The sequence below is a fragment of the Rummeliibacillus pycnus genome (assembly GCF_050459865.1).
Classification (GTDB): Bacteria; Bacillota; Bacilli; order Bacillales_A; family Planococcaceae; genus Rummeliibacillus; species Rummeliibacillus pycnus_B.
Map to the genome: position 1 here is coordinate 1 of NZ_JBCMNM010000029.1, position 57,671 is coordinate 57,671.

Genomic DNA, 57,671 nt, shown 5'->3' on the forward strand with positions numbered 1-57,671 from the left:
ATGCTCTTTTTACTGTTTTTTTTGAAATAATTGAATTGACATAAAAGAAGAATGTTCATTTTTAGACTTATTAATCAATTTTTATTTGTGCAAAAAAACTTTAATATATCTGCATTATTCTGACCTTTAGTGAAATACTTAATGAACAGTGTTTATCTCTAATGAAAGAAGTGTAAATTACAAATGTTAAAAAGAGTATATTATATGATAACTATTATTAGTATTATTATTTTATTTTCTGCTAAAGAAGAGATATATGCAAATCAACAAAATACACCACTACCACCTTCTCCTTCTTTTGAAGAAAAATTCGCTGAGGCGGGATATAAATCAGTAGAAGAATCTGTTAAGGAGTTCGAAAATTATTTTAATTGTGATGTAAAGTTACCCAGAGTTACGCCTGCTATTTCTTTCACACATAGATTCGGAAGCTTTTATGAAGATAAACGATATAATACGAATCATTCCTTAGATATTAGGTATGTAAATAAAGATGTAAGGGAAAATATTTATAAAATTGATATTCGCCCAATAAAAAATAAATTGAACTTTAAAGGTAAAGAAGGTAAAGAGTATACACTTCAAGATGGTGGAAAAGCTTTTTATTTTGAAAGTCACCAATTTAACTTTTTGGTCTTTGAAAAAAACGATTTACAATATCTGCTCGGTATTTATAGAGAGGTTACAAACGTAGAAATGCCAAACACATTAGTTAGAATAGCTAACTCGGTAGAATAATTTTCTAAACATTCTTAAGATAAAATAGGCAAAATATCTCGTCTTTATACCGTTGTAACTTATTTTAACATCACTTGAAGTAAATTAACTTACATTCTGTACTGATCTCCTTATGGTATGTAACGCGTAAAAGTAGCTGGTCAATATGAAAAATTTACAGATTGTCCTTCTTTTAAAAGTACATTCTGCATATCGAAAAGCTCTAAACATTTTAATTGCAGAATGTTATCTTCCTGAATGCGTTGAATCTCACAAGATACCCCCACTCAGAAAATCAATAAGTGAAGTTTTACACACTGAAAATTTTTGGAAAGAAAAAAAGACCGTAATTAACGATCTTTCCAATGCCTGATTACAAATGTATTTACTTTCTCTTTAAGACTTTTCGCTGGTTCTTTCACTTCTTGCACGATATATGATAACAATGTTGCCCAACTGACATTGTAATTTACATCACGTTCTATATACTCCATGATTTTCTTCAATTCTAACAGTTGGCGATCAGTGATGTTGGCTTGTAGATGCCTCTTGATGAAATTGTCCATAAAATACTGACTATGAAATGATTCATGGATTAATACGGCACAAGCCCTCGCTGGTCTTATATCTAAAGCTATAGCAATATCGTTTAAATCCTCGAATGTATCTGCTGTTAAACGTGTTTTCATCCTCACATAATTAACTCCTGTACTCGAATGTCCAACATGTTCCGCATTCCCATGACCGGGATACAATATATTCTTAAACCTAACACTACGAACAAAGTGTGGGGAAAGATCCTCTAATATTCGTTTACTCCTTAGAGCATGTATTGTCATTTCTTCTATAAGATCCATAACTGATATATCACTTATATCTGCTAGTCTATATACTGCGTTTTTAAAATCTGTGTGTACTGTCGGCTTTACATCACGTTTTTTATCGATGCGTGTTGCTCTATTCTCACCCATTTTTCACTCCCCTATCACCTAAAAGGAAAATTACGTTTGGGACTACGGACCAAGTCCCAAGGATAATTTATCATATGTTTAACTTTTGGGAGATATGTCCATAATACTTTCAAAGGCTAAAATAAGGACGGTGTTTTAAAATGGCAGCAAAAACAAAAGAACAGATTGCAAAAGAAATTCGAGAGCATGGTGAAAAAATGGGATTTCCTACTTTCCCAAAAAAGCCGAAAAAACCGAACATTAAAAAATAAGTGTACAGTAACAAATATTAAAGAGCCTTGCTACGATTTATACATAGCGAGGCTCTTTAATGTTGTTTTTGAAGCAAGCATTAGAATTAAGCTGTATTTAGTCTATTTTTAAAATCGAAAAAATTATGCTGTTATCATTACTAGATAAAAAAATTATATTTATATGAGATATTAATATTTTAAGTTATTATTTAAATATCTACTAAGGGAGGAATTTTATGGTGATGCTTAAATATTTAAAAAATATTATTGAAAAGATTGATTCACATCCCAATGATGCTGAAAAAAATAAGCTATTAAATGAGCTTAATCAATTATTAGATGAAGAACAAGTTTTGCAGTTAGCTAAAACAATGATGAATATGGCTGACGATCCTAATATCGTTGACCAAACAAAGCAAAATTCTTTAGAGCGAATTCAACGATTTGTTAGAGCGACTGCAAAACCAAACCAATTTCAGATTAAAAATGGACAACAATCGAAAAACTTCTTCCCATTCATAAAAAATGGACAATTTTTAAGAATGAACATTTCAGGTGTGGGCGGGGAATTAGACGACTATCATTACGTAATAGTGTGGGAAGTGCAAGACCGACGTGATCAGATGCTAGTTATCCCTACTACGAGCTTTAAACCAAATACTACAATTGAGTCCGGAATGAGGTTCAACATTGGACATATTGATTTTTTGAGCGAAGAAACTGTAATTTTATTAGATCAAATTACTAGTTTAAGTCGAAAAAAAATAAATAAACATAAATTTAAAGATCCTTCTAACTCAAGTATGAAGCCCGTTAAAATTTCTAAAGATCAAATAAATCGTATTAAAGAAGGATTTAGAATATTAGGTCAGGGAGAGATTACTTTAGCAAACTTTATTTTAGAAAAGACTCGTTCTTCACTACCAGAATTAATTGATTATCAAGTGCAATTTGCACATTTCCATTTGCCATTTAAAATAAGTAGTCTGACTGCAAATAAACTTGTCTATTATTTGTATAATGACGAAAACAATAAATTCGAAATCAATTTACACCCAACAAGCTTATCGAATACTGATCGTAAACATTTTATCCGTAGTTGGATTAATGCTACGGCTACATATGATTCCTCGATGCAACTAATTACTTCAAGGACCGATGCTCAATGGGCAGCATATCAAATCATGCAAACGCACTACATGCATCCAACCCCAGAAGAAAAAACAACAGAGGAAGACGAAAGAAAAACTGTAGGGAAGGCTTAACCTCTAATGGTTGTTTATAATAATTTTTGATAATTTAAGATAATCCTTGATAATTTAAGGTAATCCTTGATAACCTGTGGTAAGTAGTGTATATTAAAAATATAAATTACGCCTGTTGTGGGCTATATAAGAAATACTTAAAGGTCTGTTGTGGACTATATCGAAAAAACCCTAAACCATTAAATGTTTAGGGTTTTTTCCGTTAATAAAAACACAAAATTTGTTATGTTATTGTAGTTTCAAAATAAGGATTGATTTACCCCCTGTTGCTTTAAAATAAAATTTTATCAAATTGATACTAATAACCTTGATAATGTCATCCATAATTAAGTACTAGATGTATAAAAGGAAGTGGATTTAATTTGTATAAACAATTTTTTGATTATTGGAAAGCTCTCGAGTTCTCTACTATGAATGAATCAGATATAAGAGAAGAATTTATTGCACCATTACTAAAAGTTTTAGGGTATGGGGCAGGAACTATTAATAACATTATTAGAGAAAAAAGCCTTTCGTTAAACTCTCCGTACCATAGAGTAGGACGTAAACGAGTTCAAATTGACTACATCCCAACAATTCGATTAAAAAGCTTTTGGATTATCGAAGCTAAACCCGGTAATAAAAAAGAAATGGATATGGGTGATTTACTTCAAGCACACCTTTATGCAATACACCCTGAAATACAAGCTAGATTTATCGTTCTAATAAATGGATGGGAAATTAGAATTTTTGATTCACTAAAAGTTTCTAAATGGGATGATTACATAATTTCATGCAGCCAACAAAGTTCATTTGATGATTTTATGAAGCTTGTAGAGATTTTAAATAATAAAGATATGTTACGTTTTTTAAGACAACAAATTATGCAACAAATTGAAAATAGTTTTGAAGTTGAGCTTGATGAAAATGAACTTCAACTATTTTACTCTTCCCTTCATCGTAAAGAATACGATTTAAAAAAACAAATCCAAACTAATGCTAAAGAGTATAGAAATGCAGCTTGGAAGAGAAATACTGAAAAATACCAACAGGAGCTTGAAAGATTACCTTTAAATCTTTTGTTGGTTAGAATGGATATACCAGTTGACAAAACTGTAAAGACCTCTATAGAATACGCTAGGCGAATAATAGAAGCTGAAAAAACTGAGAGAATAAACCTAATAGATAAATTAGCTATGAATTGGAGGAGTAGAAATCACGCGATTTTTAAAGTTCATTCTTTAGATGTTTTGATTAGGCTATTAAGAAAAGGAATTGACCTTAAAGCTTCATCATACCAACATGGAATTATTGAATCTATAAATGAACTAGCTTTATTTAATATAAATTACGGCCTTCCCCATCCTCTTATGAATGCTCTATGTCACTTAGACAATTTAACCACTCGGATTGGCTATAAAATGGCTCATAAACTAGGAATGGAGGCTCTAACCAAAAAAGTAAAGAACGAAAAAGTATCTTTATCAATTGAAGATAAGCTAACTAATGAACCAACTGTTGCTAAAGAAATGCTCTCACTAGTAAATATAAGTTATGAAAATCTGTGGAGACTTTTTTCACATAAAGATACCCAAACTATCTGGAATGGAATCTGGTCACTTCAGTGCGTTGAGGAAAAAATAGATCAGCTACCTTTTAAAAATTATCCTGATGGTAAGCAAGATTTACTATTCTTTGAGTCTTATGGTAAGGGATTCGATATGCTTATTATGGGGACTTGGGACATCTTAAATTCAAACCTTAAACTAATCGAAACTACAGAAGGAATTTCACCTGAAGTATTAGAGTTTTCAAGATTATCACGAGAAAATGCAATGGTGAAAATTCCTAATCCAATGTCTCCGCCCCCTGGTTGGCAGTTTAATTTGGAGTCTATAATCGTAAATTAGTGATATAGTGTCTATGTCGTATAACGTTTGGTTACTATTTTATGTTATATCGGTTATATCTCTAATTTAAAAAGCAACCATCTATTTGTTTTCATATAGATGGTTGCTTAATTATACAATTTATTTTGTTTAGTACTTCCAATTTAATTCTTATTTCACTTTATTAATACAGTTCATCACAACTTGTATGTGACTTGAGCATTTTCTCAAAATGGATTTCTCCGACCCACTATTGGATAACTTGGTTCTACCTTTTTTAATGGAGTACTTAACCAACTAGAAAACCCTCTATTTGCATTTTCCTTTTCAATATCAAATCCACATGCCTCAAGAATGTATTTCAGTTCTGGTTGTTTTTCCACTGACTTGTTTTTATCAACATGTGAATCTAACCATAATTGCCTTCCAGAATAATCCCTAATGATTAATCTATAGGCCCCATCATTAAAACCACTTTGATTCGATGGATCAAAATAACCCTCGTCAATTGCCTGTTTTTTCTCCGAAAATAAGATAAATTCTGTTGGATGCTGAATGAAGGCCCAATATTTTTCTAGTACATGTAGGGAATTACTTCTTCTATTATATAGCTTGTCTTGCAACAAGGTCAGTCTACCTTGATGCCAATACATATTTGCACGAGCATTTTCTAAATCACCCGATTTTAATGTTGAACGAAAATCAAAGTCACTTTCTCTAACACTATGTTCCCATTCACCGTTCTCATTCTTTACATATTTAACTACTGGATAGTTAAATAATTCTTTTATTAAATCATTTGGTATACCTATAAGATTAAGCAATTCTGCAGATCCACGAGGTCCAGTTCCATCGTAACCACAATTACACCCCGGCAACCACATCTCATTACCATTAGAATCTCGAATAATCATATGTGGAGTCGATAAACTAATTAGATCACCATATCTATACTCGTACAATGGAAGAAAGTAGTTTTCAATGGCAGCATCTATATCATTTAAAAATATTTTCACTTGTATTATTGAACCTAATTGATCTATATATTTTTTAGCGTAATCAACATTATGAGAAGTACTCGATTCCTCACAAACAAACATTGGAGATTTTGGGTTTTCATAATGAGGAAGCATCCCCTTTCTCTCCATAAATTCCAAAACATCTTGCAAAAGATATACTGAACCATTCGCAGTGCTTTTAATTGGTACCAACTCACCTTCTTTCCGTAAGTTAGAAATATATTGTCTAGAAACATTTAGTTTTTCAGCAACTTCATGAGTAAGTAAAATATTTCTAGATAAAAAACCTTTATAAGGATTTTCTTTCATTTAACATCATTCCTTCCATAATTTTCATTTGTTTACAGCGTACAACTTAAGTTTACGGCTGTCAACAAAAAAACAAATATGTAATTATTCTATTTGCAATTATTAAACCGCACCAGTATTTTCAAAATTCTAATAATTAGTTCACTTTAAAGCGTTCGTTTTTGTGTACTTTTTCGGACACTCCACAAATAACTAAATTTCAAAATATATTTTGTTCAAAAACATATAAAATTACTTTTCGGACGTTCGTTATATTTCATATACTTTTATAAACACTTTTGATATAATAGATTTATAGAATTTGTAATTTAAGGGTTATGTATCCAATTTCGATGTAATAGTGGTTTAATATGTTCCACATATAAAAATTAGTTAAGAGGTGACTAATATGGACAATAGAAAATTTGGATACGTCAGAATTAGCTCAAAAGATCAGAATGAATCTCGGCAGTTAGAAAATTTAAAACAGTATGTAGACAACCGAGATATTTTTATCGATAAGCAATCCGGTAAAGATTTTAACCGTGAACAGTACCAATTGTTAAAAAGGATGCTCAGAAGAAACGATGTACTGTACATTCATTCGTTGGATCGCTTTGGCCGTAATAAAGAAGAAATACTAAATGAATGGAACGACATTACTAAAAACATTGGGGCTGACATAGTGGTACTGGATATGCCCTTGTTGGATACAACAAAGCATAAAGATAGTCTTGGTACATTCATTAGCGATCTTGTTCTTCAGATTTTATCTTGGATTGCTGAAGATGAACGTGAACGTATTAAAAAAAGACAACGTGAGGGAATTGATGCAGCACATAAAAATGGCATTAAATTTGGACGACCATCCATTCAAATTACAGATGAATTTATTGAAGTTTATAATGAATGGAAAAATGGGGATATCAAAGCTGTTGAAGCAATGAAGAAATGTAATCTAAAAAAGTCTACTTTCTATAAGTTAGTTAAAGAATATGAAGAAAGTATTGTCGTATCAAAGTAACCTACACGAAGTTTTAGTGATTAGATTTAGTGATATAGAATCTATGACGTATCACGTAGATTACTACTTTTATGTTATATCGGTTATATCGTTGAAAAAAATTGGTGAAAAATAACAAGAGGTGAGATATATGTCTACTTATATTGAATTGAACACATTGAATTTGAATACTCATGAACATTATCAGTTAGGCCGTTCGTTAATGCAATCCTTTGGTGAACGTACCAAAAATTCATTAAACTCTGTGGACCAATCATTATTCTCATTGTTTAAAACTGAATCTCAGAATGGCACATTAAATGAACCAGCATTTCGAAAAGGATTTTTGGATGAAGCTGTGAGAGGTAATCACAGTGTTTATGCAGCAACACAGTTGTTTCAATCAATTAATCACCTTGCTACTCTTTGCTAATTTTAAGATTATCAAGAAGATTTACTTTATTACAGAAGGATTAAGCGACACATTCAATTCCGAGTGTGGCCAATCGGAATTAAAACCAAAAGGAGAGTGTATTTATGAAAGGAAAAGATATAATTGAGCATTTAAACAATTATTCTTATGGTGAGTTGCAAGAATTAAAAAAGGAAATCATTTCTCTTTTGATCTTGGATAAAGAGAGAATAGATACAAATAAAAGTTGTTTTATTACCTCTAGGCAGAGCATATTTCCTATTGAAATTGACATTGTTGAAGAAATAGATGATGTATTAGAACGATTAAATCAGCAAGGGGATTTAGACAGCATAATCACAGGGGTAATACAGTTAGTTAAAGTAGATTCAATTATGGTGGGTTATTTGCAATCGGCTACATTCTATAAAGATTGGGTATCAAACAACTATATTGCCCAAATTAAAGAAAGTATTAAATTACCGTATTAGAGTCCACAATTAGTTCATCATAAAAGATACCTGAACATATTGAACAAAAAATTGAACAATATGTTCAGGTATTTTTTTAAAATCCTAAAAGTGAAATTGAATATTTCTTTTCTATCTTCTTATACCAACTAAGTGGTATCCACTTGAATCTTTTTGCATATCCTCTTATCATTTCACGTGCGTTAGATGCTGTATCCTGTTTCCACTCATTGTTAGCAACAATGAAGTCATAGTTTAATTTTCCATCTATATAGCCACCTGATAGAGCAGAATCAGTTTTGAATATTTCCGGATAATAATTGTATTTACCCTTCTCTCCTTCAGGGTTAAAATATTTTTTTAAGTCAACTGCAGTTGATTTGGTTAGTTGACAAGCACCTACATTGGCTCTTAATTCCCTAAAAGCAAAATGCAATGCTAACGTTGGGACTACCAAGCTCAATAAACTAATAATTTTCCCACATTCATTATATTTAGCATGTGTGAGTTCATGGGCTATTAGAAATTTACTCATTTGTCTATTATCTTCTTCAGCCCAAGTCTTGAATACAAGTTCATTAAAAGTAATCACTTTATTATTATAAAATCCGTTAAATGTAGAATCTCTCTTTTCCCTTACTACTTTTAGTTCATTGTGATCTACTCCAAGTTTTCCGCAGTAATCAATTATTAAGCTCTGCATTTCAGTAGGTATTTCACCTTTAAACTTCATTCTTACCTTCTCCTATTCCAACCTCGAAAATTAATTTTTCAAAAGCAATGAACGTAGTGAAATAACTTTAGCTTTTGGAATTAATTTTTCAAATTGCTCCGTCATTTTACAGCTATCTAAGTCAACCTCTCCCACAAAATCGCCTGTTTCCTTGCAATAGAAATAAAATGATCTTTCATTCGTTTTTGAATTACGTCGAATAATGTCGAAATTCATTCCCATGAATTCATTTAATATATCGGTATCTATAAGCTGTTTTTCTGTCATAATCATATTAACCTCTCCTTTTGTATATTTTAATAGCTCATTGTAGAGTTTTATAACTTTTTTACAATTCCTTATGGACCAATTCATTTTTATAAAATCTTGCGTGTTCAAAACGCATTTTGATTGAGAAATCATAATATTTAAACATTCTATTTATTCTAACGGTTAACATAATAATAAATTAAGCAAAAATATTTTGCAATTTTGAAATTAAGTTTAAAAAATAAGCTATTTAATTAAAAAAACCACCATTAACAGGTGGTTTTTTAAGATATTCTGAATTTTAATATTCCCTAACTGATATAAGTATAAAAATAATCGGATTTATCTTGCAGAACCAATCCAAGTATCATGCATGTAATAATTTCCTGTTGCTGTAAATCGTACTTCAATATGACCAGCATAATTTGATGCCATATTCAAATATTTATAATCTGCATCTGCTATTGCATCTTTTGCTGTAGCGTCAGAACTATAAATATCTCTATTTGTAATAGAACCAGACCATCCTAACCACGCTTCAGCACTTGCACTTGGAGGATCTTGAAAGCTAGTAATCTTTGAACCATTATATGAAAAGGCAGCACTTACAGTAATTCTAAATTGATCTACACCAAGTGTTCTTATTGTATATGAACCTTTAGCAGTTTTAGTATAAATAGGCTCAGCTAATGGTTGGATACCGGAACTAACAGAATTAGTAGCAGAATTAGGAACTTCTTCTACACTAGCCTCAACTGTAAATCCATTCCCCAAATCAATTGTTTGAGTTGGGTTTGTTTTAGAAACATTTAACTCTTTTTCTACTTTGTCATTTAATTCCTTAAATGTTGGTATATCAGATTTTTTTAATTTAATATGTTCTTTTGCATATCTATCTTTGACAGACTCAAGAGGGACAATTGGCTCATTTGAATATTTATCTACCTCAATTTTACTTTGGGTTTCTACTAAAGGAGTGGGGCTTGTTTCTGCTGCAATAACATTTGTGTTCGCTACAACTAATGACAATAGACCAACCGCGAAAATCGATTTAATTACTTTTTTCATTTACAAATCCTCCCTTTTCTATTTGATATTTCCATAATAAAACAATATCCATAAAAAGTAAAGATAGTAAATATTGTTTAAATATAATATTATATAACTAATGAATGGAGGGAATATATGAAAACAATAATCTATGGTATATGTATCATTTTTTATCTAACTGGATTATTAGTGTTAGTGAACTTTTTATTTAAATTTCAAAGTATAACATTCAAAAATGCGTATTATTCCTCACTTTACCCATTTTTAGGGCTGTTCCTGTTCGGGTTCTATATATCTTTATTTAAGCTATTCAAAAAAGTAGACGAACCAAATATTAAATTTAAAATAGGTAAGGTAAATAAAATGTTATATCTAATAGTCGGAATAATCATTCTTCTCCTTTTATTAATCAAAATAAACTTTAATTCATATGATTTAACGGTATTCTTAGCTTTTATTGGATATGGCATTTCATTAGCATCGGGTTATCAAATGATTATAGTGAAAAAAATTGAAACTAATAACAATTAACAGGTTAGATTTTTTAGATTAATATAAGAAAAAAACAAGAAAGATGATGCGAAATTTCAATTCACATCATCTTTCTGATTCAAAAATTATTAAGATAAAACAAATTTTTACTTTCTATACTTCTAATCTTCTTTATCCCACTTCTTCATTACTTCTTCCATCTTAGCATTATAACTACTTTCAGCACTTGTAGCTGCAGTTTCAGCCTGAGCCTTAGCAAGTTCTTTTTTCTTCTGAGCCTCGATAAACCAATCAGGTAAGTTTTGCTGAGTATTTTCTGTTTTTTTACGAGTATTTTTCTGATAGTTCTTTGGTTTTAAGAGACTTTTAAAAGAACCTTTGCCTCCACTTTGATGTAATTTTAATAATTCTTTCACCTTAAATTTTATAAAACCTATTGGATTTTCTATGTTACTTTCGGGTTCATTAATGTATTTAATTAAATACATAAGTTCTGTCTCAATATCCTTGTCAAATATTGATATTAGCTCATTATAAAATCCGAAGAATGTTATACCGTCAAAATCGTAGCCTTCAGCTTTTTCATTTATTCGTAATCTCATTTCTTCCATTTTCATAAAATCTTTTTCAAGTTCAGAAAGATTATCAACTGAAGATTCTGTATCTCTTGTCTCAATAGATTGAACTTCTTTAGTATTTAAGTTTTCTCTAATTTTAAAGCGTAAACTTTTTACGGATCTACCTTTCTTTATTTCCTCAAAAGAGATAAAAACATCGGTTTTTTCGTTCAATTCAAAAATTACGTCATTCAACAATTGTTTTAATTGGGAATATCTTTTATAAGACTTCGCAATAGCCCCCATCTTACCTCTGAGTTCTTCCAGTTCAATTATTTTCTGTGTTTCTTCAATACTAGTTACTTGCCATTTCTTCACTAACTCGTATAATCTAATTGCGTAAACACTATGTAAAGATAAAACATATTTCAATCTATAACTTGTAAACTTTTTTAATTGTAAGAGATATGGTTTCAATTTTGGCTGAAATGATATGTTCATTATTGCTTCGCCTTCTATGTATTCAACACTACTCAGCCAGTTTGTTACAAGATAACGTCCTTCTTCCAAAGGAATTTCAACTGTCTTACCAACAATTTCATGAATCGTTTTCTTTATTGGATGATAAGAAGATCTTTTATCTATTTGCATTAGATCACAATATTCTTCTATTGTTATTTGATATTCTTTGAAATCTTCATCGGTTGGTTGCATAGTGCTAACAAGCATAAGTATTAATTTTTGCTCTCTAAGAGTCAGAGGCTTTTTCTGTCGTGCCTCTATAAGATCATGGCTTTTTGTAACTAAAAAGTTCTCATATTTATTATCCATGTAATTTCCTCCACTGTTACCTCGTTACCAATATCATAATACAAGCAAAAAAATTAATCAATTTTAAAATGTAAGTAATTATTTTTGCACTTACATTTAAACGTTATTTTTCTTACATTTATCATTATTTTTCTTACATTTAGATATAAATAATCAAAAAAACGTTGAATTTACAGTGTTTATATCGCTTTTTTATATTTAAAATTTACATAGAATTCCAAAACATTATTATTCTTACCTTAACGTTATATTTCCTACCTTTGACGTTATTTTTCTTACATTTAACATTATATTTCCTACCTTTGACGTTATTTTTTTTACGCTTAACGTTATATTTCTTACCTTTAACATTATAAAATTTACTCTTAACGTTATTTTTTTTACCTTTAACGTTATTTTTTTTACCTTTAAGTTCCACAAAGCCAGTAATATCAAGGGTTTGCGGAAACTGTAAACAATATATAACAAGTATTAATCATATATATAACATTTCCAAACAACAAACAGAAAGATACTTTTGTAGGGTGGGGTGTGTATATCTCATTTCTAAAATTAACGTTCATTTAAAGGATGTAAGGGATATCCCCTGAGTTTTGATTAAAACTTCATTTAGTAAGGTATTAAATCTAAATACCTTTACTTTACATAAATTATTTATCAGTTAAATTTTCAATAATAGTCTTCATTTGAGCTTGATTATAAATTTTTCTTACTATATCATCTACCGAGTTATCAATATCAATAAAATTAGCGTTATTATTTTTGTAGTCATAAATACTGGATATCATTATAAATGGTAAACGCCATTTTTTTAGAACTCGGAGTGGTAATGGCAAAACTCCTAATTGCTTATTAGAAAGTGCATTGTCTATATCTTGTAATTTTTGAATTAATTCAATCATATCTTTTTGCTCTTTTTCAAAGTCAATTGTATTAATCAAATTTTCATTACTTGGTACAATTATCGGAGTTTCAAATTTAAAGTAGATTTTTTGCTCTTTTTTTAAGCGAACTTCGTAATTTCTATTTTTAACTTTAATTATATCGATGCTATTAAATTCTGAAGCCAAAAACAATTTCCACTTCTCAAATGTTTTGTTATGTTTTAGATAATTATTGTATTTTATTGGATTTTTTCTATAAGTAGTAACGTATCCAACCATTTTTGGTGCATTAAACATAATAGCGCTAACGGTTCTATGTGTTGCTCCTGAAAAATATATATCATCCTCTATATAGTAATTGAAGCGTGGTAAACCATCTCTTAATAAATCTTCCTTTGTTGCATCTACATAAAAATCATATTGATATTTAATACCATTCACTAAAAGAGAAATTATATTTGTTTCAATTCTTGAGGAATTAAGAACTCTATCTTTTGTAGGTAATTCACCAGTGACAGAAAAAAATAATTCATAAATAGATCTATTAGCTGTTTTCCATCCAGTATAAATTCCCTTGATTTTCTTTACTTCGACAATTGTGTGTTCTTTATTTTCACTAATTTCATCATAAAATAAGCTGTATTCATAATCACTAACTAATACTCTATCCTTCATTTCTTCAATATGATTGCTTGAGATACCTTTCTTATTCATTTCTGAGATCAAATAATCAATTATTTCTCCCATTGTATTAACCTCTTTTTATGTATTTTTAATAATCATATCTTAATCTAGTTAACGATATATATATATTGTTATAAATTTTAGTCAAAATTTTAATTTTTAGTGGTAATATAGTTTTATATATTTATACCTAGAGGAGTATGTATAATGAAAAAAGTTTTACTTTGTGCATTATTATTATTGATTACGACGGCTTGCTCTCATGACGAGAAAAAGGTCGAACCAGTAGAAGTTGAGAAAGCAACACCTACCATTGAAGATAGGGACAAATACTTAAAATCAAACAAATTTATTGAAGAATTCCATAACTCAGAAGATGAAGATGGCTTTAATCATCTTACGGTTAAAATGAGAAAGGAATTTACTCAGAAGAGCATCAGTAAGCAATACCTGTATTTGATTGATTTATATAAAGATTATAATAGTAAATTCCATGAAGTAGATTACATAAATTCATTAGAGGTTTATTTTGATGATACGGAATTTCCAGCATATAAGGTATATTTAGCAACATTTGTGTTTGTGGGGGCTAATGTTAGTATTGATAGAGAAAACTGGCAAATACCTAGTGATAGGATATTGCAATTGCTAGATACATTAGATAAAAAAGACGTATTGTCCGGAAAAGAGGCAGGTTTAACGCTTGCAGAGGTTGAGAATGATGAAAAACCATTGATAAAAGAATCATTAATTACCTCTTCTGAAGAGGTTACTGGTGCTCTTCAATCATCCAATGTGGCTAAAAATACTAAAAGCACAACAAGCGATCCTGATTCTGAAACAGATATAGAAGGCATGACAGGTTTTGAGTGGATTAAATTAAGTGACAATCAAAAGTTTCATGCGGTGTCAAATGCATTATATAGTTTGGATAATAAGGGATATACTGTTTTAGAAAGTGAAGATTTCTATATAGATGCTTTAAATTCTTTTTATACCGATTCTACTACAATGAATGAGTCCGTAAGCGGAGTACTATCAACTGTTGGAAAGATGTCTGGTACAATTAGAAAGTGAGTTTTATCAAGGTACTTGCATATAGAGCTAATTAGCACAATTTAATAAGGTTATCAATAGAGAAAGCAACACTTGATACAGTAATAAAAAAGCACAATATCATATAAAAATGATATTGTGCTTTTGTGTTATTTTTCTTCTTCAAGTTTATTTAATAACTTTTCATATTGCTCTTTCCAAGTAGTGAACATTTGTTGCGTTTTAAAAAACTTTGTCTTTACTTGTCTTTCTATATAATCTAAATCCAATTTGTCGTGATAGCGAACAAACATATTGTATCCCCAATATCGAGGATCTTCATGTTCTGAAGCATCTAATCTATCAATAATAATATCCTCTAAAGATATCATGGATACGATAACATCATTGCCATCTTCATTCTGCATAGGTATTTCAGTAATTAAGTTATAATCGCCTTCAAGTGTAGAATCTACTATATCAACAACTAATTCCAATTCATCTAATATAAAGACACGTTCGTCCGTATTAAACCCCATAGCGTTTAAATCTTGTCTTAATCTCATACTGGATGATGTAACTATATCTAAGTCACGAGTTGTATAGTCATTGTGCGTATAAAATTCTACGGATAAACCACCTACTACTATTGGTCTAGCGTGTACATGTACATAAGGCGCCATATGCTCCGTTAAAATACGAGCAGTTTCCATTAATACCCTAAAGGAATCATCTTTAATCGGTGCGAGGGCTAACAATTTTTCCTTTGTCTTTTTTAAACGTTCTTCATGGCTCATTTCAATGTAAACCCATCTAATGCTCTTTGTTCAGCTGCATTACGAGGTCTACGGCTACCACCACGTTTTAGACATTTATCAGTCTCACCATAAACAGCGTTATACTCTTTAACAGCAAGTTCAGCAATTTTATTTGTTGTTTTAGCCATCTGTTTTGAATAATCTATTGTCATTGTTCTCATATATATTCAGCCCTTTCGTATGTTTATATTGGATTTATCTTATCATATGCGGAAATGTAAATCATTCGGCATGTTTTAATATGAAAAATTTAACATTCAATATGCATTTTGTTCATTAACTAACTGGCTGTAATTAAACTGTTACCACAATTAAAAGCTATATTGAATTTTTCTATAGCTTTTTTAACCACTTTGGCAACAGCCATTGATAATTGATATGGTACGCCATTAGCTACCTGTTGTTGCTTAGAAGATAAAAGACCTTTAAATATAAAGTTATCCTTTAATCCAAATAAGCGTGCTGCCTCACGCACAGATAATATTCGATTTTCAAATGGATGAAGAATATTACTCTTCCTTACATTTGTTATTGTGCATGAAGGTTCGTTATTTTTTAATCTCCGATAAATCGAACTGTGCGTAGTATCGTTAAGCATTTTGGCCGTCTTTAAATTATCAGGAATAGCTTTCCAATTTTGCCCTTGTTTTACGTGTCTCATACGTTCTAATGTAGTTGACTTAGCTTTTGAGAAATCTAACTGGTTAGGAATATCGTCAGTAAGACCTCTGAAGGCATCTTCTACTGTGCAAAATTGATTTAGTTTATGTGTTGGCTTTGGTAAATCTATTTTTCCGATTTTTGAGCCAATCACAAATGCTCTCGAACGATCTTGCGGACACCCAAATTCTGTGGCTCGTAATACACCGCTTGTAATCTCAAAATCCTTTAATTCAGAAAGGATTTCATTTTTAAAAGCTCCATCCCCCGCAGTTAATAATTGAGGAACATTTTCTAAAACGAAAACTTGGCAATCCTTATTTGCCTTTACAGCATCAATATAGGATCTAATAAATCGATTATTTGGATTATCTAAATAATTGGTTTGTCTGTTTGCTGATGAAAAGCCCTGACAAGGTGGGCCACCAATAATAACAGTCGCATCTTGCATTAAAGACATATCCGTATTTAGAATGTCACCGCAAATAATATGGTCTCCAATATTATGTTTGTATGTTTCCGCAGCATCTTTTTCTTTTTCAATAGCAAAGCAAATATCATATCCTATGTCTTTAAAGGCTTGATCCATCATACCAGCACCGCTAAATAGACTAGCTACTTTTAATACTAGAGGAACTTGCTTCAGTCCATCTTTAAATTTATTCGCAAAAGAACTTTTATCAGCCGAATTACAACTGAATAAGTCTAGTGATAGTTGCTCTACTTGTTCACGAATAAATGTGTAACTAAATTTTTTCTTAGCGAATGTTTGTAGGCTGGTGCTATCGACAACTTTCTCCGATTTATTCTTTTGATCAGGAGAATCATTTTTATCTTCGTATCCTTCGACCAAAATAGTGTCTTCGAAAATACTTACTTGTAAATAATCGTAGGATTCAAAAAGATGCATTGCCTCCTTATTACGAATATCAACAAGTGGTACGAAGCCTTTAGAGCCTCTTTTTTTACGTGAAATAGAACCCGAAAACGCTTTTGCTGTTTCATCTATACCAAGCTTTTTAACATCCTCTTCCCAATTTCTCGCATTACCTAATTCATCCTCGGCTAATACCAAGATAATTTTATGGTTAGCATTATCAATGATATATTTGTATTTACTATTTATTTTCATCATATCTGCATCTGAAAAGGTGATACCGCCTCTTTTACGACTTCGTTTAATCATCTTGTTTTTTATGAATTTGAACATCACTATCTCTCCTTTTAAATAAAAAAAGAGAAGTCCTATTGAATAGGGAACTTCTCTCTTTTAAATGACTTTTAATAAAATAACACATAACTATTTAGCTATTAATAATTAAATAATAGAATGGTTAAATAGTTAATTTTATTAATTCAAGTTATGATTCTATCAGCTTTATTTTTATTGACAATTTATTAAAAAGTTATAATAGCTTATATCTATATCCTTTATTTTTAATTGTGTTTCGGTATCTATTTGAGATACACTTTCTATCCATACGAATTCTTTAAATGCGGAAAACGCATCTTCTTTGGTTTTATATCCCGTTAGACATGGTTCTCCATTTAAATAATCCGTGGTACATAAAATAAGATTACCTACAACTTCAAACGGCATACGACTACATTCATCAAATAAATGGAAAATTGCTGTCTCACATTTATTATCCATCACTTCATCATCGAAAATTAATCTATCATCACCATTTTGACCTAATCCTACGTTATCAACCCTTCTACAATCTAAATGACCATAGAAAAATTTAAAGAGTGAATCTGAACAGTCGATATTATCAATTACATCAATTGTTAGTAGATTATTTTTCACTGAAGCCTTTATAAAGTAGTTTCCCATATTAAATCTCTCCCCAACTCTGATTAATTAACTATTCAACCATTTAACTATTTGTTATATTGTGTTTAAATAGTTGAAAGTATCGTTCATATAAAAGGATTTTTAAATAGAAAAACGCCCTAATAAGACAGGGCGCTTTTTCATTACATATATCCTTTTTCTTTTAAACTAACAAATTGACTATCACCAATAACTACATGATCTAGCAATTCCACTCCCATAATTAATCCAGCATCTTGAAGTCGTTTTGTAACTTCAATATCCTCTGGACTAGGAGAAGGATTACCGCTCGGATGATTATGACTGCAAATAATAGATGCAGCACTATACTTCACAGCAGTTTTGAATATCTCACGAGGATGAACAATACTTGCATTTAAAGAACCGATGAACACTGTTTCACGGTGAATAATTTCATTCTTTACATTCAAGAATAAAACAACAAAATGCTCTTGATTTAAGTTCGACAAATGAGGCATTAAATATGTAGCTGCATCTTGTGGCGAACGTATAGTAAAACGATTTTGTGCTTTATCTTCCAATACCTTTTTATGAAACAAAGTAGCTGAATGTAATTTAATGGCTTGTGTTTCTGTTAAGCCATTTGAAATTAACTCGGAAACTGTTAGTGAACTAATCTTCTTAGCTCCCAAATTAGCTAAAGTATTGACAACTTCTGTGTTTTTTTCTGTGCCAATTAGCATTGTTAAAACTGTAGCTAAATCAATAATTGGTGTTTCGGCAACTGTATCATAATTTAAAATTTTCTCTTTAATAGTTTTCATTATAAATCACTCTCCGGCTTCTTTTTTTAAATAAAAAAAGAACATTCCAATAGAAATGTTCTCTCTGTAAGCATTTTAAAGTTTTCGACTTGAAAAACGTTCAGTAACCTTTTTATTTCCAAACTGTTCTAAAGATGAATCTTCCCAGCCTAATGCCTTTAAATCCTTTGCTTGAAAAGTAATTAGAGACCAAGGATCAACTCCTTCTAAAACCAGGTTACGAGCAATTTCTTGTGTCATATCCTTGTTGAAGCTCCAAGATATAGAAGGATAAAAACCCCACTTTTCAATAGATGTTTCAACTGGACCATGTTCTTTCACATATTTTTTTAAGTTATCTTTTATCAATTTTGATGCAGCTTCAAGGCGAGATATTTCATTCGCCATTTCGATTGCATCAGATGGAGTATTAGGTACTTGTTCAAAGTTCATAATTACGCAACCTCCAATAAATAATTTTGTTCAAATATCCCTGTCTGAACAACTGAATACCATTTGGCACGAATATGTTTAATTACTCTAAATGCAAAGTTATTTGAAACTTTAACATGACCTTTGGCTGTAGAAGTATAAAATTCGTTATCGTGAATAATAAGGTTATTCATATTCCCTTGATCATCACGAAAAACCAAGTATTCAGTATCAAATTTTTCATTTACTAACACTTTTCGAAAAGCATTAAATGTTAATTCATTCTCTTTTTTCAATTTAATCAAACCCCTCAAAGTTATTTTTATAAACAAAAAAAGCCGAGTAATCCCCAAAAAGGAATCAATCGACTTTTTTCAATATATTAATGTAGTCAAAAACTACATAATAATCCTATTAAAATATTTTTGGCTTAAAGCCTGAACTCTTATGCTATCTAAAGCTAGAGTAGTTGTTTTGTGTCGAATCTCCTAACAATGCGTTTTCGCAGCTGGTTTGACGACTTCTCAATTAAAACAAAATCTTTTAAATAGTTGTTTATATGAGCTAATAGTTAATAATTCTATAACCCAACTTTACAAAACTAGATTATTAATGTCAATTAAAATATTTGCATTATTTAAAAATAGGCAAAAAAATAGAGCCATAATTAATAATGGCTCAGTTAGAAGGGTGATTGGTTTGTAAAAGCTGCTGACAAAAGATACAACTAAATTCAAAACGTGTTTTGAATACGCATATACTTTAAATATCCAAACAGCGTTCACTAAGGAAAAGCAACTGTGGGATTGCTTATCTATAAACAATTATAGTATAAGTTGGATACATAAAGCAAATATTTTTTGCTCAAATATAATAAAAGTTTATTTTCTTTGCCTAAAAACTATTTAACTACAATATTATTAATAGTTAAATAGTTAAATAGTAAATCGTTTTATTTTCTTTTATTGAAACTTCAAAATAGAGTTCATCTATAATACATGCCAGTTCATAAATAATATCACTATCTTTTCCATTAAAAAAAATATTAGTAAATGTATTAATCAATGGATTGATACTACAAATAATAGGAATAGTACCTATTGCAACTATTATAATTAAGTATTTTAAATTATCATTTACTACAAGGCTTAATGAAAAAATAAGTATTGACACAATTATCGCTAAATAGGGATTTAAATCATATTTTTTATATCTCTTTTTACTTATTTCTTTTAAAACAATTGATAGATCTTTAAATTGCTGAGAGCGAACAAAACCTCGCTCTTCTAAGTAACAGTTTACATATGCTTTTAACATATCCTCATTATCTAACCAACTAATTCTAAGTAAACCATCTACTTTTTTATTAATTATCCAAAAAAGAACTCCTATCAGTATTTCTATTAAACTAAACCATATGCTGATTTCGATAACAAGATATAGAGTTGTAAATGTAAATAATAATAGCACGAAAAAGCCTAATGTTAATGGCCAACCAATTATCTTGTATCCTCTTTTTAATTTCTTTACCCGATAATTTTTATAATCCCCTATCGTTTTCTCGATCATTTTTGACTCCTTTTCTTTTAATAAACGGTACTAATTTAATATAAATTTGCAATAAATATCACCTCTAAAAAGTTAGACTTTATATCATTAGAAATTAAAATTAACTATTAAAATACAAAACTATTTAACTATTAATATTAAAATAATTAATCAAATTACCTTTTGCAATGGAGATTTTTTTACGCTTATATAAATTATTACTCATTTATTTTCGGATATAAAAATTGAAATTAAAGTATAATTAGTAGTTCAAATTAATTATACGTTAGGTATAATTATCTAAAAGGAGTGTGTGGATTGAAAAGAACAATAATAACAATAATAACAATTGTAATCACTGCTGCAGTAATTTTAAGTGGTGTATACTTTTATAACCAATACACAGTAAAAGCTAATAAAGAAAAAATAGAAAGTATCAAACAGGCAGAGAAAGAAAAAGAAATAGAAAAAGAAGCTGAAATGAAAGAAGAGCAAAAAATTCTTGCCCGAGAAAGAATAGAAAAGGCAGATAAAAGTGTGAAAGAAGATCCAAACGCTGTTATCGAAACTGCAGAAATGAGCAATGAAGGTATTGATAATACTGAAGCTATATCATATGGAGAATTAGATAAAGCTGCGGATCGATATAAGGATAAACCTTACTTTTTGAGCGGAGTAGTCGAGCAAGCTATTGAAGAAAATGGAGAAACTGTCTTAAGGGTTTCAGTATTAGGTACAAACAATGAGTTTTTGGTGCATTACCAAGGTATTACAGATGCAGTTGAGGGAAATGTTGTAAATATTGATAGTATTATATTAGGTAAAGAAAGTTATTCTAGTGGTATGGGTGTTCAAGTTACATTGCCAGCATTGGAAGCTTACCATATTGAAGTTTATTTAGAGTAGATAGGATAAAAAATAATAAATTTGATAAAAAGAAACAGCGGATTAACTAGAAGAGTGTTAATCCGCTGTTTTAATTACTTTATTATTTAGCCATTTGTATTAAAATAGTGAAATAGTTAAATTGATATAGATATGTCCTATCTAATAGAAATTGACATTATATTTCTTGTTAATAGATTGAATCTCTAATATCTCCTGAAACTGGGTTAATAGAAATGAAATTTTCTTTAAAATGCGGATAGTTACTAGCGTGTTCACTTATTCGTATCATTGCTTCGAAAACCGAAAAGATTCGGATAAAGCAATTAATTTGTTCTCCTTCTTTTATCATAAACGCAATATGATTATGAGGTTCTTCTGGCCATAAATCTTGAACTATTGGATTTTCCTTATTTCTGATTTCTATTTTACCTTTAATAGGATATCGTTCATAAAATTCAAAAGGTAATTCATTGTCTAAAAAACAATTTTTAATCATGTTACCTGTTGAATCTTTAAAATAATCCTCACCTATCCAATAATGCGCTAATTCGTAAGCAATTTTTAATATGGCTCGTTTGTAATGGTGGATATCTATTTTTTGCTGAATTTTCATAATTGGCTTTTCATCAACAAATTCAACAGAAAGAGCTTCAATTTCTTCGAGGGTTAACTCTTTTTTTCCATTTCTTCTTAGTGTTTTATTAATCATTTCAGGTAACTTACTCTTGTCTTTCTTATCAATTGAAATAGTTATATCGATAGATTGATCATCATTTACCTTTACATCTTGACTTGGTACTAAATATAGCTCTTTAGGTTTTCCTTCATAATCGAAACGGTATAAGACTTTTTGTTGTCGTTCGTTGTCGATTACACCTTTTTCTAGAGGGTTTGGTAATTTTCCCGATTTACCTCTAATATTTAATTGGTGTCTTTCAAATTGTATTAACTCATGGTCTACAAGATGGTGGTCTACATTATGTCCCAGCAAATCATTACAAGTTTTACAGACATTATATTGAGTAAGTGTTCCACCGATTGAATCAGGAAAAATATGTTCCTCAGTTAATTTATCTTTATCTTTTTCGCATATAATGCATTTCAAATGAAATTCCACCTCCTATACAATTATAGAATAATATGGGGTTAGGTAAAGAAAATTCCGAAAGTATTATGATTATCGAATGTTCTTTCTTTGCCTACGTCCAAAACCTCCACCATTTTCTTTTTTTATTATTATTCAAATTCTCTTTTTCTTTTTCTTCTTCGGCTGCGGCTAATTGCCTTCGCATTTCCATAGACTCTTTTATAGATAGCATCAACTTTTTATCTCTTTCATCAATGCTATTTTTTATATAGTCTTGTTGTTTCTGCAATTGTTCTAACAATTGTTTATTAAATTGCTGTTGTTCATTTTTAAATTGCTGTTGTTCATTTTGAAATGTACTAAATGCTTCAATCAACATGTTAAATGCGGGGTTCGATATAGGCTCTACAGCAGATATAGATTCCATAGCAGTTATATCATCTATATCTTCTATATCAGATTCAAGTATTGTTTTTACAGATTGATTTAAAGTCAACGAACTGGAGTTTTTAAGCTCTACAATCTTTCTAATTATTTCTATATCTTTTTTATAGAAGATACGATGTCCCACAGAATTCTTATTAAACTCGTAATTATGTTTTTGCATCAAAGCACAGTATTTTCTTAGAGTGCTTTCTTGTACACCTAAAATTTTACTGACCAGTGAAGTATCATATATTAGATCTTCGACAGTTGATGTATCTGATATAGTTGATGTATCAGACTTATTTGAAGTATCAAATGTATTTGATGTATCAGACGTATTCGACGTATCAAGTGTATTTGATGTATCAGACATAACATATCACCCCTTAAATACATACAATTCGCAAAAATTCATTACAATCCTTCTATTTACAAAAATTAGATATCAAAAAGTCCAATTTCTAAAATTAAGAAATTGGACTTTTAAATATTAATATTAGTTTTATATTAAATCTGATTATTTTCTACCTGTGTTGTTCCACAATCGGTTTTTTTAATTATATACACAGAAGTGTCATACCATCGTATATCTTCACCATTCTCATTCTTAGCTCTTTTAACATGCGGTATATCATTATTTCTCACAGCTTTATTAAACCTTTTCCCTAATTCCCTTCGATTTATAGAAGGCTTAATAAGTCTACTGTTACTATCTACTTTACCCATACTAATATTAGAATAAGATTCTAATTGATTTAGTACAAACTCTTTCCCTTCAGGAAGCGACTCAGTTTCTTTAATTAATTTATTTAGTGCTAAATCGAAATCAAACGGTTCTTCAAAGAAGACACTTTCCAAAATATTGATAATTTCATTGTTTACACTGATTTTGTGTTTTTTCGCTTGAAGCTCCAAATGCTTAAAAAGTTCATCTTCGATTGGTAGATTTATTCTTGGCATAATTTTAATCTCCTCATAAAGTTAAATTTAAACTATAGGGATGTGGTGCAACATCAAAACTACAAATATATTTAGTAAGATTATTTTAGTAAAGATACAGCATTAGAAATTACGTCTAGTTGAGATTTTCGGTATTTATAAGCAATATCACTTATCCGTTTTAAATCCGTTTTGTATACTCGTATATTTTCATATGAAGGTTCTTTTATTTTGCCATGAATGTTTTCTATAATTTGTTTATCTTCATTTGCTTTCTCAATCTTTTCTTCTAATTTATCAAGTGCAATAGTAAGTGCTGCATTATGTTTTTTATTGTTTATGTGGCCATATTCACGAATGATTTCGTAGTCTTGTGCTCTAATCGATTTAGATTCAGCCTCTAAAGCTTTTTTCTTTTGTGCTTGCTCGTTTTCTTCTGAAACTTGTGGAATGACATTTTTTTCTCTATTTGCTTGTTGTTTCATTCTACTTTTAAATGAATCAGCATCTAATTTCATGTAGTGACACCTCGCTATTACTTATTATCATCTTTTAGAATTCTTTCTAGTATTTCATCTGTTAAATCATCGAACATTTCCATTGCTTTTTTATCATGAATATCATTTCTAGAAATACCTCTTGAACGGAAACCTTTTATGCGTTTACGGTAGTAAATTATTGTTTTAAAAAGCAATTTTGAAATTCTTTCGTCTTCATTAGAGATTTCGAGAATTAGATTATCAATCGTATCTGATTTATCAAACTGATACGCAACAATACCTAATAGTTTTACATCTTCGTTGCATAGCTCCTGTTTTTCTTTCGATAATCCTTCTATGTAATCTAAATAGTAGTATGACAACCCTTCAAAGCTATCCACCTCAGTTTTTAATACACCTATGACATAATCGCTGGCCATTATTGTATTTGTTGTGTGTAAGTCGATAGATGGTTTTGGATCAAAAATAATCACATCATAATCATCTTCAATTTCATCTATTAATGTTTTCAACAGCATTTTTTCTGTAGCTTTTGTGCCAAGGTTGTTCAATTCAGAGAGATCAATTGAGCTAGGTACGATATCAAGATTTTCAGTAAGAGGGACAATTGCTGATTTTAAATCTTTTTGGACTAATGCTTGATATACAGTTGTAGCACCTTCGTATTTAATGTAATCACCAATAAATTCAAATTCATCATCTTGATTCTTTTTAGGAAATTTCTTAGCAAATAGACTGTTTTCATAAGGGAATGTATTTCCTAACAGCATAGTTGCGTTTGTTTGCAAATCGAAGTTTACATGAAGTGTTTTAAAACCTCTTTCAGCCAATATGTATGCAACAATACATGAAATCGTGGTTTTCCCAACTCCACCTTTAAAGTTCCCGAACGTAATTTTTAGAGCCATTACTAATACCTCTCTTTATCATATTATGTAACTATTATAACATAATATAACAAATAGTGTTGTGTTGATGTTGTATAATAATTAAATAGTTAAATAGTTATTTTACATCGGTATTTATTGCTATTAAGCAATTTGTAATTATATTTAATTGAATAGCCGAATGAATAGCCGAAAAAAACAAGAGCATACTAATGCATGAAACATCCAAAAATATGTTTATGATGTATTCATTTCTAACTTGTAAATAGAATTTTTCTGAATTAAAATAAGAACATTAGTTCTATTTTGGAGGTGCAAGTATGGATTACGACAAAATGCCAAGAAGATCAATCATGTGTGTAGATATGAGGTGTTTTTATGCTAGTTGTATGGCATCATTGGCACATTTAGATGTGATGAATGAAGCAATTGCTGTAGTCGGTAATCTGCAACAAAAAGGTAGTGTTGTTCTTGCTGCATCTCCAATAATGAAAAAACGTTTTCAGGTTAAAACAGGTACACGATTATATGAAATTCCCAATCATCCTGATATTCATTTATTTGAACCCAAAATGGAGTTTTTCGTTAGTATGTCTATGGAAATAACCAAATTGTTAAACAGCTATGTACCCAAAGAGGCTATTCATGTATATAGCATCGATGAAAGCTTTGTAGACCTGACAGGTACTGAAAAGCTGTGGGGAGATCCTGAAGAAACTGCTCGTAAAATTCAAGATGAAATCTTTCGTCAATTTGAAATTCCAAATACAGTTGGAATGGGACCAAATATGCTTTTAGCAAAATTAGCACTAGATATTGAAGCGAAAAAGACTAAAGAAGGCTTTGCAAAATGGGATTATGAAGATGTAAAAGAAAAATTATGGCCACTTTCGCCATTATCTGAAATGTGGGGCATCGGACGGCAAACAGAACAGTCACTTAATGGGATTGGAATTTTTTCGGTTGGTGATTTAGCTAATGCCGATCTAACAACTTTAGAAAGTCGTTTTGGTGTAATGGGAAATCAACTTTATCATCATGCATGGGGTATTGATTTATCAAAAGTTGGTGAAGCACCTCTGATAGAAGGGCAAGTTAGTTATGGTAAAGGTCAAATGTTAATGCGGGATTACAACACTAAGAAGGAAGTGTTAGCGGTTCTTCTTGAAATGTGTGAGGATGTTGCTAGGAGGGCTAGAGAGGCATATAAAATTGGCCGGACCATTACGTTAGGCATTGCGTATAGCAAAAATTCTTTTGGCGGTGGATTCCAGCGTTCACGTACTATAGATGAACCAACCAACGATACGATGATGATATATCAGGTATGTCAGCAAATATTAAATGAAAATTATAACGAACGACCTGTACGCCATATTAGCGTTAGTATTACAAAGTTGGAATCTGAACACTCTATGCAACTCAGTTTATTTGATACTAAACGCTTTCAACGTCGTAAACTTGGTGCTACTATGGATCAATTACGTTCTCATTATGGCTCTACATCAATTTTACGAGCTGTTTCCTATACTGATGCAGGAACTGCAATTAAACGCTCTGCATTAATAGGTGGTCATAAAAAATAAGTATTATGTTTCCTTGAAATAAAGTTTGATCAAAAATACCCGAAAAACTAGTATTTTACTATAAATAAAAAGAATCCATTTTGAAAAAAAAGATTGTTCAAAATGGATTTTTTTCCGGTTTTATAAAAGAGTTTGATCAGTTTCTACCTGTGTTCTTCACAATCGCGCGCGATTGTGGAATAAGAAAAAATCCCACTTTTAGTTGATATCTAACTTTTAAATTCTGCAAACGGTAGTTCTTCATTTTGTTCTACTAGTTCTCTTAGTTCCATAAAAATTTCCTTGTAAAAATGAGTAGTAAAAGCAAATGCCTCGAGCTCGTATTCATTGAGAGGAAATTCTTCATTATCAACGGTGAAATATATGTTCTTTAAATCCTTACTTATCGTATGCCCTAAAAAATAGCCAAAGGAATTGGGATGAGCTAATTCAGAGAGATTATCATATCCCTTTCTAAACTTGTTATCAGTATAGCCATATTTCTTTTTAAGAAAATGGTCAGCTGCATCAATTAATTTCATTACATTGAAGGGTTCAGGGGATTCCGGCAAATTAATCTTATCTTTTGTTCCAAGATACAATTTTAACAAGACAGAATCAAATTCTTCCTCAGTAAGAACTTGTTCCTTAAATTGTATATACTTCTTATGAGCAAAAGCAATCGCACCTGTTGTTTCAAATAGTGACCTCACAAGTATTGCAGAGCATAGTGGATTTTGTTGATTTAAGCTCTCGATATAGCCTCGCGAAAAACTTTTTACTCTATAAAGATTAGTTTGTATAAAAATTAGTAAATTCTGCCCTATCAGATTTTTGGGTTTTGGCCCTTGCATGGTCAAATCTTTGATAAAGTAAATTCTGTAAAACTCATTTAACAACTCGATATGTTCAATAAAATCAGTGTATCCATTACTACTCAATAAGTCTTCTGTATGTGTAGTTAACTCCAAAATTTCTCACCCATTTCTAATTGGTTATTATTCATTGTAAGATAAATGCACCATTTTAACATAAGAAATGAATGAAAAAATATTTTTGGAAACGCGCCCGTTAATGACAACTAACATTTATATAGCTAATATATATTTGTGCATAAATTATAGAGCATTTAGCTATACTGAGGAGGATTTAATAGTATTTTAGAGCATTTGAAATATATATTCCCTAAATAACACTGATCAAATGGCTTCAATCAGATTCTAAGCTAACGAGATTAAACAATTTCTGTTGACTTTAAACATTAATTATAATATGCTTTATTTAGCGTATTTCAAGTCATATATTGACTTTAGAGAGAAAAGTGTATATAATAATGAAATTGATTTTTAGATTAATTAATATTAAAATACACCTAATAAAAAAACTGGACATCATAAATGATATCCAGAAATAATTACTATTTTTTAAATAACTTTTTGAATAATTTTTTTAAAGAAATTAATGTCTCAGTAATTGACTCAATCTCTTTAATTACATTCTTTAAACTTTTAAATATTGCTTCAGTATCTTTAAAAATATGTTTTATTTCTTTGAAGCATAAACCAATTGCCACTAATATAGATAGTGCAATTAATAAGAAGTTCAACATTCTTTTATCCTTTGGACGACTTAACCAAAAACTGTTTTATTTAGTTTGCACCTAAATAAACAACTTGTACAATTCAACATCATAATTTGCTGGTATCGACACTTCCTTTCCACGAATATTTGCTTACAGATAATTCGATGTTTGTAAGTGGCATAATAAGTGTTTGATTTCCGCACCTAGCCATCTATGTAAAATGCTAAATCAAACTGTTGGCGCAGCTTGAAGCATGAATTTTTTGGTAAAGATATTTTACCTACTATTTTTCATTATAACAAACTATTAATATATTTGTCTAGTTATTCCACTACTAAAAGTGGAATTTTTTTTTACTAGAAATTTAATACATCTTTATTACCTTCTATTTTACCATAGTCTTGCTCCCACCGTATTAATTCTTTCCCACTTGATGTACGATGGGATTTTGCCATGGCTAAAACGTAGATAGATTCCATAACATTCGTTCTACCTTGAGCATTTTCACCAATGAAAACATTAATCTTTTTAGGATAAATCGAGAGAAAGCCTTCATCTATGTTAAGCGTACATAGATGTAGGCTTGATGTTTTAGTAAGTCTATTTACTAAAAGGATTCCGTTTCAAATATCGCTACTTAAATAGGTTTCCTACATATTTCACGATAGAATCCCAAAAAGGAAACAATAATATAAATCCAATAAGAAATGGAATAATAAGTATAACTAATATTGGATGTTTATCTGTAAATGATTTTTTATTAGATTCTCCCTCTATATTTTGAGTTCCTATAAAAGAACCGTTTATTTTATTCTTATCACCGATTTTTATTTTTGTTTTTGACATTTATTTTTCTCTCCTGAAAAATTTTCCGACTTTAGCGTTCTTCAATTTATTCTTATCACCCATTTCTACCGAAGTAGAAGTATCATGATAAACTAAATTATTAATGTACGTAATTGCTTCTTTTCGTTTCTCAGGTTCTTCTATCATTTGATCCGATATGTCCATATCATCAATAGCATCTGGACCAAATTTCTTTTCAAGCATCATAATAATATCTACTATTTTGTCCTTAACATTGGATAAAATGGCCTCAAAGTCATTTGAAGAATACATAATAGACATACCAATAATTTGAAGGTCAAGACTAGAAATACTATGACAAATTTCAGTAGGAATTGGTCTACCTATTTTATCCCTATTTTCAGATTTTAAATTCTTTTCAATTACTGAAATACCATCACTAAGATTCAATATAAGCATTTTATCAATCATATCTTTATCTAATGTTGTAAAATTCAAAGGAACCAAGGAGTTTGAGTATTGATATGCTCCATTAACCACAAAAGTCCCCATAGGACGACCATTTAGGATTCTATAATCAGGAACTATATCATCTTCACCATATCCTCTTAATTCTCCCTCAATCCATCCTAAAATATTTTCATCTTCAAGATCACTCAATATCACTTTTAAACGTAATAAAATATTTTCTAAACTAACTTGACCACTAACGGTATCTTTCAGTAAATTACTTCTTGCCATTGTAAAACCTCATTTCTTTAAATATTTTTATATCATCTTTCAATATCTCTTTTTAATTATAAAGTAAAAATTTCCATAAACACTAAAAAAGCCTTCTAATCTATGATAAGTGAACATAGATGAAGGCTTTTTATTAAGATTTTTTTATAGGTAGAATATCTATTATCCCTGAGTTTTCTTCAGGAGAAGATAAATCTCCTTCAACTACGTCTGTATTTACAGATTGTTTTTTGGTAGGCAAAATATCTATTATTTCTAAGTTTTCTTTAGTGGAAGATATATTTGACGTATCTGATATATCTTCCTCAACCAAGGATGTATTAACAGGTTGCATATCAGTCATATCAGTCATATCAGAGTTTCTTATTTCATCGTTACGAGCATCAACTTTAGAGAAGAATTTCTCTTTATTAGCTATTAAAATAGCATATAGCCCTAACATTGTTGCGGTATCGGTTAGAAAAGAAACAATTAAACCTAACATATCCATAACATCCTGACTTGTATTTTGTAGCATTAATATGAAGTGATATACGAACACAAATACAATTGTACCTAAGAAAATTGTTGATGTATTTTTCATCATCCATACCGTTGCTTTTTCCATTAGATTGTTGCTTACCTCATTCATATTTTTATTACTTTGGTTGGTCTTGCTATTATTATTGTTTACCAAAAAAATCACTCTCCTTTTCTTTTTAATAAGTTGAAACACTCTAATATTAGACTTTCAAAATGTATTTATAACGGAATGGGAGTCTTAGCAATCCCACCACTGAGTCCAGTACGAATTTCCATCACCATCATCATACATTTCAAGCCATTCAGAAGGTGTAAAATGCTTGTGTAAGCATTTTTCAGAACAATATATATACAGTCCATCATCAACAACGAATCCTTCTGTTGCAATAGAATCACATTCATCACACACCCTAAAAGTGTCTCCCCAATCTTCTTCCTCTTTTTTTGTTTTCACAGCTTGTACAATAGAGTTTATTAATTCTTGTATATCCTTGCCGTATTGCAAACCTTCAACTGCGTGAATATCAAGTTCGATAGGGATTAGAACGTTATTATCCGTTCCGTCATTAAAGGGTATTTGTATATTCATATTTTTCATTTGAAATCCTTCTTTCATCTCGTAATTTTTTTATATGCGGGATATTTGAGTGCTTATAAAGACACTCAATCGCAAAAGGGCATGATGCACAACGACTAGAAGGTTTTGAAGGAAATAATATTGCTTCATCTTCAGGAAACATTTGAAGATCAAGACATTTTCCATCAATTTCTTTCGCAAGATCATAAGCCCACTTTCTCGCAATCTCCATTTCATTTAGTCTGAAGATATGCGTACTTTTATTGTTATTGTTGAATCGTAGAAATACGAGTGTTGCTGAAACCTCAGTCCATCCGTACATTTTCCACATAGCCCATGCATACAAACCCATTTGAAATGTATTTTGAACTTTATATGGAATACGATTGCTTTTCCAATCGAAAACTCTACGATCAATTGTTACTAAGTCGATGTATCCTTGTATCACTGGGGCATTTGGTTCATCAGAGAGAGGTAGTTGAAAATGTAGTTCTACATCATCCACAATGTCTCTCAGCTCATGTACAGGTGCTTTTGCAATGAGTCTTGATAACTCGTTCATTTCAATACCTTCGTGCATATTGCCCTCAAGGTATCCAGCAAGTACCGCATCATTGAATTTTGTACCTTTCACTCGTTCCTCAATGCCTTTGTGAGATGCTTTTCCAAGAGCAAGCGGTAGTGTTTCTGCATCCTCATAGCCATCTACATACTTTTTCTTAAATCGGAATGGACAGTTATCATACATGGTTAGTCGTGAGAACGAATAAATCATGTTAAACACCTACTTTGAGCGTATTAAAGTAATTAAAGTCAAATGTAGGTAAGACTTTATTAAAGAAATAATTTTCTGTAATAATGCCCTCATAATATCCATTAAAGTAATCTGATTGAGTTAGCAGAAAAAGAAAATAATCAACTTCTCTTGTATTCGTAGCTGGTAATCGATTAATAACATCTTTCAACTTATTTATTAATTGGTCTTCAAAATTGCTTTTGTTGTCGGTATTTTGGTAATAGAACAAACATTCATATCCATAGTTTTCAAAGTAAAAAAAACTAATACTTATCTCAATACCAATTACCGATGCAACAGGGATTTCATTATTTGCTGAAGCAAATAAGTGAACTTCTTCCCTTGCAATACGATTGACCTTGAAACATTGTTTGAATACATTTTCTAATAATGCTGCATCCATAGATGTCCCTCCTGTCGTTGGATTTTTATAAAAAAAAGCCGATTGACAAAATCAATCGGCTTTCATAGACGATATTTAACTTTCATGTTTATCAATTCTCAATTTCAATTTTAGAACGGTAAATCATCTTCGTTTGGAGGAGGATTTTTATAATCTATTCTAGCGAACGGATCTTCCTCATTTCGAGATGATTGTTGCTGTTGAAAACCGTTTGGATAACTACGGTTATTTACATTTTGTTGATAATTAGGTTGTTGATATTGAGATTGCTGTCCTTGTGGCTGGTATTGTTGAGAACTACTATTTTGTTGGCTCGCTGGTTTAGGATCAAGGAACTCCGGTTTTTCAACAACTACTTCAGTGATAAATGATTTACCACCATTGTCATTATCAAAAGTACGGGTTTGTAAACGTCCTGTAACCCCAATTTTAGAACCTTTTTTTGTGAACTTAGCAATGTTCTCAGCTGTTTTACCCCATGCTTGACACAAAATAAAATCAGCTTGCACTTCACCATTACCATCCTTATAATCACGGTTGACTGCTAATGTGAAGTTTACAACTGCTTTCCCACCATTCTGTAAGTTACGCAAAGTTGCATCCTTTGTTAATCTACCTATCAAACTAATTGTATTCATTGAAAATTCTCTCCTTTGCTGTCTATGCAGCATATATTTTTATGATTTTTTATTGTTTATTGTCGGAAACGGAGTACATATAAGCATCATTTCCGTTAATTTCTCTATCGTTAAATCCAAAATTGATAAATAGCACATTTAGAAGAACTTGCTCCATTTCAAAATCCATTGTAGCCATTGATGTTCTCCATGCCATACGACCAATTTCTGTACCTTCCCTAGCCCAATCACACCGATCTTCAAAATCTAGTGTGAATTGTTCAACTAATTTACTAAAGGCAAGATATATTTTCGTTTTTTCAGCCAAATCCATTACAAGCTGTAATTTATCCAGCCTAACTTCATTCGTACATTCTAAGGCAGATACACACATGAAAATTGCAAATAGCTTTCGCAATTCTCGGTATTCATAATCTTGCCAATCCTTTAGAACCTCGTCTTTTTTTTGACGAAACTCAGCAACAGATTGTCTTTTGAATTCATCCCAACCTATCTTTTTTAACTGATGATTGTTCAGATTGTATGCATCATGCGTTTTTTTCTTTTTCTTAGGAAAGTATTTCTCCTTGATTTCTTGATATGGAACACCAGTTAAACGTGCTTCAAAGTCAAGAACACCGCCTTTAACACCGCAATACCAGCATTTATAAACGTTGTCATGTGTATTCAGCGATAGATACCACTTATCTTTGTTGGCATCTTCATTACAGAATGGACACTTACATGTTGTTTCCTTCTTTCCAAAGGTATGAGGATTGAAGAAAATACCGTTTTGTTCTGCAATATCTAAAATTCCTGGTAACATTCAATCCCCTCTCTTCATAACCTTTTCAAACTTTTTTTCTAATTTTTGTTGTCTCTTTTCCTCTTTCAATTGTTCTTTAAGCTCAGTAATACTAGGTCTGTTTTGATGAAGTATCATTTCTCGCATTATTTGCTGTTGCGTAACTTGATTGTCGCTATTCTCAACTTGTTGTGCTTCAGCAATTGTTTCTTCTATCATTGTTCCAGTTTTCGGTAATTTCTGTTTTGGCTTAGCCCAAAATCTGAAGCTAGGCAATCGAATGATTTTCTTTTCTTGCTTAACCTTCTGTGTAGGAGTGTCTTGTGATTCAACCCTAATAGGATCGATAAGTGTTTCTTCTACTTCCTCCGGCTGTTCCTGAATTTCTACTTGGGAACTTTCTTCAGCCAAACTAGATTGTGTAGTAATCTCCTCATTACTTTGAATTGACGGCTCTACTACAGATATATCTTCTATATCACCTGATTTTTGAATATCTTCTACATCAGCTGTATTTTCTATATCAGATACAACCTCTTTAATTTCTTCAGCCGAACTAGGTTGTGTAGGAATTTCTTCATTACTATGAATTGATGGCTCTACAACAGATATATCCTCTATATCAGAAACTACTTTTTTCACTTCTTGAGATACTCCATTTTCTTCTATATCAGTTATAACTTGAGTAGTTTCGGATTTTACGCTATCAAACTGCTTGAATGAGCGTTTATTTTCATCTGAATGCGCTTTTATATCTCTATCCACTAAAATCGATTCTACGGCCTCTGTGACGGCAATTTCCTCATAAGCTTTTTCTAAAATTTGATCAACTGGTTTAATTACTCTATTTTTCATAGAAAATTCTATTGGCTGTAGAATGTTCTTCTCCTTAATTGGTTCGTTGTTTGTACTTATAGGCATTACAACTTGTGGTGTTTTCTGAACCACTTTCTTTTGCTTTTCTTTAGTTTTTCTTTCTTTTACTTTTGAACGCTTTATATTCTTTAAAACTTTTGTTTTGGGTTTACGTTTACGCTTAGTTGCTGGTAAGTCTATTGGCTTTTCCAATATTTCAATTATTTCTTCTTGACTGCTGTAATTGGCGGTTGCATAACCATTGATTTTGTAGACAGCTGGTTTAGCTATTTCACGGCCACGATAGTAGGTTACATTTTGAGCTTTACGTACTTGATAGAAAAAAACAGAACGGAAAAAGGCGATTGGATTTCGCCCTTCCGTTCTTACTCCCGTCAATAAATATGAAATCCCTATAGGTATTAACAATAGGAATACAGCTGGTAAGATGTGCAATATACTACCAATTATAGGTGTGAAGTAAAATGCTATTTCAACGATTACAGCAGCGAAGAAATATAGAATAGCTTTTAGTTCGATTGGACGTCCTAATGACACCCCGAAAATTTGATAAATTTTACGTTCAAATTTCAAATAGTCGTTTAATACAAGCAATGTAACTCGCTTTTTATCGTCCATTCTATTTCCTCGCTTTCTAAATTAATTAATAGCAAGAATTCTATTTTGTTGGAGTTGAAGATCCAGAAATTCCTAATTTAGTTGCAACCCAAGTTGATAATGAAGATATTAATTCAGGATTAGAGATGAAGATACCAACAAATGCTAAACCAGCAATTGCCCCAATTAATCCTAACCATTGACGTTTGAATGCAAAATAAATAGTTACGCAAATTAATGCAATCATTAATGCGTAACTACCTTGTGTTTTAAACCAATCGTATAATGTTTGTAATGATAAATTCATAATATTACCTCCGATAGTGTATTAGTGTTTAGTTAGTTATTTCTCCGGTTGTATTATCTTCAATAATGTCTGTAGATGAAGTTACATTCATGTTTACATCTGATAACTCATTAAAGTCTGCAACAACGAAATGACCACTTTTCTTAACGATAGTTAATTGATAATTTGAATCAAATTCTATACCTGTAGAAGTTTCGATTGACGATACTGTTACGAAAGCAAAGTATTTAGTCGCTTTATCCTCATTTTCTACAACGTATTCTTTGTAAACATCACTGTTTTCAATTTGTTTAAATTTTACTGATCCATTTAAACCACTAGAAACTAGTGAGCTGTCTAAAAGCATGTAATCTAACTTATCTTTTGTGTCTTCCATGTAAACCTTAAAGAATGTTGGCAAAAATTCATTAATGGCACTACTTATAGTGACATCGGCATTAGTTAAGCCTTTATACTGTAGTTCCGATAGTGTAGTTTTTTCTACTTTAGGACTTGAAAACTTCGGTAATTCATAAATACCGAATGTATCTCCATCATAAGCCACAGCCATTGTTACATAGCGTTCATTTAAAATAGGTTTTGTCTTTCTACTTTTTCTCTCAGTCAATTCAGTTTTCACTCTCAATGAAATTTGGGCCATATTTTGCCCTATTTCTTCTACATTTTGAACATCACTACTCAACCATTTTGAGCTGTATTTGCTATCCTTAACGTTTATTCCCCCATCTTCAGGTAATGAACTCATTAAGTAAGGAGAAATGGCACTAACATGTTTTTTTGAGCCTTCTTCTGAATTATCAAAAGTATATAATGCTTTTGAAAAATCAATTGCGTATTGTACAGCTTCCTGTGAAGTAGCTTTATTAGCCTTATACTCAGCATTGTTAGATGCACTTGTCTTATTGTTGTTTGACAATACGTTTAATACAACAAAGCACAACATAAATACAAATGCACACCAAAATACACCTGTTCCAACTTTTTTTGCGGTGAATCCTTTTGGTTTAAGAGATTGTTTACGAGCCTTCTTCTTTCTATCCGATTTTTCTTTTTCCTGTTTAGAAATCTCATTAAGATTTCCACCTATAACTTTCGCCTTTTTAAAGGCATTTTTCATATTCAAATTATTCACCTCTTTACGCTATTGCATTAATGTTTACCTGATGCTGATGTACCAATCATTATTACAACTCCCACTATTAAAAGGACGGCGCCTGTTATACCATATTTTGCTTTTGCATCACTATAGACATTGCTAGCAATTTCCTGAAACTCTTTCCACATCGGTTGTAGTGATGGTACGTTTTCAAGAACTACACTTCCAGCTACTACAATTACAAAAATTCCAGCAATGAAGTAAAGTAAACCTTTTACCATTTTCTAACTCCTTTCTTTTAAAAAGTATTGAAGCCTACATCAACTCCTTTCACTTACTTGTAGCCACATTAAAGCCCTTATTTGTTACATAACCCTTGATGGACCAAATCTTCAATTCTCTCTTTTTAGCCATAGTTTGTTCTTTTTTAAATTCTTCTAAGTATTTGGTATTAGGCTTAGACACATAAGCCACTCTTGCATACCCTTTTTTCACCATTGTAAGATTAATATTTTCGTCTCCTACAAAAACATAAGCAAGAGTTCGTCCGTATTTATCCGTTGCGTTTTTACCCTTTTCAATGGCAACCGTATCCCCTTTTTTCAAACGCTGTTTTAAATATTTACTTGCAGCTATGCTATAGGGTTGTGGTTTGACACCTTGTTTCACTGATTCAGGAGTATCAATTAGCAACATACGGATTTTAACTTTCTTCTTGTTTTCCATTACATAAAGTGTGTCACCATCAACAACGCTAAGAACCTTTACTTCAGAATTAGTAAAATTTCCAAGGCGATTTCCAATTAGATCCTGAGTTTTTCCTGATAACAACGCAAATACTGATTGTTTGACTTCTGTAACAGCGTTATTTAATTCATTTACAATAGCGTTGTCTTTCACCTTTTTGTTTTGTGTCAATCCAGTAAAGTAAGCCACTGTAAATAAGAAACCCACTATCATGATGATTTTGAACGCTTTATTAATGATGAACACTGTAAAACCTCCTTTCACTTTATAAAGACATAAAAAAAGCAGTCCCTTATTAAAGGACTGCTTTTTTCATGCTATTAAAAGATACTTATATCTAAAGCATTCTTTTGTAAACGGTATAAGCTGATTAGGAATCCACAGCAATATAAAACACATGCAAACTGTGCTGCAAATCCTGTATCTAAGAATACGTTGTATACATCTTTAGTGCCAAACACAACAAACAATGGCATTGAAGCACTTAACCCCATCATACCGTAAACCTGTTTTCTTACATTTCTTTTACGTTTGAACAACTTATCTGTATAAACTAATTCCATGTTAATTGATTTTGTTGGTTTATCAAATAATGCTTTCGGATCTCCACCATGTTTGTACATAATTTGTAAGATTTCATGATAAACATCTAATCCATCAAAATGATACTTCTTAAAATGATCTGTATACAAAATCGCTTTCCTTTTGAGGCCAACAATAGTCATTTCGATATCTTCAGCTAAAATTCCATCTGCTTGTGCTTTACATGCTTTAAGAGAATCCAAAACATTGTACCCCGCCTGTAAATAGAAAGTCATATTTGTTGTGTAACGTTGTAAAGCTCGTAAATTATTTTGCTTATATTCTATTTGCTTTGGAATATAAACCATAGAGTAAAATCCCATAATACTAGCAATTATAAAGAATATAAAGGTCATTAATAGATTTTTTGATAATAAATACATGTATATTGAAACGATTGAACCTAGAACAATACTCATAACCACAATCTGAATCGCTGGGTAAAAGAATCGCATGTTACTCCATCCCTCTTTGAAAGGATACTTTTTTCTTTTCCCACTCGTTTTTTTAGTAGATTCTGTTATTGATTTATCTAAATTTTCCTCGGTAGTCATATTCTTTTTAGAGAGCCCCATTTCAATTCACCTCTTTTTTCGTCTTTCTGTACACTTCAGGTAATTCATGATATTTTCGCTTGTACATCAAATCCTCTAAAACCATCTCTGATAGAGGTTCTTTCACTGCATATTCGTTATAAGTATTATTTTCTTCATCATAGCTGTTCTTCCGTTCATATAAACGATTAAATTGAACGCCTTCATCTGTATAAGCTGTGAACTCATAGAATTCACGCATAAAGCGAATAGTTTTACCATCCTCATTTTCTTCAACCCACATATAAACTCCAAAACGTAGTACATCTACGATAGTTTGTCCAAGTAATTTTTCATCAATGTTGTATTTTTCGGCAATCATTTGAATCACTCGTTTTGGAATCATCTTTGCACCTTTAGCATGTAACGTAGTAATGATTGAATGGTCCGTCATAGCACTTTGTAATAAGTGATAAATTTCCCAACCACGAGTTTCAGCAATAATAATCCAATCAGGGTTATTACGTAATGCAGCCTTATTCAACATCGAAATATCAATTTTATTCTCCCTTGTTGGTGCCATCAATGTTCGCCAACTATTGATATCTTTTTCAGGATAAAGTTTTTTAATATGGCTATCCATCGTATCTTCTATCAATGTGATTTTATTGTTTATGAATCGATTCATTAGCTTTTGCAATTCTGTTTTACCAGCACCAGTTTTACCAGCGATAACGAAATTGTAACCACACTCAATTAATACTTTAATCAACTGTTCCACATCTTCGTCTGCAATTTCTGATATATTCTTGATTGCTAGTCGTGGTTTAGAAATACGCATAGCAAAAGTGGTACCCGATGGACTTATCGCTTTATGCATTGCATTCACTCGTAGATTTCCGATTTCTGTATCTAATATTGGTTCTGAAGGAGTAAATTGTTGGTGTTGTGTATTAGCGATCTTTTTGATGAAATTCGCAACTTCTTGGGCTGACGGTTGTTTGGTTGGTCTATATGAACCCTTTTCGTTGTCTTTCACCCATAAATCCGTACCATTAAAACTAATATCTGTAATTGTTGAATCTTCGTGAATATAATCTTTGATAATCGATTCTTCACTTTCGATTAGAATCTTAGCAGCACGTTCATCATCTGTTAGTTCATCATCTTCAGGTATCTGCTTTTTAACACTTTCTACACTTTGAGTTGTTAATGGAAGACCAGGATCTGTTGCTGTTCTTTCTTCCTCATTCGATTTAGCAGTTAAAATGTGTTTTGTATCATCAACTAACTCTACTGAATTTGTTTGTTGGCCATTCTTTTCTTGCCCCTTATCTTTTCCTAATCGTGAAAAGAAACCACTTCTATTATCTATCTTCACCATTGTTATTTCTCCTCTCTTTAAAGAACTGTGCTGAAGTATTGAAACATTGTCATAATCCCGAATAACATAACAAATGCCATAGAATAAATTAATACAGGTGTTGCAAATGACAGCATTTTACTAGATTTTTTATTAATCATTTCCTCAATCTTATTTTCCTGTAGCTGAGATAAAACGTTTTCTAACTCAACCAATCCCTCTTTCTGAATGCCTTCCCTTTCAAATTCATATATCATACTCATAATCATTATTGCTTCATATGAGCCTATAAAATCCGCAAATTCCATGAATGCTTGTTGATTTTCTTCTTCTGTTCTCCCGAGTTTTGATAACAATACCCCTAACTTTTCTTTCAGAGGGGTTTTAGCGTAGGTTTGGCATTTTTCTAATGTTTTGTATACATTTCCTTCTGTTTCAGTCAAAGATATGAAATGGCGTATCAATGATGGAAACATTAATTGCTTCACTAGATCCTCTGAAGACTTCATTCTTTTCACATTGTAGTAAGGCGTTTTATAACCAATAATCATAAATACTGGTATGAGAACACCGTAAATATGTTGAACTTTCAATGCCAATATTAAACAAATTAATCCCAATGCTAATGCGTAGACATAGCGTGTACGGTTAAATTTTCGATTGTTAAATTTAAAGTATTCCAATAGATATGGAAGATCTTTTTCAATAAAAAACTCTTTCATTTATTTCTCTCCTTTTTAGATTACTAGAAGCTTTATGACCTTTTATTTACTGTCACATCACCTTTTGTAATATAACCATCTAAATCCACTTGAAATTTGATCGTTGTTCCAGCTGGTTGAATGCCTGTTGGTCTTGCTCCGCTTTCTGTCTGCATTTCAACTACGTACCCTCTTGATTCCAAATTTTTAATAACATTATCAACCCTAGGTGTAATTCCACCTTCAGCCGAAAGCATTTGATTTAATTCTGTTGCTACATTCATAGCTTTATTTGACTTAACCGAACCATCAAAAATATCAAAGATCATAGGAACCACGCACATACCAAATAAAAGGATAGAGGTTAAGAAACCCATTTTGTTTTCCATTTCATCTTCTCCTTTCTATTAATGAACCTCTTTAAGTGTTCGTGTTTGTATAGATGTTGTTTGTTCTTGTCCGTTATCGTCCAGTAGCACAACTTTAAATTGAATACTTGTTGCAGCTGTACCATTTCCACTTGGAATGACATTATTGTTCTTATCTAAGAACGAATAATCAATTTCCACATTATAAGGCGTACCTTTGTATGAATCTGCAATTTCAGCAACCATATTCGCAACAGTAGCTTTTTTATCTAGTGCTGCCTTACTTTCTGTCCTTGCAGTTCCTACTTCTGATGATTCCATTGCAATTTGTACATTCTGTGTTGCTGATACATTTGCATTGTGTTGTAAATATAGAACGGACACAATAACTACACCAAAAACCAAGAACATGAAAAACATTAGGTAATTCATTTTCATAGACATAGACAATTTCTCCTTTCATAAAAAGAGGAAGGACAAATATTTGCCCTTCCTCTTAGTTACATACCACTTACTAAATCTTTGATTGTTGGATATACTTCTGAAATATCTGTTAGACGTAGACTATGAATTAAGTTATCTCGTCCATCATTAATATTTTTAATCGTTTCTATTTTGTCTTTAGGAATCTTAATTTTATTCGTATACGTGATTGAATTTCGTGAATCAGGTTGTTCATTGATTACTGGATTATCTTTTGGATGCCCCATTAAATACTTTTGGAACATCAATTTCTGTTCAGCATAAACAGTGATATTATTCAGCCCAATTTCTCCAAATACAAAGTCATTGCTATACCATTTATTTGGCTTTTCAGAGTTATTAATATCAATTGGTAAGTAATATCGAGAACCCTTTGAGCTATCGTAAATTACACTATCATCATAAGGTGTATTGAATATATTTTCGTGTAATTCTTTTGCTGTTTCTTCTGATGCAGTTTGAGTATCTTCACTACTATCAATTGAAAGGAGCATCCCTGTATTTCTAGTAACATAGAAATTATCTTTCAAAACAAGTTTTGCTGAATTGCTTGTTTGCCCTTTTACTTTCAGTGGAATTGCATAATCATTGTCAGTATAGTTCGTTGTATTCTCGTACCGATCTTTCACTGATTCATCTAATGAATGAGGGAAATAGAACGCGTCACCTGACTGAATATAGAGTTGATTTCCTAAATCAGAAGTGTAATCAATTGGTTCGCTAATATCTTCAAAAGTTTGCGTTTTTAACTTTGTACGATTTACATCTAATTGAATTGTTTCTTCTTGTTTAGAATTTTTAAAGCTGTTTCCGCTGATTTTAGCTGTTCGGCCAACGATTAAACGAACCGTATCGTTATCAGTTACTTTCAAGTTTAGGTCTTCTTTGTAAGAGTGATCTGCTTTAAGTGTTGTTTTCCATTCAGGTTTATCACCTAAATCCCAACGTGTTTCTCTATAATCAAATCCATATTCTGCACATCCTAAGTTGTTACCCTTCTCGTCATAGCTGTAACGTGTACATTTGTAATGGTCCGTGTAGAAATTCGTAAATTCGTAGCTGAATGAATAAGTAATATTCTTATCTTTGATACTGTTTGGACTACTCATTGTTGAACCATTGCTATAGCTAGAACCATTAACAGTAATTGATTTTGTAGGATTTCGTGTAGCAAAGTGATTACCAGCAATCGCAGCTGTATTGATAAATTTAATACTTGAACCACTTGTAGAACTTGTTTTCAACATGTTCCAAGCAAATATTCCACTAGCTTTACCCGCTGTATAACCACTGCCCCCATCTCCACCATCAGGAGGTGATGGATTAACCGTATATTCAATATTTACAGTCATATCCTCTGTACCTGTAGTAATAGTTGTTAAACTTTTAACAGGCATATATGGATCGCCATTTTTATCTACAAAATATCCAGTCTCTTTTGAAGGATATTGGAAAGTTGTATTTATTGGCTTATACATTTTCTCTGTAAGTAATGGCTCTTTTGTTGCTTTATCAATATGTCGGATTGTAACAAGAACAGCCTCATTTTCTGTTTGATCAATTTCTGTATCCTCGCTAATTTTATAAGGAATGCTTACAGTAGCACTTCCTGTTCCTACTGAGATTGTTATTCCATAAGGACTTACAGGTTCATATAATTTACCTTCTGCATTAGTGAAATAACCTTTTGCTTTCGGTTTGGCTGTATAATTTGAATTTGCTTTAGCCATGACTTTTTCAGTCAATAAAGTCTTATTGTTAGATTGATCGTAGTGTCGGATAGTAACTTGTGCTTGATCACCAGTTACTTCACGGTATTTAAAAGTTAAAGTAGTATTTCGTTTCCCTACAGTACCATTTTTAGGTGCATCCGTGACTGGAGCATAAACTTTTCCATTAGCACTTATTGTTGATTTAGGGGGATAGCTATATTTTTCGCCAACTTTTACTCTATCTTTCTCAGCGGTTGCTATTTCCTCTCCTGTTGCTTCATCAACATGTTTCCTTGTCATGATAATACTCTCCGTTTTGTAATAAATCGGTAAATCACGGTAAGTATATAATTTATATTTAATTGTTTTTAAATCTTTATAATCCCCTGTTAATGGGGATTTTTCAGGAACTAATGGATTACCCTCGTCATTTACAAACTTTTTACCATTGTTATCTGTTTTACGAGGGGTATAAGAGTAATTTTGTTTATAAAAGCTAAGCGAAAACTCTGTATCAAAATCAGTTTCTTTATAAATTTTTATATAGTTCCCTTTGCTATCTTTTCGGTCTTTATCGTACCCATTGCGATAAAGAGTATAGTAATAAGGGATTAACTCTAATAAAGAAGGGACATCTCGATAAGACCAAAATACACTTGAAGCATATTTTGTTCCGTTAGAATTAGTTTTAAAATATGTTGCAACTTTATTATTGTTTTCAATTTGAGCGCTTATTTTATACCATGTTCCAACACTAAAATAACTTCCATCAGAAATATCTTTAATGTCTCCACCCGGTTCTGTTAATCGTAAAACTGTTGATTTATTAACCCTTGCGCTATTTACATCTTCAGTATTGACGTTCTCAATCGAATAATTTAAATTCGCTTCATCATAAACACTTTGATATGATTCATAGCTAAAATAAGGGATTGTTAAATCGTCCCATACTGTACGAGTTTTTTTATCCCCATTAGAATCAGTACGAGTTACTTGTTTGATGATTTTCATAGTGAATTCAATTGGTTTTCCATCTTCATTTATTAAATCATCCAATGGGATATACGCTTTAAAACCTACAGATTGGTATTTCTTATTACATACCTGGTCAAATTCGTCGTACTTTGTTGAAGAACACCATTTTGGTTGTCCGTAATAAAGTAAAGTGTCTGTTGCATCTAATGAAGTTTGTTTTGTTGAGTAGATTTTAGTCTTATGGGTTTTTGAATTAGTTATTGATATATACGTATTTTGATTAGAAGAAGTATGATTGTAATAAAAATGAATCGCACTCCAACCTGTAAAAGTTATTACGTTTTCTTTCCCTCGACCAACATTAATGTATTCTACTTTTGGCTTTGTATGAACACTATTAAAATCTTTAGAATACACATCGTATATAAGCTTTGATGTTTTCTCTCCTTCCTGTATTGCATAGCTTTTACCTTTCTTGTAACTTCTATCATTTGCAATATCATACAAGCTATTAGAAGGAGATACTTCATAATTTGATCTCTCAGCAGCACTAACTCTTTGGGCTGAGAATAAGGTAAGTAAGAAACATACAAATGTCGCTAATAAAACTCCCCTATATATTAAGGAGCATTTATTCTTCATTTGAATCATTCCCCCTCATATTTATTATTTTTAACATGGATTACCCCTCCTTAAATCTCGACAAGTAATTGTCTTTCTACTTATAGACATAAAAAAAGAGATACCTATAAAAGTATCTCTTTTTCTTCCAATCTCATTTATGATTCTTTTTTGTAACTAACCTTTACTTTATTACTCAACGCTTTCCCTACTTCTTGACGGGCAACGTAAATACTTCCCGTATTTTTGCTAAGTTGCTTTATTGTAAACTTAATGGAGCTACTTTTTGAAGAACCTTTTAAAAGTTGATTACCTTTGCTGTCAAATACATACACGATTTGTCCTTTAGATAAACCATTGACAGTTATTGTGTCACTTTTCTTCTTGTTATTGACTACCTTTACATTTGAAGAAGAAAGAGCTTTGGATTTCTTATAACTATCTGAATTATAACTTACCATTCGAGTAAAACTTTCTTTTAATTTTCCTCGTTTTATTGATAAATAGACTTTACCTTCTTTTGCACCTAATTCATCAACAGAAAAAGTAATACTGCTGCCTTTTGCTTTACCTGTTGTTATTTCAGTATTAGGAGTTCCTACATAAGTTACATTATTTCTTTTCTTATAGACCTTGATTATATCGCCCTTTTGAACGTTCTTTACTACAATAGTATCTTTTTTACCTAATTTATTATTGGTTATCGATACATCATTTGTTTGCAAGCTATTTGTGTGGTCTTCAGCAATAAAGTAATAAATTCTAGTGTAATATCCTTCACTTGCTGTATAAACATAATCATAAATATCTCCATCTTTAAAATCCATTGCAAAAGACCAATCGATATATTTCTTTTTCTTACTATCATAGAAACTAGTGAACTCTCTGCAAACGTCCATTTCACCAGTACCGTAAACTTTATGTTCATATGAGGATTTTTTAGTCATTAACACCCGACATTCTTTAATTTTCGATGAATCGTATCCTTCATCATCAAAATTATTATAATGCTTAGCTTGAGCTGTACCACCAATACTTAATGTTGAAATGGTTAATGCTGCAATTCCTAATGTAGCAAGTAATTTATCCTTTAATTTAAATTTCATAAGGTTTTCCCCCTATTATTTAGTTGTACACTTCCTTTAGCAAATTCTAGCTGCAAGTTATTCTTCGACTGTATTCTTCTTAAATTTAATAATATCTTCAATATTACAACCGAAATATTCACACAATATATCTAATGTTTCAAAATTAACGCCCTTTCCTTTCTCATTATAGAGATTAGATAAAGCATTTCGGCTAATTCCTGTATCTCTTGATAATTCTGATATGTTGATACGTTTGTTTGCCATTAATATAGACAGTTTACTTTGAATCATTAAGTTAATAATCTCCCTTCTATGGAATTAATTGTTATATTTATTATATAACATATTTGATATGTACACAAGTCATTTTGCTATGATTTATTATCAAAATGCGTTTAGTACGTATCATTTTAGAAATTATTAACAAAACGAATTTCTTTTTAATTATTAAACATAAAAATAAACTTTCTCCTTCATTTTTAAAAAAAGCCTTTCATAAATAAGAAAACCCGAAAACAGCAATTGTTTTCGGGTTTTATGTTAAGTGAACTATGATTTACTTTAATTAGTTTTGTGGTTCGCTATCTATTTGATTATTTTGAATAGCTTCTCGAACTGCATTTAAGCGTATTTGCAAGATTTCTCTTTGCTTACTACGTTTAGATAATTTATTAACTAATAACTGTGCTATTTCATAATCCTTATTCAGCAGCGTTTCTTCTGCCAATTCTACTGCCTTCTCAGCCTCATTTTCTTTCTTCTTACGTAAGTAGAATAGAATTAATAGCAATAAGAATAGTAACAAAATGTAAATAATCCATGAATGTGAATTATCAAACGGTGCTTTTAGCATATTTTTAATGTTATTTGTTGTACCATCCTTTTCATATTTAAAATCTTTTTCAAATTTTTGAATATGTTCTTTACCACTACTGTCTGTATAAGTAAGTTCCCCTTTTAATGTATAAATTTCACCCTGTTTGATTTCCTTATAATCAAACGGAATTGAAAAGTTAGTTTTCGTCATTGGTGCAAATTTCATGGATTTTTTTGCAAAGAAAAGCTTTTTCCCTTTATGCGATACTTTGTAATTAATATTTGCGTTATGAATAATTAAAGGGCTATGTAATGTAATTGGTAAACGAACAGCATAATAAGTAGCCATCGGATCTACAAACACATCACCAAAGCTGAATTTTGCTTTATGATTTTTCGATGAATGAACAGCAATACCATAAATTGTGTTTATTTTGTTCTTTAAAGAGAATGTGACACCTTTTTTGTTTGATTCTTGGCTATCCTTTTCTGTAATTTGAAATGCGATTCCTCCAAGAACTGAACCTTTAATCTTTGGTATATCAATGTCTACTTTTACCGTTTTAACTTGTCCAGCATTCAACGTAATACTTTTCGGGATTTTTGCATATTTTTTCATTTCATATTCTTTAGCTATAATCATTGCATCTTCGGTTTTTTTAGTTTCGTATTGAATGATACCGTTTGGGCTGGTGTAAGCATTTAATATTTTCATATTGACTTGTTGTTTTGCTTTTGTATTGTTTGCTAATTGGAACGAAATTTGCTGATTAACACCGTTCTTTGATGTAATCGAAATGTACTGACTCACATCTTTATCCTGATTTTCGGGGAATACTGGTATTATGCTATATGGCAATCTATTATTTTCTGCAGCACTCACAGGACTTCCTATTAAACTTCCTAGTATCATAAAAACTGCAAAAAAACTTAATAGCCATCTGCCAAATTTTCTTTTTTTCATTCAAACAATCCTTTCATATTTTGAAATCTTCTTCAATTTTTACCGTTTTACTTATTGCATAAAAAAAAGCAAGAACCATTGGTCCTTGCTTTTTTCTCTAAATCTTTGTTTTAAATTTTTAAGGTGCTTGAATTAGATCCCATGTAACGGTAGATGAATAAGTAGATGAAGCACCATTTATTTTAGCAGTAGTTGGATCAACAGTAATTGATAAAGCATCACTTGGGAATGTTAAATTGAAAACCCCCATTCCTGTACCTTCGGCTGCTGACACTAGAGTTACTTTGCCGTTGTCAATAATTTGATTAGAACTCATAGAACTTACTGGTGAAGCACCTGAACCTAGTCCTACTCGTTCGATTAAAGTTACAGGTTTTAAACTCAATGTACCTTTTGGCAAAGTATTTTTCCCATCGGTAAACGGAGTTGCTGAAACATCTACACGATAGCCTAATTGATTACCTGTTAAATCTCTTACTACGAATTTATCTGTAAAGGAAGTAGAAAAACTTTTAGGTTGGTCAACTAATTTCACTTTACCAAATGAAACAACATCTGAATTTTTAAGTGAGAGTTCCCCACCATCAAGTGTAAAATTAACATCATTGGTTGCAGTGGAACTACCTTCTGTTACATCACCATTGTTTGTACCATCAATCTCTTTTTGTACAGCATCTAAACGATCAAGTAGATTATCTTTTAGTGGACTATCAGGTAATGCATTTACTAAATCTTTAGCATGATCTAAATCAGCTTGATTATGAGTAGATTCTGCTTGTTCCACTGCATTTGTCGCATCTGATTCCTTTTGTGAATTTTCTTGATTATTTCCATCAATCTCTTTTTGTACAGCATCCAAACGATTAAGCAAATCATCTTTCACTGAACCACTAGGCAATGCATTGACTAAATTTTTCGCTTTATCTAAATCAGCTTGACTATGAGTAGATTCTGCTTGTTCTACTGCACTTGTAGCATCTTTCTCATTTTGTTGCTGATTTATCTTTTTTTGCACAGCATCTAAACGACTTTGTAAATCAGATTTTGCAGTGATATCTTCTAATACATTGACTAACCCTTGTGCTGTAATAAGATCATTTGTTTTTAAAGAAGATTCTGCTTGTTCTACTGCTGCTGTTGCAGTTGCAAGTGCTTGTTTTTGATTAATCTTATTTTGTACTGCATCTAAACGTTTTTGTAAATTTGCTTTTGCAGTAGGATCTTCTACATTATTTACTAAAGACTGTGCATTATTTAAGTCACTTTGACTTAAAGAAGATTCTGCTTTCTCCACAGCTTTCGTTGCTTGTTCATCTGCTGATGACGTATAGAATGTATGTCCATTAGCATTTGCGTATGTTTCTGATGTAGATCCTTTTGCTGCGTAAATTACTACATCTTTTTCCAATCCATTTGTCATATTAGGATTCATTGCTAATGATGAAGATCCGTATAACATATTCGCATTTTTTACATAAAATTTTGTAATATTGTTTTTATTAAAAGCAGTGCTGCCAATAGAAATTACACTATCAGGAATTGTTACACTTGTTAATAAATTATCATTGAATGCACTTGCTCCAATAGTTTTTACATTTTTACCAAATGTAAGACCTGTAATTTGATTTCTTAAAAAAGCATTTGAACCAATAGAAATTACACTATCAGGAATAAATACCATAGAAAGATTATTTTCACTAAATGCATTTACTCCAATAGTTTTTACATTTTCACCAATAACTAAATCCTTTATGTTATTACTATAGAAAGCATAATCACCTATAGATGTAACACTATCAGGAATTGTAATATTTTCAATGTATTGATCAAAAAAAGCATTAGTTCCTATTGTCGTTACAGTGTTTGGTATAGTAATACTCGTATACTTATAGTAAGATCCATTTTCTCTAAAAGAATGGTCACCTAAAACGGTTACTTTATATCCATCAATACTACTTGGTATTGATAAAGAAATTGAACTACCCAAATAACGGTTAATTTCAATAGTTCCATCTCCTAAAACAGTATACTCATATTTTCCATCACTACTTGTTGCTGCATGAGCTATGTTTAAAGGCGATATTAATGTTATTAACATCAATGCAATGGCTAACATTGAAACGAAGTGTCTTTTAAATCTTGTCTTAATCAAAATCTTATTCCTCCTCTTAATACGTTGATTTAATACGTTGATACGAAGTTTGTTAATAGTGATTGTTTCTTCCAACACTCCTTTCCAATATTAAGTTTTTAACCGTTCACTTATAGGTATAAAAAAAAGAAGGGCTAAACAGCCCTTCTTAATCGTAAGAAATAATGAATTTAAACTTATTAATTTGCTCTTGATCTTTTAGAATTTCATTTGATACATTCTTTGCACCTCTTAAGTATTTATCTTCTGTATTTGATATAACTTCTAAGAGTTCTTTTATAGAACAATCTTTGTTACCTACTACTATTCTATAAAGATGATTCATTTGAACTTTTTGAGTAAAGGGTTCTAGTTTACCGCATAATTTATCAAATGTCTTTGCAAATTTGACAGCTTTGTTTTTACTATTCTTATTTCGATTTTCATTCGCTTCAACAACCAATGCATCTAGTGTAGTCTTTATTTTCATTTTTTCTAAAATATCAATAGCAAAATCTCCTCTCCTTACCCTCTCACCCTATAAATTTAAAAAGCGTATCCCAAAAGAGATACGCTAAATTAAAGGGGGTTGCTATATATTCAAAAAAGCAAAATGCTTTTTGAATGAAAATATTAAGAGTTAAAACCCATTAAAAATGCTTCAGCAGAATCCACTAGAGCTTCATCTACTTCTTCTACATCTATTTTTTCAATATTCCCCATAGATTCATCTGTAGATGCAACTGAATGTACTCCAATGGTTTGTAGCTTATTCAAGGTATCCATGATTACATCGAATTGCTCTAACTGCAACTTTTGCATAGCTTTAAGTTCATTACATATGGCCGTAGTTTCTTCTCTATTGTTTGTGTTTTGTAAATGAAATAGTTCTTCCATAGACATATGTTGTTGTGAAAACTTCAACATATTTCTCACTATTTGGCTTTTATACTTTTTAGGTAAAGTAGCTAGAAATTCAATAAGCGACTTATCCTCATTTTCGTTAAATCTTACCGAGAGTGAAAAATTTTCATTACTCATTTACACCACTTCTTTTTTTCTTAGTATCGCCTTACCCATACGTAAATAGCCAATTGCATTTGCAAATTGATATTCATTAACTTTTTGCAAGCCTTTAAAATTCTTTTTTAACCATTCTTCATATAAATCACCACCACCACCAGCCAAAAATATCTTTGCAAAGAATGATGATTCATCTTTCCATAATTGTCTTAAATGGTCTGCAATATCATTTGCTATAGCACTTTTCTTTTCATTAATAATTGGTGCAAAGTCAATTGGCTCACTGTTATAAGTTATTTTCTTTGAAGGATTTTCCTTATTAAGAAGTTTACTATCAATTAACCGATCCTTTAATTCAGCACCGCCTGTTTGCCCTTTAAAATACATTTTCAAAGCATTTCGTAAGTCGATTACGCCTTTATCATATGTACCGCTTAGTTTGATTATTGGAGCAAATGCACCGTTCTTCATTACTTCTACTACAATGTAATCTGTAGTACGGAATCCAACATCAATTAATGCAAACATGTTCCCTTGATCCATTAAATCAGCATATAGGTTACGCCCTTCATGGTTTACAGTTGCAGACATAATTGCACTTGCACCTTGCGGAAATACTAATGTCTGTACAATCTCTTTTTTGAATGTTTCACCTTTATTCTCACCGCTTAACCATTTAACAGCCATTTGCTCTCCATTCATAGATTCTGCAAAGTTCTTAGATTGGGCTGCGTAAAAGTCTAATGGTAATCCTGTAAGGAGATATACTTTATTACACTTATTATCTGAGACTAACTGGATAGCTACGTTAATTAGAATTTTAGTTGTTTCAGCATTAAATCTATCTTGTTTGTTGAAGTTTCGAGTAATGTTATCTGTTGAAGATGCTGAATTCCCGATATTATAAATTTTACCGTCTACCTGAACTTGAATATCATCATCTTGAAACTCTTTATCGTTCCCAAATCCTATGACATTCCCCATATTTAATCCACCATCATAACCCTCACCAATTAAAGCGGGAAATATTACTCTCTTACCATTTGATGAAATAGCTTTTACAAAGCCATAACCTAAATCCACTGAGATATATTCAATACCTTCATTGTTCATAAATAGTACCTCCTAATATTTTTATTTTAAATAAGCAATGACTTTCAATTGTTTACTTAAAATAAAAAGTCACTTCCTTTCCATAGCTGAATACAGAAGTGACAATTTATCTTTATGGATTTCTTTTCCTTAACCAACAGAATTGATTTTAGCAGTAAATTTACCTAGAACTGCTTTACCGATATTTACAAATTCGTCAGGGAAAAATGCAGCGAAACCAACGAAAATCAGTAACCCTAAAATAATTAATGTAATTGCTGTAGAATGTCCTTCCATTCAATCTCCTCCTTTCCAGTAATTAAATTTTTGGCATGGCTACGCCACCCCTGTTCTCCCCATTTCTTTAAGGGATTCCGAGCATTTTGTAACCTATACAAAGCATTTTGTTTAAATTTCTTAGTAAATTTATAGAAAAACTCATATTTACACTTAGAGAATGGCATTTAGCTATTGTCTATCACTAAATAGAGGGTTTCCTTACTGCATTAATGACGTACTTTAAATGTTTAATAACAATGACTTTAGATACTAATGAATAATCGTGTAAAGCTTTATATGATCTCTTTTCAAAAAGTGAAGCCTTATAGTTTCGTGAATACAAATGAGTTGTTAAGTAATATCTATTCATCATAGCAATGCCCCCTCACGATTAATAAGGACATTCAGCTGGCGAATCATATTGTTTATTTGTTTGTTATTATTGAAGCAAGAATTGGAAGTTGGTATTAGTAGTTTAAGAGTGCGATAAATCTTCATTGACATAGTGATTACTAGCTTATTTCTTCGATCATTTGCAGTACAGCGAGTAAACGTAGTTTTAAGTGATTTACAACGTTTTATGCCTTCCTCGAATAACTGATTTAACATGCTAATAGATTGTTTTAATTCTTGGGCAGCTCTTAATTTAACTAATATTTGATCATATTTTTTTAATAACTCTTTTTCTTGTTGAGTACCGATAACTGTATTTGCTTCTGATAATATTTCATCTTTAAGAGTTACCATTTCCTCTACGTTAATTTCTTCCACTTCTCCCAATTTAACCTGTACTTCAGGACTTAAATCTAGTTGTCTCATAAAACTTTCCATTTCTTCTTGTGGAACTGAGTAAATAGAAGGAAATCCAATAACATTTGGAATACTTTTTATGATGTGCCAAAGAGAATTGCAAATTTTAAGAGTATCCCTTGTTGTTTTTATGATTATATAACCTTTTAAAACGCTAATAATTTTTTTTACTTTTTGTTTTTCTTGTTGTATCTTTTTAGTTAGGACACTAATTTCTTTGCTGTAAGTGTCCTTTAGGCATAAACTTTCTGCATCATAATGTGTCTTTAAATTATCATAAGCGATTCGCAAATTATTTAAGTTGCTTTGTAAATTTCTATAGTTTTGGTATTTTTCAAATTCTCTACTTTCTACTCCTTGCTTTTCTGAGAAAGTAGTTACATCGTTAGAAAGGTTTGTATATGTTTCCATAGCATATATAGCTTCAACATTGGCATTGTCATTATGTAAAGCTAATACTTTTAATAGCATTTCTTTTACATTCAATTCTGTACCTGTTTTAACACTTACTACAAAATATGACATACAAAACACGCCTTTCTTTGAGGTTTATTTGTAAAAATTAGTCCAATCTATAGATAAATTATTTGCAATCTTTATAGCGATATCAGGAAGAGGTGTTCGATTACCCCGTTCTATCATGTTGTAGTAAGCACGACTAATCTCACTTGCAACTGCTATCTTTTCTTGGGTGAGTCCTTGCTTTATGCGTTCTTGTTTGAGCCAATTACGCATAGTTTTTCACCCCTTTCGAAAATTAAATTGTAAATTTGTGTTATGTAACCGCAAGTTACGTTACTTCTTTTTCTAATTTAAGGCAAAAAAATTAAACTGTCAAACATTTTTGGCAAAAAAATTAAACAAATGGACATTTAAGTGTCGTAAAACGATGAAAATCAAAGTAATTATCAAAAAAATTATTCAAATCCTATTAATTTGACCTTGAATTTTGTCAGATTAATAACTTAATTGAGATTTGAGAGGAGTTTTTCTAAATGAATTTTAGTGAACGTTTAAAAAAATTGAGACTAGATAAAAATTTAAGCCATTATGATATGGCTGATATACTAGATATGACACGCCAATCTTATGCTTATTTAGAACGTAAACAGGACGATAAAAAATTAGATTATGTAGTTACACTTGCTAAATATTTTGGAGTATCGACTGATTATTTATTAGGTACATCAGATTTCCCTAATCCTGTAGATAAAAGAGACCAGGATTTTATGGATCAAATATTAGATGAAGAATTAAAAGACTGGATTGCAAATGAATTAAATCATTTAAACAAAGATGAGCTTCATAAACTTAAAACTTTATGGGAATTAATGCATAAATAAATCACTCGATAATTCAAAATTTAAGAGAGTTTTTAAAATTTAAGAGAGTTATTTTTAATTTTTATTTAATATGTGTTATAACTTTTTCTATTTAATTTCAAAATTAAGAGCGTGAAAAAACTTCTTTCACGCTCTTTTTTTTAGATTTCAAATGCTGCAAATGCTTTTTCATCGTTAAAATCAGTTATCTTTACACATTTATCACTTAACGGTTCTAATACTGATTCTTTATGAGTTTTAATTAAAAGCGTTAGCAGTTTAAAATCTAATTCTTTCTTTATTTTTTTAAATCTATTTTGAAATTCCTCTAATACTCTCGCATCACCATCTGTTATAAAAACAATATCCGCTTTTTTAAAAGCTTTTTCTTTTTGAATTACTTTAATTGCTTCATCAAGTGGATTTACAAAGTTTGTTCCTCCATCTAAAAACGCTGAAGCCACTTCCACTAATTGTTCATTTGTATATTTACCTTTAGGAAATTCATATTTACGAATACTACTACTAAACGTAATTAATACAAAATCACGTTTTTGTCGTTTAGCTATCATCATAAGTGCCAATGCAAACCCTTTTGATTGAGTATCGAGATTTTTCATAGAACCACTCTGATCTAAACAGCAAACAATAGCACCTTGTCCTAGTGATTCCTTTCCTTTTTGGTCAAACATTAAAGTTTGTTCTTCAGCAAATCTTCTTAAAAAATCTAAACGAGTTCCACTGTAGTTATACAAAAGTAATTCTGAAGGTAATAATCGTTTTATCTCATTACCAACTACTACCCCTGTACGTGCCAAAGCCTCTTGATGTTTAGATTTTTGTTTCTTTCTTGCAATAGATTTAAAACGTCCAGCCCATTCCGCAATCTCTTTCAGCTTAGTATTTTTATTTAATAGTTCAGCCAAATGTATTTGATCTTTGAAAGGTACTTTTTTAAGGTCCGAACGACCATTACCAGCCATTAAATCTTCCACTTTTTCTTTTGTATCTTTAGCAGAACTATATGAATCATTTAGCAATTGTGAGATATAAGCACCTTGTTTTTCTATTGATTGCTTTATAACTTGTTGTAAATCTTGCTCTGCTTGTTCAATTCTTTGTTTCTTTCCTCTCCCTTTCGAATTTTTGGCATCATCTAATGCTTGTCTTTTTTCTTGAAATTCTTCATTAGAATTATTCTGAATATCGATCCAGTCACTAATTTTTTCAGAAAAGCGAATGGATGTAAGAGCAGACATTAGAGAATCCATTTTTGTTGAAGGACGAATTTCTTCATACAATTCATCATTCATAACATTCTCTATCATTCTCTTGTTACCGACTAACTTTTCACTCACATCTTCTTGTATCTGTGGAGAAAATTTATAGAGCGAGGCCCAAACATCCCCTATCAAATCGTTAAAATATGGAACAATTTGTTTTTTACTAATACTTTTTAATTCTTTAGAACTCTCAACAAGTGATTGATAATGTCTGCGATCAAAACTATCTGTATTTATGACTGAATTATTGTCTATAATTTTTCTCTTTTCCAATTGAAAAGTCATTTTAAACACCTCTCCGAATTAATTTTTCACAAAGAAAAAGCCGAAAGAATAAACTCTCGGCTTCAAAATTAACTATTATATTATTAAATTATTTCACTATTAATAGTTAAATGGTTTTATATTAAATTCCTGTGAGACTTAAATCCACGACTTCTCTAAGAATTGTTTGGATTGTATTCTCACAGCTCTCTAATTTTTGATCATCTTCATTTGAAGTTGCACTTCGATGTTTATTCCGATAATCAATAATATTTTGGCGAATTTCTTTTATTTTTTTAGTAGTTTCAAGAACCAATTCTGTAGAAGTATTTTTAAGTACATTATCCTTTAATTCTTCTACAATACTTAATGATTCTTTAATCATCATATCTACTTTATCTTGAGCATATAAAGTTATGATTTTTTTAGTTTTATCTTTTTGATCTACAGTTTGCCATAGACTATTTTCAAGAATTTGAATATCTGATAACTGAACAGATGTACGTCCTTCAAGATACGCTTTAGCCTGTAGAATTGATAAGGATTGTTTAAATCGTCTATCAGAAGGTCTTATTCCTTCAGTTTTTAAATCCTCACGAATACTTGCTAATGCCATGACAACATTTGTTGGAACAACTACATTATCTACTGCAAATTGTGCCATCTCTAATTCATCAAGTGTCATTTTAGGAGCATTAACAAATTGCCCTTTATTCTGCATCATTGCAACGAAGTTTTGAGCATCTTGAATATATTCAACTTCATATCTTAATAGAAATCTGTCAAATAAAGCTTCAAGTCCTTCGTTTTCTTCGGGATATTCATTAGATGCCCCTACTACTGACATTAGGGGTACTTGTATTGGCTTTCCGTTATTATAAAAAATACGTTCGTTGATGATAGTTAGTAAAGCATTCAAAATAGCTGAATTTGCTTTGAAAATTTCATCTAAGAAAGAAATGTGAGCTTCAGGCATTTTGTTAGCAACGTTACGAGCATATACACCTTGTTCTAAGTCTTTTAAGCTCAATGCTCCGAAAACTTCTTCAGGTGTACTAAAACGTGTTAATAACCATTGGAAATAGTTACTTCCGTCAATAATCTTAGCTAGTTCCGTACTTAACGCAGATTTACCGGTACCAGCCTCACCAATCAATAAAATATGTTGGCGAGCAAGCAACGCAACTAAAATACCTTCAATTTCGGCTTCACGTTCGATGAATTTATTGTTTAAATAATTTTGAATATCTCTCAGTATATTTGTCATGTTTTTGACCCCTATCAATTTTTTTATTTTTAACTATACAATTATTTCATTTCAACATTAGCTAATAATCTTTGTGCAGCTGCCTTCGCTTCAAGGACTTTGCTTTCTAATTCCTCTTTATTTGCAAACATATCTTCACGATAAGCTTTATAGCCTTCGATAGTTTGGTTAGTAAGAGTAATAAGATCCTTTAATTGCGATTTGCGTAATGTTTGACCATTTTGAGCTGCAATTAAGATTTCATCAGCTTGATCAATTAGCTTTTTGTTAATCATGTTTTTGTTGTCTGTCGTATCCACTACAGGAATTTTATAACCTTCCGAATTAACAAGACCAGCACATAATTGGCATAGCTTTACTAATCCTTCAGACTGACTTTCAGGAACAAAGTAAATTCCACCATTTTCAC

At 31.0% G+C, this 57,671-nt stretch carries 63 protein-coding genes and 1 pseudogene (1 of these 64 running past the window's edge); 10 read left to right on the top strand and 54 right to left on the bottom strand.

Translation table 11 applies throughout. The features are described from left to right. Positions 1-204 precede the first annotated feature (204 nt). Entirely contained in the window at positions 205-738 is a 534-nt protein-coding gene (locus ABE048_RS07790; protein WP_430310383.1) for a carbon monoxide dehydrogenase, read from the top strand. A gap of 329 nt (positions 739-1,067) precedes the next feature. On the opposite strand, the gene ABE048_RS07795 is transcribed toward ABE048_RS07790, so the two are convergent. Then, positions 1,068-1,688 carry a hypothetical protein gene (locus tag ABE048_RS07795; RefSeq protein WP_430310384.1) on the bottom strand — a complete coding sequence of 207 codons (621 nt, stop codon included), beginning with the start codon at positions 1,686-1,688 and terminating at the stop codon, positions 1,068-1,070. A 469-nt stretch (positions 1,689-2,157) separates the two neighbouring features. Between ABE048_RS07795 and ABE048_RS07800 the strand changes: the two genes are divergently transcribed. Together ABE048_RS07800 and ABE048_RS07805 are read left to right on the top strand one after the other, a co-directional pair. Continuing rightward, positions 2,158-3,186 (top strand): hypothetical protein, encoded by a 1,029-nt coding sequence (locus ABE048_RS07800; RefSeq protein WP_430310386.1) that lies wholly within the window; start codon positions 2,158-2,160, stop codon positions 3,184-3,186. Positions 3,187-3,596: 410 nt separating this feature from the next. Further along, complete coding sequence (locus ABE048_RS07805) at positions 3,597-5,075, top strand: hypothetical protein (RefSeq protein ID WP_430310387.1); 1,479 nt, start codon at positions 3,597-3,599, stop codon at positions 5,073-5,075. Positions 5,076-5,281: 206 nt separating this feature from the next. On the opposite strand, the gene ABE048_RS07810 is transcribed toward ABE048_RS07805, so the two are convergent. Beyond that, positions 5,282-6,382 (bottom strand): helix-turn-helix transcriptional regulator, encoded by a 1,101-nt coding sequence (locus ABE048_RS07810; protein ID WP_430310388.1) that lies wholly within the window; start codon positions 6,380-6,382, stop codon positions 5,282-5,284. 388 nt (positions 6,383-6,770) lie between these two features. Here ABE048_RS07810 and ABE048_RS07815 point away from each other — a divergent pair, with 388 nt between their 5' ends. The 3 genes from ABE048_RS07815 to ABE048_RS07825 all read left to right on the top strand — a co-directional run bounded on the left by ABE048_RS07815 (position 6,771) and on the right by ABE048_RS07825 (position 8,267). Then, the gene (locus ABE048_RS07815; protein ID WP_430310389.1) at positions 6,771-7,385 is read left to right on the top strand and encodes a recombinase family protein; all 615 of its coding nucleotides are present in this window, start codon (positions 6,771-6,773) and stop codon (positions 7,383-7,385) included. A gap of 130 nt (positions 7,386-7,515) precedes the next feature. Continuing rightward, positions 7,516-7,797, top strand: coding sequence for a hypothetical protein (locus ABE048_RS07820; RefSeq protein WP_430310391.1), 282 nt, complete (start codon positions 7,516-7,518; stop codon positions 7,795-7,797). Between the two features lie 104 nt (positions 7,798-7,901). After that, positions 7,902-8,267, top strand: coding sequence for a hypothetical protein (locus ABE048_RS07825; protein ID WP_430310392.1), 366 nt, complete (start codon positions 7,902-7,904; stop codon positions 8,265-8,267). A 76-nt stretch (positions 8,268-8,343) separates the two neighbouring features. Here ABE048_RS07825 and ABE048_RS07830 read toward each other — a convergent pair whose 3' ends face one another. The 5 genes from ABE048_RS07830 to ABE048_RS07850 form a co-directional block, all read right to left on the bottom strand. Continuing rightward, complete coding sequence (locus tag ABE048_RS07830; protein WP_430310394.1) at positions 8,344-8,979, bottom strand: hypothetical protein; 636 nt, start codon at positions 8,977-8,979, stop codon at positions 8,344-8,346. A 30-nt stretch (positions 8,980-9,009) separates the two neighbouring features. Next, positions 9,010-9,252 carry a hypothetical protein gene (locus tag ABE048_RS07835; RefSeq protein WP_430310396.1) on the bottom strand — a complete coding sequence of 81 codons (243 nt, stop codon included), beginning with the start codon at positions 9,250-9,252 and terminating at the stop codon, positions 9,010-9,012. Positions 9,253-9,570: 318 nt separating this feature from the next. Next, positions 9,571-10,296, bottom strand: a complete 726-nt coding sequence (locus tag ABE048_RS07840) for a hypothetical protein (RefSeq protein ID WP_430310398.1) — start codon at positions 10,294-10,296, stop codon at positions 9,571-9,573. 635 nt (positions 10,297-10,931) lie between these two features. Further along, on the bottom strand, positions 10,932-12,158 hold the full coding sequence (locus ABE048_RS07845) for a replication initiation protein (RefSeq protein WP_430310399.1): 1,227 nt from the start codon (positions 12,156-12,158) through the stop codon (positions 10,932-10,934). 650 nt (positions 12,159-12,808) lie between these two features. Further along, on the bottom strand, positions 12,809-13,789 hold the full coding sequence (locus ABE048_RS07850) for a hypothetical protein (protein WP_430310401.1): 981 nt from the start codon (positions 13,787-13,789) through the stop codon (positions 12,809-12,811). Positions 13,790-13,933: 144 nt separating this feature from the next. Here ABE048_RS07850 and ABE048_RS07855 point away from each other — a divergent pair, with 144 nt between their 5' ends. Continuing rightward, entirely contained in the window at positions 13,934-14,803 is an 870-nt protein-coding gene (locus tag ABE048_RS07855; protein WP_430310403.1) for a hypothetical protein, read from the top strand. A 128-nt stretch (positions 14,804-14,931) separates the two neighbouring features. Here the strand turns inward: ABE048_RS07855 and ABE048_RS07860 are convergent, their stop codons facing one another. The 8 genes from ABE048_RS07860 to ABE048_RS07895 form a co-directional block, all read right to left on the bottom strand. Continuing rightward, the gene (locus tag ABE048_RS07860; protein ID WP_430310405.1) at positions 14,932-15,558 is read right to left on the bottom strand and encodes a hypothetical protein; all 627 of its coding nucleotides are present in this window, start codon (positions 15,556-15,558) and stop codon (positions 14,932-14,934) included. After that, positions 15,555-15,740: a hypothetical protein gene (locus tag ABE048_RS07865; protein ID WP_430310407.1), complete on the bottom strand. Its 186-nt coding sequence runs from the start codon at positions 15,738-15,740 to the stop codon at positions 15,555-15,557. The genes ABE048_RS07860 and ABE048_RS07865 overlap by 4 nt, the downstream gene beginning before the upstream one ends. Positions 15,741-15,859: 119 nt before the next feature. Beyond that, positions 15,860-17,449: a DNA cytosine methyltransferase gene (locus ABE048_RS07870; protein WP_430310409.1), complete on the bottom strand. Its 1,590-nt coding sequence runs from the start codon at positions 17,447-17,449 to the stop codon at positions 15,860-15,862. Between the two features lie 174 nt (positions 17,450-17,623). Then, on the bottom strand, positions 17,624-18,076 hold the full coding sequence (locus ABE048_RS07875; RefSeq protein ID WP_430310411.1) for a hypothetical protein: 453 nt from the start codon (positions 18,074-18,076) through the stop codon (positions 17,624-17,626). Positions 18,077-18,219: 143 nt separating this feature from the next. Further along, entirely contained in the window at positions 18,220-18,861 is a 642-nt protein-coding gene (gene radC, locus ABE048_RS07880) for a RadC family protein (protein WP_430310412.1), read from the bottom strand. Between the two features lie 75 nt (positions 18,862-18,936). Then, positions 18,937-19,293: a hypothetical protein gene (locus ABE048_RS07885; protein WP_430310414.1), complete on the bottom strand. Its 357-nt coding sequence runs from the start codon at positions 19,291-19,293 to the stop codon at positions 18,937-18,939. A 2-nt stretch (positions 19,294-19,295) separates the two neighbouring features. Further along, a complete protein-coding gene (locus ABE048_RS07890) occupies positions 19,296-19,568 on the bottom strand; it encodes a hypothetical protein (protein WP_430310415.1) in 273 nt (90 codons plus the stop codon). A gap of 631 nt (positions 19,569-20,199) precedes the next feature. Next, positions 20,200-20,841, bottom strand: coding sequence for a hypothetical protein (locus ABE048_RS07895; RefSeq protein WP_430310417.1), 642 nt, complete (start codon positions 20,839-20,841; stop codon positions 20,200-20,202). Positions 20,842-21,138: 297 nt separating this feature from the next. Here ABE048_RS07895 and ABE048_RS07900 point away from each other — a divergent pair, with 297 nt between their 5' ends. After that, positions 21,139-21,726, top strand: coding sequence for a hypothetical protein (locus ABE048_RS07900; RefSeq protein ID WP_430310418.1), 588 nt, complete (start codon positions 21,139-21,141; stop codon positions 21,724-21,726). Between the two features lie 169 nt (positions 21,727-21,895). Here the strand turns inward: ABE048_RS07900 and ABE048_RS07905 are convergent, their stop codons facing one another. The 5 genes from ABE048_RS07905 to ABE048_RS07925 all read right to left on the bottom strand — a co-directional run bounded on the left by ABE048_RS07905 (position 21,896) and on the right by ABE048_RS07925 (position 25,568). Then, entirely contained in the window at positions 21,896-22,813 is a 918-nt protein-coding gene (locus ABE048_RS07905; RefSeq protein WP_430310419.1) for an HNH endonuclease, read from the bottom strand. Between the two features lie 94 nt (positions 22,814-22,907). Beyond that, the gene (locus tag ABE048_RS07910; protein ID WP_430310421.1) at positions 22,908-23,594 is read right to left on the bottom strand and encodes a hypothetical protein; all 687 of its coding nucleotides are present in this window, start codon (positions 23,592-23,594) and stop codon (positions 22,908-22,910) included. Positions 23,595-23,728: 134 nt separating this feature from the next. After that, the gene (locus ABE048_RS07915) at positions 23,729-24,181 is read right to left on the bottom strand and encodes a hypothetical protein (protein ID WP_430310422.1); all 453 of its coding nucleotides are present in this window, start codon (positions 24,179-24,181) and stop codon (positions 23,729-23,731) included. An 80-nt stretch (positions 24,182-24,261) separates the two neighbouring features. Next, on the bottom strand, positions 24,262-24,678 hold the full coding sequence (locus tag ABE048_RS07920) for a hypothetical protein (RefSeq protein WP_430310424.1): 417 nt from the start codon (positions 24,676-24,678) through the stop codon (positions 24,262-24,264). A 17-nt stretch (positions 24,679-24,695) separates the two neighbouring features. Continuing rightward, entirely contained in the window at positions 24,696-25,568 is an 873-nt protein-coding gene (locus ABE048_RS07925) for a ParA family protein (protein WP_430310426.1), read from the bottom strand. Positions 25,569-25,867: 299 nt separating this feature from the next. Between ABE048_RS07925 and ABE048_RS07930 the strand changes: the two genes are divergently transcribed. After that, positions 25,868-27,133, top strand: a complete 1,266-nt coding sequence (locus tag ABE048_RS07930; protein ID WP_430310428.1) for a DNA polymerase thumb domain-containing protein — start codon at positions 25,868-25,870, stop codon at positions 27,131-27,133. Between the two features lie 209 nt (positions 27,134-27,342). Here ABE048_RS07930 and ABE048_RS07935 read toward each other — a convergent pair whose 3' ends face one another. The 31 genes and pseudogenes from ABE048_RS07935 to ABE048_RS08085 all read right to left on the bottom strand — a co-directional run bounded on the left by ABE048_RS07935 (position 27,343) and on the right by ABE048_RS08085 (position 53,861). Next, a complete protein-coding gene (locus tag ABE048_RS07935; RefSeq protein WP_430310429.1) occupies positions 27,343-28,083 on the bottom strand; it encodes a hypothetical protein in 741 nt (246 codons plus the stop codon). Between the two features lie 991 nt (positions 28,084-29,074). Continuing rightward, a pseudogene (locus tag ABE048_RS07940) lies at positions 29,075-29,254 on the bottom strand (DNA replication/repair protein RecF); the annotation flags it as partial. A 73-nt stretch (positions 29,255-29,327) separates the two neighbouring features. After that, a complete protein-coding gene (locus ABE048_RS07945; protein ID WP_430310430.1) occupies positions 29,328-29,540 on the bottom strand; it encodes a hypothetical protein in 213 nt (70 codons plus the stop codon). Continuing rightward, entirely contained in the window at positions 29,541-30,242 is a 702-nt protein-coding gene (locus ABE048_RS07950) for a hypothetical protein (RefSeq protein WP_430310432.1), read from the bottom strand. Positions 30,243-30,375: 133 nt separating this feature from the next. Beyond that, entirely contained in the window at positions 30,376-30,918 is a 543-nt protein-coding gene (locus ABE048_RS07955; protein ID WP_430310433.1) for a hypothetical protein, read from the bottom strand. Positions 30,919-31,002: 84 nt separating this feature from the next. Next, positions 31,003-31,362: a hypothetical protein gene (locus tag ABE048_RS07960; protein WP_430310435.1), complete on the bottom strand. Its 360-nt coding sequence runs from the start codon at positions 31,360-31,362 to the stop codon at positions 31,003-31,005. Beyond that, the gene (locus ABE048_RS07965) at positions 31,331-32,116 is read right to left on the bottom strand and encodes a PD-(D/E)XK nuclease family protein (RefSeq protein ID WP_430310437.1); all 786 of its coding nucleotides are present in this window, start codon (positions 32,114-32,116) and stop codon (positions 31,331-31,333) included. The genes ABE048_RS07960 and ABE048_RS07965 overlap by 32 nt, the downstream gene beginning before the upstream one ends. Before the next feature lies 1 nt (position 32,117). After that, entirely contained in the window at positions 32,118-32,540 is a 423-nt protein-coding gene (locus ABE048_RS07970) for a hypothetical protein (RefSeq protein WP_430310438.1), read from the bottom strand. A gap of 110 nt (positions 32,541-32,650) precedes the next feature. Further along, complete coding sequence (locus tag ABE048_RS07975; RefSeq protein ID WP_430310440.1) at positions 32,651-33,178, bottom strand: single-stranded DNA-binding protein; 528 nt, start codon at positions 33,176-33,178, stop codon at positions 32,651-32,653. A 49-nt stretch (positions 33,179-33,227) separates the two neighbouring features. Beyond that, positions 33,228-33,983, bottom strand: coding sequence for a hypothetical protein (locus ABE048_RS07980; protein WP_430310442.1), 756 nt, complete (start codon positions 33,981-33,983; stop codon positions 33,228-33,230). Continuing rightward, positions 33,984-35,456 carry a TcpE family conjugal transfer membrane protein gene (locus ABE048_RS07985; RefSeq protein WP_430310444.1) on the bottom strand — a complete coding sequence of 491 codons (1,473 nt, stop codon included), beginning with the start codon at positions 35,454-35,456 and terminating at the stop codon, positions 33,984-33,986. 40 nt (positions 35,457-35,496) lie between these two features. Next, positions 35,497-35,742, bottom strand: a complete 246-nt coding sequence (locus ABE048_RS07990; RefSeq protein ID WP_430310446.1) for a TcpD family membrane protein — start codon at positions 35,740-35,742, stop codon at positions 35,497-35,499. A gap of 28 nt (positions 35,743-35,770) precedes the next feature. Next, complete coding sequence (locus ABE048_RS07995; protein WP_430310478.1) at positions 35,771-36,859, bottom strand: conjugal transfer protein; 1,089 nt, start codon at positions 36,857-36,859, stop codon at positions 35,771-35,773. Between the two features lie 32 nt (positions 36,860-36,891). Further along, positions 36,892-37,119: a hypothetical protein gene (locus ABE048_RS08000; RefSeq protein WP_430310447.1), complete on the bottom strand. Its 228-nt coding sequence runs from the start codon at positions 37,117-37,119 to the stop codon at positions 36,892-36,894. A gap of 49 nt (positions 37,120-37,168) precedes the next feature. Next, the gene (locus ABE048_RS08005; RefSeq protein WP_430310448.1) at positions 37,169-37,831 is read right to left on the bottom strand and encodes a thermonuclease family protein; all 663 of its coding nucleotides are present in this window, start codon (positions 37,829-37,831) and stop codon (positions 37,169-37,171) included. A 74-nt stretch (positions 37,832-37,905) separates the two neighbouring features. Beyond that, complete coding sequence (locus ABE048_RS08010; RefSeq protein ID WP_430310449.1) at positions 37,906-38,742, bottom strand: hypothetical protein; 837 nt, start codon at positions 38,740-38,742, stop codon at positions 37,906-37,908. A gap of 1 nt (position 38,743) precedes the next feature. Continuing rightward, positions 38,744-40,084 carry an ATPase, T2SS/T4P/T4SS family gene (locus ABE048_RS08015; RefSeq protein WP_430310450.1) on the bottom strand — a complete coding sequence of 447 codons (1,341 nt, stop codon included), beginning with the start codon at positions 40,082-40,084 and terminating at the stop codon, positions 38,744-38,746. Positions 40,085-40,101: 17 nt separating this feature from the next. Beyond that, positions 40,102-40,785 (bottom strand): hypothetical protein, encoded by a 684-nt coding sequence (locus ABE048_RS08020; protein WP_430310451.1) that lies wholly within the window; start codon positions 40,783-40,785, stop codon positions 40,102-40,104. Between the two features lie 32 nt (positions 40,786-40,817). Next, on the bottom strand, positions 40,818-41,153 hold the full coding sequence (locus tag ABE048_RS08025; RefSeq protein WP_430310452.1) for a hypothetical protein: 336 nt from the start codon (positions 41,151-41,153) through the stop codon (positions 40,818-40,820). Positions 41,154-41,171: 18 nt separating this feature from the next. Then, positions 41,172-41,576 carry a hypothetical protein gene (locus ABE048_RS08030; protein ID WP_430310453.1) on the bottom strand — a complete coding sequence of 135 codons (405 nt, stop codon included), beginning with the start codon at positions 41,574-41,576 and terminating at the stop codon, positions 41,172-41,174. A 56-nt stretch (positions 41,577-41,632) separates the two neighbouring features. Continuing rightward, positions 41,633-44,944, bottom strand: coding sequence for a MucBP domain-containing protein (locus ABE048_RS08035; RefSeq protein ID WP_430310454.1), 3,312 nt, complete (start codon positions 44,942-44,944; stop codon positions 41,633-41,635). Between the two features lie 137 nt (positions 44,945-45,081). Further along, on the bottom strand, positions 45,082-46,029 hold the full coding sequence (locus ABE048_RS08040; RefSeq protein WP_430310455.1) for a hypothetical protein: 948 nt from the start codon (positions 46,027-46,029) through the stop codon (positions 45,082-45,084). A 57-nt stretch (positions 46,030-46,086) separates the two neighbouring features. After that, complete coding sequence (locus tag ABE048_RS08045; protein WP_430310456.1) at positions 46,087-46,302, bottom strand: helix-turn-helix domain-containing protein; 216 nt, start codon at positions 46,300-46,302, stop codon at positions 46,087-46,089. 274 nt (positions 46,303-46,576) lie between these two features. Then, the gene (locus tag ABE048_RS08050) at positions 46,577-47,791 is read right to left on the bottom strand and encodes a WxL protein peptidoglycan domain-containing protein (protein ID WP_430310457.1); all 1,215 of its coding nucleotides are present in this window, start codon (positions 47,789-47,791) and stop codon (positions 46,577-46,579) included. Between the two features lie 118 nt (positions 47,792-47,909). Then, a complete protein-coding gene (locus ABE048_RS08055; RefSeq protein ID WP_430310458.1) occupies positions 47,910-49,943 on the bottom strand; it encodes a leucine-rich repeat protein in 2,034 nt (677 codons plus the stop codon). A 148-nt stretch (positions 49,944-50,091) separates the two neighbouring features. Further along, the gene (locus tag ABE048_RS08060) at positions 50,092-50,412 is read right to left on the bottom strand and encodes a hypothetical protein (protein WP_430310460.1); all 321 of its coding nucleotides are present in this window, start codon (positions 50,410-50,412) and stop codon (positions 50,092-50,094) included. A 143-nt stretch (positions 50,413-50,555) separates the two neighbouring features. Beyond that, positions 50,556-50,963, bottom strand: a complete 408-nt coding sequence (locus ABE048_RS08065) for a hypothetical protein (protein WP_430310461.1) — start codon at positions 50,961-50,963, stop codon at positions 50,556-50,558. Beyond that, positions 50,964-52,058, bottom strand: coding sequence for a hypothetical protein (locus ABE048_RS08070; RefSeq protein ID WP_430310462.1), 1,095 nt, complete (start codon positions 52,056-52,058; stop codon positions 50,964-50,966). A gap of 129 nt (positions 52,059-52,187) precedes the next feature. Beyond that, positions 52,188-52,334 carry a hypothetical protein gene (locus ABE048_RS08075; RefSeq protein WP_430310463.1) on the bottom strand — a complete coding sequence of 49 codons (147 nt, stop codon included), beginning with the start codon at positions 52,332-52,334 and terminating at the stop codon, positions 52,188-52,190. Between the two features lie 351 nt (positions 52,335-52,685). Continuing rightward, a complete protein-coding gene (nusG, locus tag ABE048_RS08080; protein ID WP_430310465.1) occupies positions 52,686-53,651 on the bottom strand; it encodes a transcription termination/antitermination protein NusG in 966 nt (321 codons plus the stop codon). A gap of 24 nt (positions 53,652-53,675) precedes the next feature. After that, positions 53,676-53,861, bottom strand: coding sequence for a helix-turn-helix transcriptional regulator (locus tag ABE048_RS08085; protein WP_430310466.1), 186 nt, complete (start codon positions 53,859-53,861; stop codon positions 53,676-53,678). A 260-nt stretch (positions 53,862-54,121) separates the two neighbouring features. Here ABE048_RS08085 and ABE048_RS08090 point away from each other — a divergent pair, with 260 nt between their 5' ends. Next, the gene (locus ABE048_RS08090) at positions 54,122-54,469 is read left to right on the top strand and encodes a helix-turn-helix domain-containing protein (protein ID WP_430310467.1); all 348 of its coding nucleotides are present in this window, start codon (positions 54,122-54,124) and stop codon (positions 54,467-54,469) included. Positions 54,470-54,609: 140 nt separating this feature from the next. Here ABE048_RS08090 and ABE048_RS08095 read toward each other — a convergent pair whose 3' ends face one another. The 3 genes from ABE048_RS08095 to ABE048_RS08105 form a co-directional block, all read right to left on the bottom strand. After that, complete coding sequence (locus ABE048_RS08095) at positions 54,610-56,016, bottom strand: vWA domain-containing protein (RefSeq protein WP_430310468.1); 1,407 nt, start codon at positions 56,014-56,016, stop codon at positions 54,610-54,612. 121 nt (positions 56,017-56,137) lie between these two features. Then, complete coding sequence (locus ABE048_RS08100; RefSeq protein WP_430310469.1) at positions 56,138-57,262, bottom strand: AAA family ATPase; 1,125 nt, start codon at positions 57,260-57,262, stop codon at positions 56,138-56,140. 41 nt (positions 57,263-57,303) lie between these two features. After that, a protein-coding gene (locus ABE048_RS08105; protein ID WP_430310470.1) for a DUF6744 family protein crosses the window boundary here: on the bottom strand, positions 57,304-57,671 show its 3' end. The gene runs 547 nt beyond the window's last position; the window shows 368 of its 915 coding nt (coding positions 548-915); its start codon lies off the right edge, out of view; the stop codon is at positions 57,304-57,306.

Excerpts from the sequence above, each read along its gene's own strand:
- ABE048_RS07995 (WP_430310478.1), bottom strand. The coding sequence starts at position 36,859 with ATGAAAAATGCCTTTAAAAAGGCGAAAGTTATAGGTGGAAATCTTAAT.
- ABE048_RS07950 (WP_430310432.1), bottom strand. The coding sequence starts at position 30,242 with ATGGCAAGAAGTAATTTACTGAAAGATACCGTTAGTGGTCAAGTTAGT.
- ABE048_RS07790 (WP_430310383.1), top strand. The coding sequence starts at position 205 with ATGATAACTATTATTAGTATTATTATTTTATTTTCTGCTAAAGAAGAG.
- ABE048_RS08000 (WP_430310447.1), bottom strand. The coding sequence starts at position 37,119 with ATGGTAAAAGGTTTACTTTACTTCATTGCTGGAATTTTTGTAATTGTA.
- ABE048_RS08050 (WP_430310457.1), bottom strand. The coding sequence starts at position 47,791 with ATGAAAAAAAGAAAATTTGGCAGATGGCTATTAAGTTTTTTTGCAGTT.
- ABE048_RS07860 (WP_430310405.1), bottom strand. The coding sequence starts at position 15,558 with ATGAGCCATGAAGAACGTTTAAAAAAGACAAAGGAAAAATTGTTAGCC.
- ABE048_RS08060 (WP_430310460.1), bottom strand. The coding sequence starts at position 50,412 with ATGAAAATAAAGACTACACTAGATGCATTGGTTGTTGAAGCGAATGAA.
- ABE048_RS07835 (WP_430310396.1), bottom strand. The coding sequence starts at position 9,252 with ATGATTATGACAGAAAAACAGCTTATAGATACCGATATATTAAATGAA.
- ABE048_RS08035 (WP_430310454.1), bottom strand. The coding sequence starts at position 44,944 with ATGAAGAATAAATGCTCCTTAATATATAGGGGAGTTTTATTAGCGACA.
- ABE048_RS07875 (WP_430310411.1), bottom strand. The coding sequence starts at position 18,076 with ATGGGAAACTACTTTATAAAGGCTTCAGTGAAAAATAATCTACTAACA.
- ABE048_RS08030 (WP_430310453.1), bottom strand. The coding sequence starts at position 41,576 with ATGTCTATGAAAATGAATTACCTAATGTTTTTCATGTTCTTGGTTTTT.
- ABE048_RS08100 (WP_430310469.1), bottom strand. The coding sequence starts at position 57,262 with ATGACAAATATACTGAGAGATATTCAAAATTATTTAAACAATAAATTC.
- ABE048_RS07965 (WP_430310437.1), bottom strand. The coding sequence starts at position 32,116 with ATGATTTATTCGTTCTCACGACTAACCATGTATGATAACTGTCCATTC.
- ABE048_RS07985 (WP_430310444.1), bottom strand. The coding sequence starts at position 35,456 with ATGGACGATAAAAAGCGAGTTACATTGCTTGTATTAAACGACTATTTG.
- ABE048_RS07910 (WP_430310421.1), bottom strand. The coding sequence starts at position 23,594 with ATGTCTGATACATCAAATACACTTGATACGTCGAATACGTCTGATACA.
- ABE048_RS08025 (WP_430310452.1), bottom strand. The coding sequence starts at position 41,153 with ATGGAAAACAAAATGGGTTTCTTAACCTCTATCCTTTTATTTGGTATG.
- ABE048_RS07895 (WP_430310417.1), bottom strand. The coding sequence starts at position 20,841 with ATGATCGAGAAAACGATAGGGGATTATAAAAATTATCGGGTAAAGAAA.
- ABE048_RS07980 (WP_430310442.1), bottom strand. The coding sequence starts at position 33,983 with ATGTTACCAGGAATTTTAGATATTGCAGAACAAAACGGTATTTTCTTC.
- ABE048_RS08020 (WP_430310451.1), bottom strand. The coding sequence starts at position 40,785 with ATGAAAGAGTTTTTTATTGAAAAAGATCTTCCATATCTATTGGAATAC.
- ABE048_RS07960 (WP_430310435.1), bottom strand. The coding sequence starts at position 31,362 with ATGAAAAATATGAATATACAAATACCCTTTAATGACGGAACGGATAAT.
- ABE048_RS07920 (WP_430310424.1), bottom strand. The coding sequence starts at position 24,678 with ATGAAATTAGATGCTGATTCATTTAAAAGTAGAATGAAACAACAAGCA.
- ABE048_RS07975 (WP_430310440.1), bottom strand. The coding sequence starts at position 33,178 with ATGAATACAATTAGTTTGATAGGTAGATTAACAAAGGATGCAACTTTG.
- ABE048_RS07845 (WP_430310399.1), bottom strand. The coding sequence starts at position 12,158 with ATGGATAATAAATATGAGAACTTTTTAGTTACAAAAAGCCATGATCTT.
- ABE048_RS08010 (WP_430310449.1), bottom strand. The coding sequence starts at position 38,742 with ATGGGGCTCTCTAAAAAGAATATGACTACCGAGGAAAATTTAGATAAA.
- ABE048_RS07885 (WP_430310414.1), bottom strand. The coding sequence starts at position 19,293 with ATGAACTTTGAACAAGTACCTAATACTCCATCTGATGCAATCGAAATG.
- ABE048_RS07915 (WP_430310422.1), bottom strand. The coding sequence starts at position 24,181 with ATGCCAAGAATAAATCTACCAATCGAAGATGAACTTTTTAAGCATTTG.
- ABE048_RS07970 (WP_430310438.1), bottom strand. The coding sequence starts at position 32,540 with ATGGATGCAGCATTATTAGAAAATGTATTCAAACAATGTTTCAAGGTC.
- ABE048_RS07795 (WP_430310384.1), bottom strand. The coding sequence starts at position 1,688 with ATGGGTGAGAATAGAGCAACACGCATCGATAAAAAACGTGATGTAAAG.
- ABE048_RS07840 (WP_430310398.1), bottom strand. The coding sequence starts at position 10,296 with ATGAAAAAAGTAATTAAATCGATTTTCGCGGTTGGTCTATTGTCATTA.
- ABE048_RS08040 (WP_430310455.1), bottom strand. The coding sequence starts at position 46,029 with ATGAAATTTAAATTAAAGGATAAATTACTTGCTACATTAGGAATTGCA.
- ABE048_RS08045 (WP_430310456.1), bottom strand. The coding sequence starts at position 46,302 with ATGATTCAAAGTAAACTGTCTATATTAATGGCAAACAAACGTATCAAC.
- ABE048_RS07815 (WP_430310389.1), top strand. The coding sequence starts at position 6,771 with ATGGACAATAGAAAATTTGGATACGTCAGAATTAGCTCAAAAGATCAG.
- ABE048_RS07865 (WP_430310407.1), bottom strand. The coding sequence starts at position 15,740 with ATGAGAACAATGACAATAGATTATTCAAAACAGATGGCTAAAACAACA.
- ABE048_RS07930 (WP_430310428.1), top strand. The coding sequence starts at position 25,868 with ATGGATTACGACAAAATGCCAAGAAGATCAATCATGTGTGTAGATATG.
- ABE048_RS07805 (WP_430310387.1), top strand. The coding sequence starts at position 3,597 with ATGAATGAATCAGATATAAGAGAAGAATTTATTGCACCATTACTAAAA.
- ABE048_RS07800 (WP_430310386.1), top strand. The coding sequence starts at position 2,158 with ATGGTGATGCTTAAATATTTAAAAAATATTATTGAAAAGATTGATTCA.
- ABE048_RS07855 (WP_430310403.1), top strand. The coding sequence starts at position 13,934 with ATGAAAAAAGTTTTACTTTGTGCATTATTATTATTGATTACGACGGCT.
- radC (WP_430310412.1), bottom strand. The coding sequence starts at position 18,861 with ATGAAAACTATTAAAGAGAAAATTTTAAATTATGATACAGTTGCCGAA.
- nusG (WP_430310465.1), bottom strand. The coding sequence starts at position 53,651 with ATGTCATATTTTGTAGTAAGTGTTAAAACAGGTACAGAATTGAATGTA.
- ABE048_RS07825 (WP_430310392.1), top strand. The coding sequence starts at position 7,902 with ATGAAAGGAAAAGATATAATTGAGCATTTAAACAATTATTCTTATGGT.
- ABE048_RS07945 (WP_430310430.1), bottom strand. The coding sequence starts at position 29,540 with ATGTCAAAAACAAAAATAAAAATCGGTGATAAGAATAAAATAAACGGT.
- ABE048_RS08095 (WP_430310468.1), bottom strand. The coding sequence starts at position 56,016 with ATGACTTTTCAATTGGAAAAGAGAAAAATTATAGACAATAATTCAGTC.
- ABE048_RS08085 (WP_430310466.1), bottom strand. The coding sequence starts at position 53,861 with ATGCGTAATTGGCTCAAACAAGAACGCATAAAGCAAGGACTCACCCAA.
- ABE048_RS07870 (WP_430310409.1), bottom strand. The coding sequence starts at position 17,449 with ATGTTCAAATTCATAAAAAACAAGATGATTAAACGAAGTCGTAAAAGA.
- ABE048_RS07820 (WP_430310391.1), top strand. The coding sequence starts at position 7,516 with ATGTCTACTTATATTGAATTGAACACATTGAATTTGAATACTCATGAA.
- ABE048_RS07990 (WP_430310446.1), bottom strand. The coding sequence starts at position 35,742 with ATGAATTTATCATTACAAACATTATACGATTGGTTTAAAACACAAGGT.
- ABE048_RS08065 (WP_430310461.1), bottom strand. The coding sequence starts at position 50,963 with ATGAGTAATGAAAATTTTTCACTCTCGGTAAGATTTAACGAAAATGAG.
- ABE048_RS08090 (WP_430310467.1), top strand. The coding sequence starts at position 54,122 with ATGAATTTTAGTGAACGTTTAAAAAAATTGAGACTAGATAAAAATTTA.
- ABE048_RS08070 (WP_430310462.1), bottom strand. The coding sequence starts at position 52,058 with ATGAACAATGAAGGTATTGAATATATCTCAGTGGATTTAGGTTATGGC.
- ABE048_RS08015 (WP_430310450.1), bottom strand. The coding sequence starts at position 40,084 with ATGGTGAAGATAGATAATAGAAGTGGTTTCTTTTCACGATTAGGAAAA.
- ABE048_RS08075 (WP_430310463.1), bottom strand. The coding sequence starts at position 52,334 with ATGGAAGGACATTCTACAGCAATTACATTAATTATTTTAGGGTTACTG.
- ABE048_RS07850 (WP_430310401.1), bottom strand. The coding sequence starts at position 13,789 with ATGGGAGAAATAATTGATTATTTGATCTCAGAAATGAATAAGAAAGGT.
- ABE048_RS07925 (WP_430310426.1), bottom strand. The coding sequence starts at position 25,568 with ATGGCTCTAAAAATTACGTTCGGGAACTTTAAAGGTGGAGTTGGGAAA.
- ABE048_RS07810 (WP_430310388.1), bottom strand. The coding sequence starts at position 6,382 with ATGAAAGAAAATCCTTATAAAGGTTTTTTATCTAGAAATATTTTACTT.
- ABE048_RS07830 (WP_430310394.1), bottom strand. The coding sequence starts at position 8,979 with ATGAAGTTTAAAGGTGAAATACCTACTGAAATGCAGAGCTTAATAATT.